This window comes from Microscilla marina ATCC 23134 (assembly GCF_000169175.1).
Classification (GTDB): Bacteria; Bacteroidota; Bacteroidia; order Cytophagales; family Microscillaceae; genus Microscilla; species Microscilla marina.
The window spans coordinates 1-57671 of sequence record NZ_AAWS01000052.1 but is presented as its reverse complement, the minus strand read 5'-3'; the positions used below and the strand labels follow the sequence as shown (position 1 = coordinate 57671).

General features: G+C 39.8%; 39 protein-coding genes and 1 tRNA gene (1 of these 40 running past the window's edge). 25 read left to right on the top strand and 15 right to left on the bottom strand.

Annotation, left to right across the window (positions count from 1 at the left end):
* Positions 1–1226 carry the 5' portion of a choice-of-anchor D domain-containing protein gene (locus M23134_RS30675; RefSeq protein ID WP_045114660.1) on the bottom strand. Its footprint begins 1075 nt before the window's first position, so the window shows 1226 of its 2301 coding nt (coding positions 1–1226); it begins with the start codon at positions 1224–1226; the stop codon falls past the left edge of the window.
* Between the two features lie 492 nt (positions 1227–1718).
* On the opposite strand from M23134_RS30675, the gene M23134_RS30670 reads away from it, so the two are divergent.
* Both M23134_RS30670 and M23134_RS30665 read left to right on the top strand, forming a co-directional pair.
* Positions 1719–2234 (top strand): ClbS/DfsB family four-helix bundle protein, encoded by a 516-nt coding sequence (locus M23134_RS30670; RefSeq protein WP_002703231.1) that lies wholly within the window; start codon positions 1719–1721, stop codon positions 2232–2234.
* A gap of 139 nt (positions 2235–2373) precedes the next feature.
* Entirely contained in the window at positions 2374–2637 is a 264-nt protein-coding gene (locus M23134_RS30665; protein ID WP_157558729.1) for a hypothetical protein, read from the top strand.
* A 245-nt stretch (positions 2638–2882) separates the two neighbouring features.
* On the opposite strand, the gene M23134_RS30660 is transcribed toward M23134_RS30665, so the two are convergent.
* Complete coding sequence (locus M23134_RS30660; protein WP_002703229.1) at positions 2883–3311, bottom strand: hypothetical protein; 429 nt, start codon at positions 3309–3311, stop codon at positions 2883–2885.
* Between the two features lie 577 nt (positions 3312–3888).
* Here M23134_RS30660 and M23134_RS30655 point away from each other — a divergent pair.
* The 3 genes from M23134_RS30655 (at position 3889) to M23134_RS30645 (ending at position 7873) form a co-directional block, all read left to right on the top strand.
* Positions 3889–4989 carry an Mrp/NBP35 family ATP-binding protein gene (locus M23134_RS30655; protein WP_002703228.1) on the top strand — a complete coding sequence of 367 codons (1101 nt, stop codon included), beginning with the start codon at positions 3889–3891 and terminating at the stop codon, positions 4987–4989.
* Positions 4990–5025: 36 nt separating this feature from the next.
* A complete protein-coding gene (locus tag M23134_RS30650; protein WP_002703225.1) occupies positions 5026–5280 on the top strand; it encodes a NifU family protein in 255 nt (84 codons plus the stop codon).
* A gap of 541 nt (positions 5281–5821) precedes the next feature.
* A complete protein-coding gene (locus M23134_RS30645) occupies positions 5822–7873 on the top strand; it encodes a M43 family zinc metalloprotease (RefSeq protein ID WP_002703223.1) in 2052 nt (683 codons plus the stop codon).
* Positions 7874–8504: 631 nt separating this feature from the next.
* Here the strand turns inward: M23134_RS30645 and M23134_RS30640 are convergent.
* Entirely contained in the window at positions 8505–9659 is a 1155-nt protein-coding gene (locus M23134_RS30640; RefSeq protein ID WP_002703216.1) for an acyl-CoA dehydrogenase family protein, read from the bottom strand.
* A 560-nt stretch (positions 9660–10219) separates the two neighbouring features.
* Complete coding sequence (locus tag M23134_RS42585; RefSeq protein ID WP_002703214.1) at positions 10220–10354, bottom strand: hypothetical protein; 135 nt, start codon at positions 10352–10354, stop codon at positions 10220–10222.
* A gap of 550 nt (positions 10355–10904) precedes the next feature.
* On the opposite strand from M23134_RS42585, the gene M23134_RS30635 reads away from it, so the two are divergent.
* The 4 genes from M23134_RS30635 to M23134_RS30620 all read left to right on the top strand — a co-directional run bounded on the left by M23134_RS30635 (position 10905) and on the right by M23134_RS30620 (position 14852).
* Positions 10905–12218 (top strand): UDP-glucose dehydrogenase family protein, encoded by a 1314-nt coding sequence (locus M23134_RS30635; protein WP_002703210.1) that lies wholly within the window; start codon positions 10905–10907, stop codon positions 12216–12218.
* Between the two features lie 115 nt (positions 12219–12333).
* Entirely contained in the window at positions 12334–13296 is a 963-nt protein-coding gene (locus M23134_RS30630; RefSeq protein WP_045114667.1) for a UDP-glucuronic acid decarboxylase family protein, read from the top strand.
* Positions 13297–13308: 12 nt separating this feature from the next.
* A complete protein-coding gene (galE, locus tag M23134_RS30625; protein ID WP_002703206.1) occupies positions 13309–14364 on the top strand; it encodes a UDP-glucose 4-epimerase GalE in 1056 nt (351 codons plus the stop codon).
* 62 nt (positions 14365–14426) lie between these two features.
* Entirely contained in the window at positions 14427–14852 is a 426-nt protein-coding gene (locus tag M23134_RS30620) for a DUF4907 domain-containing protein (protein WP_082226742.1), read from the top strand.
* Positions 14853–14917: 65 nt separating this feature from the next.
* Here the strand turns inward: M23134_RS30620 and M23134_RS30615 are convergent, their stop codons facing one another.
* Complete coding sequence (locus tag M23134_RS30615; RefSeq protein WP_002703202.1) at positions 14918–16150, bottom strand: hypothetical protein; 1233 nt, start codon at positions 16148–16150, stop codon at positions 14918–14920.
* A gap of 8 nt (positions 16151–16158) precedes the next feature.
* Positions 16159–17418 (bottom strand): leucine-rich repeat domain-containing protein, encoded by a 1260-nt coding sequence (locus tag M23134_RS30610; protein WP_002703200.1) that lies wholly within the window; start codon positions 17416–17418, stop codon positions 16159–16161.
* Between the two features lie 97 nt (positions 17419–17515).
* Between M23134_RS30610 and dtd the strand changes: the two genes are divergently transcribed.
* Positions 17516–17968, top strand: coding sequence for a D-aminoacyl-tRNA deacylase (gene dtd, locus M23134_RS30605; RefSeq protein ID WP_002703198.1), 453 nt, complete (start codon positions 17516–17518; stop codon positions 17966–17968).
* Positions 17969–18057: 89 nt separating this feature from the next.
* On the top strand, positions 18058–19980 hold the full coding sequence (locus M23134_RS30600; protein WP_002703196.1) for a leucine-rich repeat domain-containing protein: 1923 nt from the start codon (positions 18058–18060) through the stop codon (positions 19978–19980).
* 326 nt (positions 19981–20306) lie between these two features.
* On the opposite strand, the gene M23134_RS30595 is transcribed toward M23134_RS30600, so the two are convergent.
* The 4 genes from M23134_RS30595 to M23134_RS30585 form a co-directional block, all read right to left on the bottom strand.
* Positions 20307–20639, bottom strand: coding sequence for a GNAT family N-acetyltransferase (locus M23134_RS30595; protein ID WP_002703194.1), 333 nt, complete (start codon positions 20637–20639; stop codon positions 20307–20309).
* A gap of 152 nt (positions 20640–20791) precedes the next feature.
* Positions 20792–21994, bottom strand: coding sequence for a hypothetical protein (locus M23134_RS30590; RefSeq protein ID WP_002703189.1), 1203 nt, complete (start codon positions 21992–21994; stop codon positions 20792–20794).
* A 33-nt stretch (positions 21995–22027) separates the two neighbouring features.
* Positions 22028–22231 (bottom strand): hypothetical protein, encoded by a 204-nt coding sequence (locus tag M23134_RS41485; protein WP_157558728.1) that lies wholly within the window; start codon positions 22229–22231, stop codon positions 22028–22030.
* Positions 22232–22308: 77 nt separating this feature from the next.
* The gene (locus M23134_RS30585; protein WP_002703187.1) at positions 22309–22884 is read right to left on the bottom strand and encodes a sigma-70 family RNA polymerase sigma factor; all 576 of its coding nucleotides are present in this window, start codon (positions 22882–22884) and stop codon (positions 22309–22311) included.
* A 625-nt stretch (positions 22885–23509) separates the two neighbouring features.
* On the opposite strand from M23134_RS30585, the gene M23134_RS30580 reads away from it, so the two are divergent.
* Positions 23510–24547, top strand: coding sequence for a hypothetical protein (locus M23134_RS30580; protein ID WP_002703183.1), 1038 nt, complete (start codon positions 23510–23512; stop codon positions 24545–24547).
* 4 nt (positions 24548–24551) lie between these two features.
* Here the strand turns inward: M23134_RS30580 and M23134_RS30575 are convergent, their stop codons facing one another.
* Entirely contained in the window at positions 24552–25682 is a 1131-nt protein-coding gene (locus M23134_RS30575; protein WP_002703181.1) for a DUF3810 domain-containing protein, read from the bottom strand.
* 152 nt (positions 25683–25834) lie between these two features.
* Positions 25835–26575 carry an SH3 domain-containing protein gene (locus tag M23134_RS30570; RefSeq protein WP_157558727.1) on the bottom strand — a complete coding sequence of 247 codons (741 nt, stop codon included), beginning with the start codon at positions 26573–26575 and terminating at the stop codon, positions 25835–25837.
* A 337-nt stretch (positions 26576–26912) separates the two neighbouring features.
* Between M23134_RS30570 and M23134_RS30565 the strand changes: the two genes are divergently transcribed.
* The 6 genes from M23134_RS30565 (at position 26913) to M23134_RS30540 (ending at position 36327) form a co-directional block, all read left to right on the top strand.
* The gene (locus M23134_RS30565; protein ID WP_002703177.1) at positions 26913–29195 is read left to right on the top strand and encodes a protein-disulfide reductase DsbD family protein; all 2283 of its coding nucleotides are present in this window, start codon (positions 26913–26915) and stop codon (positions 29193–29195) included.
* Positions 29196–30067: 872 nt separating this feature from the next.
* Positions 30068–31339, top strand: coding sequence for an IS4 family transposase (locus M23134_RS30560; RefSeq protein ID WP_232296849.1), 1272 nt, complete (start codon positions 30068–30070; stop codon positions 31337–31339).
* A gap of 64 nt (positions 31340–31403) precedes the next feature.
* Positions 31404–32102, top strand: coding sequence for a response regulator transcription factor (locus tag M23134_RS30555; RefSeq protein ID WP_002703174.1), 699 nt, complete (start codon positions 31404–31406; stop codon positions 32100–32102).
* 56 nt (positions 32103–32158) lie between these two features.
* On the top strand, positions 32159–33253 hold the full coding sequence (locus M23134_RS30550) for a sensor histidine kinase (protein ID WP_002703173.1): 1095 nt from the start codon (positions 32159–32161) through the stop codon (positions 33251–33253).
* Between the two features lie 478 nt (positions 33254–33731).
* Positions 33732–35216 (top strand): PP2C family protein-serine/threonine phosphatase, encoded by a 1485-nt coding sequence (locus M23134_RS30545; protein ID WP_002703172.1) that lies wholly within the window; start codon positions 33732–33734, stop codon positions 35214–35216.
* A gap of 394 nt (positions 35217–35610) precedes the next feature.
* Positions 35611–36327: an RluA family pseudouridine synthase gene (locus M23134_RS30540; protein ID WP_002703167.1), complete on the top strand. Its 717-nt coding sequence runs from the start codon at positions 35611–35613 to the stop codon at positions 36325–36327.
* Positions 36328–36722: 395 nt separating this feature from the next.
* On the opposite strand, the gene M23134_RS30535 is transcribed toward M23134_RS30540, so the two are convergent.
* The 3 genes from M23134_RS30535 to M23134_RS30525 all read right to left on the bottom strand — a co-directional run bounded on the left by M23134_RS30535 (position 36723) and on the right by M23134_RS30525 (position 40029).
* Positions 36723–37634, bottom strand: a complete 912-nt coding sequence (locus tag M23134_RS30535) for a hypothetical protein (protein WP_002703165.1) — start codon at positions 37632–37634, stop codon at positions 36723–36725.
* Positions 37635–37860: 226 nt separating this feature from the next.
* Positions 37861–38967: a coiled-coil domain-containing protein gene (locus tag M23134_RS30530; RefSeq protein WP_002703163.1), complete on the bottom strand. Its 1107-nt coding sequence runs from the start codon at positions 38965–38967 to the stop codon at positions 37861–37863.
* Positions 38968–39030: 63 nt separating this feature from the next.
* Positions 39031–40029, bottom strand: a complete 999-nt coding sequence (locus tag M23134_RS30525; protein WP_002703161.1) for a hypothetical protein — start codon at positions 40027–40029, stop codon at positions 39031–39033.
* Positions 40030–40769: 740 nt separating this feature from the next.
* On the opposite strand from M23134_RS30525, the gene M23134_RS30520 reads away from it, so the two are divergent.
* The 7 genes from M23134_RS30520 to M23134_RS30490 form a co-directional block, all read left to right on the top strand.
* Positions 40770–43313, top strand: a complete 2544-nt coding sequence (locus M23134_RS30520; RefSeq protein WP_002703156.1) for a TonB-dependent receptor plug domain-containing protein — start codon at positions 40770–40772, stop codon at positions 43311–43313.
* Positions 43314–43348: 35 nt separating this feature from the next.
* Positions 43349–48295 (top strand): T9SS type B sorting domain-containing protein, encoded by a 4947-nt coding sequence (locus tag M23134_RS30515; protein ID WP_002703154.1) that lies wholly within the window; start codon positions 43349–43351, stop codon positions 48293–48295.
* A 244-nt stretch (positions 48296–48539) separates the two neighbouring features.
* Positions 48540–49541, top strand: a complete 1002-nt coding sequence (locus M23134_RS30510; RefSeq protein ID WP_157558726.1) for a DUF6089 family protein — start codon at positions 48540–48542, stop codon at positions 49539–49541.
* A 119-nt stretch (positions 49542–49660) separates the two neighbouring features.
* On the top strand, positions 49661–53533 hold the full coding sequence (locus tag M23134_RS39170) for a PAS domain-containing protein (RefSeq protein ID WP_002703146.1): 3873 nt from the start codon (positions 49661–49663) through the stop codon (positions 53531–53533).
* A 163-nt stretch (positions 53534–53696) separates the two neighbouring features.
* Positions 53697–53781: transfer RNA gene (locus tag M23134_RS30500), tRNA-Ser, on the top strand.
* Between the two features lie 247 nt (positions 53782–54028).
* A complete protein-coding gene (locus M23134_RS30495; protein WP_002703145.1) occupies positions 54029–55123 on the top strand; it encodes a hypothetical protein in 1095 nt (364 codons plus the stop codon).
* The coding region (locus tag M23134_RS30490; protein ID WP_002703143.1) for an SH3 domain-containing protein at positions 55123–57671 on the top strand (2549 nt) is incomplete at its 3' end. The genes M23134_RS30495 and M23134_RS30490, both read left to right, overlap by 1 nt.

The following is a 57671-nucleotide window of genomic DNA, read 5'->3' as shown; positions in this document are numbered from 1 at the left end:
ATACCTACCGCAAAAGCAGCTTCTTCGGTACCAGTGGCGTTGGCGGTAAAGCTGTTGGTATAGTTAACTATGGGAGATGACCCATTTGCTGATACCTGAAAAAGGTAAACCTGATTGTCTTGCACCATAATAATGGCATTATCAGTGCTCATTTTGTCTATCGACAAGCTATTAACAGATGCACCACTACGAATAGAAAAATCATTGAGTCCTTTGGTAATCACATCACCTGATGCAGTATTCTTAATACCCCTTACCTCGTTTCCATTGTTTTCATAGATATTGATATAGGCAGACGTATTGGTTACTGCTACATCGGTTTTACCAGCTCCAGCACTATTATAGATAGTAGTTGGGCTACCATAACTAATGTTTCCTGCGCCATCTATATTAGCTATGATATTTTTTATAGAAATCCCCCCGTCATTGTACGAGATCACTGCCTTGGTGTTAGAAAAAGCATCAACAGATATACCAGTGGTAGTGTTAGATGAGAAAGTAACAGGGCTTTGGGGAAAGCTGACCGAAACGCCTGCTACAATAGCTATACCTTGTTGTGTAACATTGTTTTGAGTATAAGTAATGAGGCATCGAGTACTCGACAACGCAGTGAGCCGTAGCTCTTCGAGAAAAAAACTACTGTGGTCAGCCGTAGGGATTGCCACCTTATTGGTAGTAGCGTTTAAGGTAATATTTTCTTCTGATACCGACCCTACTACAGCAAAGTATTGAGGCTCAGACTCCCCTCCATCGTCAAAAGCAATCATAAACTTTGAATCGTCTAACCTTGCGATGTCCAGGTTTTGGGAGGGTTGTGATGCCAAAGTAACCACCAATGCTTGCGATCCAAAAGTAATGGTTCCAGTAGGGGTTAGCTTTCCTGCAATTACATACCTGTCGTTGAGTGGCACCGCGTCATACACTACCACAAAAACACTGTCATTGATTCTGGCAGCCCGCAAATTATGTACTGCATCAGTTTCAAATGTATATTCGCTGCCCAGTGGCAAAGTAGCAGGAGTTGCCAATAACTTCTTACTATTTAAATAGTTTACTAACTGAGGAACAGAAGCGTGCTTTTGTGCATATTTTTTAACCTTCTTTTTCCAATGCAAGGTATCAGTAGGAGTAAAAGCATAAGAAGGTAAAATGTATGTAACACACAATAACAAAACACCCATTGCACGCCTGTAAGCGTTAAAATAACGTTGCCTGAAAATTTTCATTATTAAACGATTAGCAATTGTTTTTGAATAAATGTTGGGTTGGTTGATATAACAATTTACGATAAATTCATTGTTCAAGTAAAGGGTTAATCCCTTATTTTTTTTAGAGGCAATCTCAGGTAGGAACTTCATTCAATACGATAAACAGCTGTTCAAAGGTCAAAAAGTGGGTCAGAAAACATATTTTGCCCACTAGTACTCAGTCAAGAATAAATTTAGGGATACATTTATGAAATAGCGCTGTACTTCTTCGTTGCGAAAAATTCACGTAGCTAATAATCCGATAGGCATCGGAATTCAAAAAGCGAACTTTGATCATTTTTGGCACTAAATTATTTTACTGTGCCAATAAATCTTATCCCAACTCACTCCTTGACGAAGCACCAGACAATGATGGCTTTATTTTTTTTTTGAACAATGATTTAGGTCATCTGAAAAATGATCTATAAAACTTAAATTTGCAGTATATGATACACCATGTTTTAAGATTGTATGCCTAAACCTCGAACTAAAGCAGAATTACTTGATACCAGTCAGAAAAATTACTCGCTTTTATGTGAGTTAATTGCTGGTTTTGATGAAGATATACAAAATACCACATTTCCTGAGGGATATCTTAACCGTAATATTCGGGATGTGCTGGCTCACTTGCATCATTGGCATTTGTTAATGACAGAGTGGTATACTATAGGAATGAATGGGCAAAAACCCGCTATGCCTGCTGAGGGTTATCGTTGGAAAGATACTCCTAAACTTAATCAGGTAATTCAAAAAAAATACGCCAATACAGAGCTATTCCGAGTAAAAATATTGTTCGACACTTCATATAATATTGTTCAAAAACTCATTCTCCAACATAGCAATGACGAGTTGTTTGAAAAGAAACACTACCCTTGGACAGGGTCTACATCATTGGGAGCTTACCTTATCTCGGCCACAGCCAGCCATTATGATTGGGCTTACAAGCTAATCAAAAAATGTGTGAAACAAGCTACTCAAACCGTTTAAACCTGTATTTTGACTTTATTCAAGACAAAAACGCTTATAACTCATTTAAGCAAGGAATAAATTAACTCCCCCTCAAACCAATAGTCTAAATCCTCGTTGAAGTTTATATAAATAAGTAATAAACTTAAATTAAATGAGTATGAGTTTTGGATCTATTCAGGCAATGATTACGTCTTTGAAAAACAATCAACGTAACAGACAATCGCCGTTTGATAATACCAACCCTCAAGGGATAGGAGAAGTTAAAAATACAGGTTTTCCTGAAAGGGATACAACACCAGAGCAAAGGCAAGCCTGGCAAACTCGTTTCAAAAAAGAACGTCAGCGTAAAGATATGATAATGTGGACGGTAGGAGTTACTTTTTTGGGAATATTGGTGGGTATAGTTTGTTACCTGACATAACTGTAAATTATTAATACAGGCTCAGATTGAATGAAAGACGCTCAATCAGAAGCAGGCTAATTTAGTAGAGGGTCAGTAGTGAAAATAATTAACAGAAAATGTTTAATTGGATTGGTTGGAGTATTAAGGGGAAGGATTTAGATAGAAGTACATTGCTTGATAATAAGGTAAGAAAACCTCTACAACTTTTAGAGGTTTTACCAATAAATTTCATAACAAACATTGACCTATACTATTAGTATGGGTCAGGCGGGTTGCGCCAAGAAACTCAAAGCTTGGTTTTCACGGGTAAAATAATAGTTACCACGGTGAGTAACTGGTGTATTACCTTTGCGATGAAAAGACGTGATTTTGGTTAAAAAACGTCCCGAAACATTTAAGGGTAATAAGAATGCATTGACTCGCTTTTCGCTCAAATTCAATTGTGCCATTTCTTCTACCGACTGAGGATACCAACGTTCGGTGAGCCATTCCAGGTCTTCAGCAGTAATGCCATAACACTCTCTTTGATCTAAATACCAATGATTGCACTGGTTGTCTTTAGCAATTTTTAGTGCTTGGGTCCAGGCTTCTTTGTATAAATCAGGAGATGAATAACCAAATAATTGAATACGAATTACATGTAATCGAGAGTCGTAATATATATAGGTGATTTTATTTAAAAAACTTTTCACTCTTGTTGTAAAGTTACAGGGTCAAATAATTTATATTTCTCGTCATCATAAAAGTATTACTATTCTCTTACCTAAAAAAATCAATATCTTTTGCTTAGCTACATGTGTATTTAGCCTTACATATATATGGCATACACCCATTAAACCTTCATTTCTTTGGCTTTCCTAAAAAAAACCAACCGATCTGATATATCGTATTTTTTACTTATAAAATAGCGATTACTCCGTTTAAACCAATGATTTGTTTCTTATCACAGGCTTCTACAACCGTTTAAAATCGATAATATGCTCGAATGAGGTAGAAATATTACAACCAATCTATATATTTCATTTTAAAACATAATATCAAAAAAAGGTTCTTTTTAAGTACTATTAATACTTATTGACACTTTTTTTCTAATACATTTTTGCAAAAAAATTCGCTTAATCTTTTCCTACATGAGTCTTTAGCACACTAAAAAACAAAACAAGTAGGTGCAGCGACAAACCATTTAAAACCCAAATTAGTTAGAATTATGTGTTATCTTTGTATAGCTAAAATTTAAATAGGATTCAAAAAGAACAACATATATACTTTATGAATATTACTCAGGAAGCGGTTTTAAAAGCTCTTAGTACAGTAGAAGAGCCAGACCTTAAGAAAGACTTGGTTACTTTGAATATGGTAGACAAGATTAGCATAGATGGTAATAAAGTTAGTTTTACAATAATATTAACCACTCCTGCTTGCCCATTAAAAGAATTGATAAGAAAACGTTGTGAAGATGCCATACATGAACATATAAATAAAAAGGTGGAAGTAACAGTTAATATGACAGCTGAAGTTACTTCTACTCGATTTGGTACTACACCAGTATTGCCCAAAGTAAAAAATGTAATTGCTATAGCCTCTGGCAAAGGTGGGGTAGGTAAATCTACAGTTACCTCTAACCTGGCAATGGCGCTTACTAAAAGTGGAGCAAAGGTTGGCTTGCTCGATGCTGATATTTACGGTCCATCTATACCTACAATGTATGGAGTAGAAAACGGCAAACCCGAAGTAACCGAAGTAGATGGTAAGAATATGATTTTGCCCATAGAAAGCCTAGGGGTAAAAATTATCTCTATGGGCTTTTTGGCACCAGCCGAAAACGCTGTAGTTTGGCGTGGTCCTATGGCCAGTAAAGCACTGACTCAGTTTTTGGGTGATACTTTGTGGGGCGAGCTAGACTATTTACTCATTGACTTGCCTCCTGGCACCAGCGACATACACCTTACTTTGGTACAGGCGGTTCCTGTCACTGGGGTGTTGATTGTAACTACTCCACAAAAAGTAGCCTTGGCCGATGCTATTAAAGGGGTGGCTATGTTCCGTCAGCCTCAAATTAATGTGCCAGTATTAGGAGTAGTAGAAAATATGGCTTATTTTACACCTGCCGAACTCCCCGACAATAAATATTATATTTTTGGCAAAGATGGGGGTAAAGAGTTATCAAGACGTTTTGGGGTACCATTTCTAGGAGAAATACCTTTGGTACAAGATATAAGAGAAGGAGGAGATAATGGAGTACCTGCAGTACAAGATGCTGATGAAACAACCGTTAAAGCCTTTGAAGGGCTTGCCCAAGGCCTTGCCCAGCAAGTAGCTATACGTAATGCAAGCCAGCCTAAAACACAAAAAGTAGAAATTAAAGTATAGCAACCTGGGGTTGCTTAGCTCAAACCAAACGAATTTATGGATACTACAATAGATATGATAGAGCGCGTAGATAACGCACTAGATACTATTCGCCCCTACCTCAAAACAGATGGAGGTGATGTAAAAGTGCTGGAGGTAAGTGAAGATGGGGTTGTTAAACTAGAGCTGATGGGTTCTTGTGGCTCTTGCCCTATGTCAGCTATGACATTAAAGGCAGGTATAGAAGAGTCTATCCGTAAGGCAGTACCAGAGATTACTGCAGTAGAAGCAATTAACATGACCCCTATGTAATATTATGCTTTGAACGGCCTAGGTGACCAAAAATCACTTACTGGAATGGTTATATTGTTTTCGCAGCAACCTGAAAACCAGATTTTTTATTCCGTTTGATGTATATATGACAAGGCATACTTTTATACGAGAAATGAGGTACTTTATGTCACCTCATTTTTTTTGCCCTTAAGCGGACATTTTTTTTACTGTAGATACATCTCATAGAACTACACAAATGACTTAACCGCAGAATGAAGCTCAAACTCGACACAACTATTCCATTAAATGATACCTCTGATAGGGGTACTTCTTTAAAAGTTTTATCCTATAAGGAGCTACCATCAATTTTTGACTGACAAGTTCCTTTCAGGACAGGTTTTTCGTTGCTCAGCTACCAGTTGTAAATCCCGCAAAGTGGGGGTATTTTGTTCACTTGAACTGCTTTACTTTTTCGTTTTATACAGAACACAATCATTATTTATTATCTTGACTCTATCTAATGGCAAATTACACAACTATACCAAAGCTTGTTCTTTTACTACTTTTAACGATATTCCAAGTGACTGCTCAACAAACTCCAGTGCGCTGTGTGCCCCATTCATCCTCGCCTGACTTTGAGCAGTGGTTACAGCGTAAAATCACCAACCCAATTAACAAACGAACAACTGCCGAAGTAGTCACTATTCCGGTGGTGGTGCATGTGGTGCATAACGGCGAACCAGTAGGCGAAGGCACCAATATATCTCAGGCACAAATAGTGTCTCAAATCAGGATATTGAACGAAGATTTCAGAAAAAAACTTAATACCAATGGATATAATACTCACCCGGCAGGAGCAGATATAGAGGTAGAATTTCAACTTGCAATTCAATCGCCGGAAGGCATACCTACTGATGGCATTGTACGAGTAAAAGGAAACAAAAGTGTTTGGGATACACCAGATGACCAAACTCTGAAGGCCTTGAGTTACTGGAACTCTGCTAATTATTTGAATATATGGGTATGTGATCTGGATGGTTTTTTAGGATATGCTCAGTTTCCGGAAACCGATGTAGTGGGCATTCCCCAAAATGGCACCACTAAAAACCCCGCGACAGATGGAATAGTCATTGACTATCAAGCTTTTGGAGATACAGGCAATGTAAAAACTCCCTTTCACCTGGGGCGTACTGCTACCCACGAAATAGGTCATTACCTGGGGTTACTACACATATCGGGCGATGGTAATTGTCCTACTGATGATTATTGCGCTGACACTCCTCCTGTAAACTTTCAGACATCAGGTTGCCCCAGCCCTAAACCACTTGCCTGTGATGGTGTAGAGGCACAGATAGAAAACTACATGGACTATTCAGACGATCCTTGTATGAATCTGTTTACAGAAGAACAAAAACAACGCATGCGTACTGTACTGGCAAATAGCCCTCGAAGAAACTTTAAGAATTCTCCTGGTTTGCAGGTGGCAGTACTTACACCAAACAACGCCAGTATAGTGACCATTAGCCAAACCCAACACTCGTTGTGCACACAGGAAATAGCTCCTAAAATATTGTTACGAAACTTTGGAAACAACGAACTAACATCGCTTACGATAAAGTATGAGGTAGATGGGGGCAATATACAAACTTTTGAATGGCGGGGTAACCTTGCCTCGCTGGATACAACTACAGTTGCCTTGCCTGATACTCAGGTATCAAGAACTACACATGAGCTTAAGGTATACAGCGAGCTACCTAATGGCAATGCAGATTCTCAGCCAACCAACGACACTAAAACTCAAACCTTTGAGGTATTGCCACTGAACGAACTGCCTTTGAGGTATGACTTTACTGATAATACCATCTTAAACACCCTCTGGCAAATTAACAACCCAGATGATAGCGAAACCTGGCAACCCACTACATTGGCTGTACAAAACCAAATTTCGGCAAATGACGCGATGCTATTGTCTTACTTTGACTATCCACAAACAGGTGCACTCGATTACCTGATTTCGCCCTTGTTGGATATAAGCAATGCTCAAAGCCTTATTTTAAGTTTTAGGGTGGCTTATGCTCCCTTTAAAGACGAAGACTTGGTGTCAAGAGATGGGCTAAAAGTGGGGGTAACTACTGATTGTGGTAAAACCTTTATAACAGCATACGAAAAATATGGCGATACGCTTGCTACCGATGAGGCAGTGAAGGAAAACTGGAAACCAACACAGGATAGTCATTGGCGTACCGAAAAAATAAACTTAGGTGCTTGGCTGGGTAATTCGCAGCTTCAAGTGGCTTTTATTGGGGTAAATGCTTATGGAAACAATATTTATATAGATGATGTCTCATTGACAACTACCCCTTTGTCGACCAACCCCAATGATTTTGTGCGCATTGCTCCCAACCCTGGACAGGGTACAGATATAAAAGCAAACCTGCAACTGCCAACAGTAGTATCTACACTTGATTGGGCATTATTTGATCTCACAGGTAAAAAGGTGAGGTCTGGAAAAATTTCCAAAGCTCAATTTCAATCATTTGCTATTACAAATGCTCAGGATAAGCAAGGGGTTTATGTTTTAAAAATAAGTACCTCTGACTACAATGTTGCCAAACGAATAGTTTTGTACTAAAGTAAAACTACAAAATTCACCTAACTACAGAATGAAGTTCAAGCCCCACACTCTTCGCTTATCCATTGAACTTCGTCTGTTCTGATCATTGTACTTCTTCAATCAAAGGTTCTGCAAGGTGAAGCCAACAGATACTTGCCTTTTTCCCTTCATTAAACTCGAAAACAAAAACCCTGAACATTTTCACACTCAGGGTTTTTGTTATAAGTAATAACAAGTAATTAGCTATGAATCCTTAGATACCGATGCTACAAGCAAGGGTAACTCACTCATAATATGGCTATTACACCTACCAATAGTCCATAGTATTTAGTCGATAGTCCATAGCTGATTCGAGTAAATGTTCACCTTATTAAATACTGTAAACCGAACTTGTGAGCTCAACGAAGTTAATCAGTGTTTTATATTAAGATTGCGTACTCACTTTATTTTCAAAAGTGTTTCGGTTTTATGCCTAAACACCCAGTTAAATAGTTTTTAAATTCATAAATAACTGATAACCGAGCCTCTGGCGAGTCCTTAGATACCGATGTATATCGGTGCTCAACAAAGTTAATCAGCAACCAACTTTGACTAAAATCACTGAGGAGTATTGACCTACTCATTAGATGTATTTAATTCTATCTCGGTTTTATCCTTTCAAAATAGCTCTTGAAATCACTACTTTTTGAATTTCAGAGGTTCCTTCGCCAATGGTACAGAGTTTAGAGTCACGATAAAATTTCTCTACCGGGAAATCTTTCACATAACCATATCCTCCAAATATTTGTACAGCTTCGTTAGACACTCTCACTGCTACTTCAGAAGAATAATACTTGGCCATTGCAGATTCTTTACCTACTTTCTTACCAGCATCTTTTAAATCAGACGCACGCTCAGTCAATAGTTTGGCTGCGTCTATCTCGGTTGCCATATCTGCCAATTTGAACGATATTCCCTGAAAATTAGCTATAGACTGTCCAAACTGTTGTCGCTCTTTGGCATACTGTAAAGCAGCTTCATACGCTCCTTCGGCAATACCAATAGACAATGCTGAGATAGAAATACGCCCACCATCTAAAATGGCCAACGCCTGACGGAAGCCATCGCCTACATTGCCCAATATGTTTTCTTTAGGGATGCGACAATTATCAAAAATCATTTCAGCTGTTTCAGAAGCGCGCATTCCAAGCTTGTTCTCTTTTTTACCTCCAGCAAAACCCATTGTACCACGTTCTACCACAAAAGCAGATGCATTACCAGACTCATTGGGTTCGCCGGTACGGGCAACTACCACTGCTATATTTCCTGAAATACCATGTGTAATAAAATTTTTGGCTCCATTGAGCACCCACTCGTTTCCGTCTAACACGGCAGTAGTACGCATGTTACCAGCATCAGATCCAGTATTGGGTTCCGTAAGCCCCCAAGCTCCTATCCATTCGCCAGTGGCAAGTTTAGGCAACCAGCGTTTTTTTTGTTCTTCACTGGCAAATTGTAAAATATGGTTGGTACACAAAGAGTTGTGTGCTGCCATAGACAAACCAATAGAACTATCTATTTTAGATACCGCCACAATAGCGGCAACGTATTCTTTATACCCAAAACCAGACCCGCTATATTGTTCTGGAACTAACATTCCCATTAGGCCTAGCTCACCCATTTGGGTAAATATCTCTCGTGGAAAAGCTTGTGTTTCATCCCAGTCCATCATGTAGGGGCGGATGTGTTTTTCACCAAAATCGGTAACGCTTTGGGTTATTTCGGCAATGATTTCTTCTCGCTTGGACAAAGTTTCTGTGTGCATGTTAAATTGAATTTTTCAATGCGAAAATAGAAATAAAATTATACTATAACAACCTCTCGCGTATTCTCAATTATTTTAAGGGCAATCCAAGTCTACTGACTTCCTGTTTATTAAGATATAATTTGGCGAAAACTTAAAAAGCCGAATTAATTTCCCTTTGAGAGGTAGTTTTATTTCAAAAAAATTTTTTATGTTTCAAATTCTTACACCTAACATTATCATGTGTACTTTTGTTTTGTTTATAACATCATAGCCTGCCTGCATTTACGCTTGTTGATGGCTTTCATGAATAAGTGATAATGATTACTGCATTATTTCGCAAAAACTGGTAATTAAAGTAATAAACTTATAGTTTTGTCTTTTAGTAAAGCTTCCAAAAATAACCTAATCCATAGAATGACATCTCAGGCAGGGGTACTTCTTCAAAAAACAGAGGCTACAGCTATGCTGTGCCGAGCTCTGCAAAGCTAATATTTCCATAGCTTTGGCGAATGTTTTTTTCATCGTTCACCTACCAACATATTTTGTTCTTCTGGGCTACTTTATTTTTTACGTTTTACTTAAGAAATGGACAAAAAATAACTTTCTGATTTTGGGGCATGTTTTACTGCCAAGGCTTGATCGTTTTTGCGTTTAGCAATTACCGTTAGTTCAAACAAGGCGTTACCTACCTCTGAAATGAGCAATTTATTCATGAGATATTTCTAAGGAATGTGTCAAAATAAACTTACCCTGACAAGTTGGGGCTATAAGCATTTTTAACACCCATTTTTCCTGACATGCTTTGTAAAAAATTATCCTGTAAGGAACTGCCATAGCTTTGGCTATTAGCCACTATCCTGCAAGCCTTGCTCAACATCCAATGGATATTACCTTGTTTGTCGGAAAAATAGCTGTTTAAATCTCTATAAAACTTTATTTTTTCGCCATTCCTAAGGGAGCAAACAAAACATAATTACAGGTTCTAACCAATTAAGGAGGGATCAGAGAATAATTTATACTTTGGCATCCTTAAATATATCCCTTATGGTATTAATTTCTCACACAAATTACTAAATTGTGATTGATGTGAGCATCAACATTCATTAGTTATGTCATTCTAAAATCAAGCAACTGTTTGCTATTTAGCTATTCATATTTAATGAGAGGGATATCCAGTAATTGTACAACAGTCAGAATGTGTATGTTGTTTTATTGGCACTCTTTGACATAAAAAATACATTGCCATCACTAATAATTTGATATATGAAAATAGCAGTAGTTGGTACTGGGTATGTAGGTTTAGTTACAGGTACCTGCTTCGCCGAAACCGGTAATAATGTTACGTGCGTTGATATAGATACCGAGAAGGTAAACAAGTTAAAAAAAGGTAAAATCACTATTTACGAGCCAGGTTTAGATGTATTGTTTGACCGCAATATCAAACAAGAACGCCTTAAGTTTACCACCAACCTTGAAGAAGGCATCAAAGGGGCTCAAATCATCTTTTTGGCGTTGCCAACCCCCCCAGGTGAAGATGGCTCCGCTGACCTAAAATATGTTTTGCAAGCAGCCAGCGATTTAGGGCATTTGCTAGAGGAGTACGCTGTAGTTGTTGACAAGAGTACAGTACCTGTAGGCACCGCCGAAAAAGTACACGCCAAAATTGCCGAAAATGCCAAGGTAGACTTTGATGTAGTGTCAAACCCTGAATTTTTGCGTGAGGGTGTGGCGGTAGAAGATTTTATGAAACCCGATCGGGTAGTAGTGGGTACCTCGTCTGAAAAAGCCCGCAAATTCATGGAAAAACTCTATATGCCATTTGTACGCCAGGGCAATCCTATCATATTTATGGATGAGCGCTCAGCTGAGATGACAAAGTATGCTGCCAATGCTTTTTTGGCTACCAAAATTACTTTTATGAACGAAATAGCCAACCTTTGCGAGAAGGCTGGTGCCAATGTTGACAATGTTCGTCAAGGAATTGGTACTGATACGCGTATTGGTAAGCGTTTTTTATTTGCAGGTATTGGCTATGGAGGAAGCTGTTTTCCTAAGGATGTACAGGCACTGGAAAAAACAGCCAATGAGTATGAGTATGACTTTAAGATACTAAAGTCAGTAATGAATGTAAACCAAGAACAAAAAACCAAGTTGTTGCCTCAGTTAAAGGGTCATTTTAACAATGATCTAAAGGGTAAAACTTTGGCAGTTTGGGGGCTTTCGTTTAAGCCATATACCGACGATATACGCGAAGCACCTTCATTGGAAAACATTCATGCATTGCTGGCAGAGGGCGTAACAATAAAAGCTTATGACCCTGAAGCCATGGACAATGTAAAGCAGGTAGTTGGCGATAAGATAGAATATACAGACAGTCCTTATGGTGCACTATTAGACGCTGATGCGCTACTAATTTTTACAGAGTGGCCTGTATTCAGAACACCAGATTTTGAGGTAGTAAACAAGTTGCTCAAAAACAAGGTGATCTTCGATGGAAGAAACTTGTTTGAGTTGGAGCAAATGCAAGAGCTTGGTTACAAATACTATAGCATTGGACGAGAAGTAGTAAAAAACTAAGGCAGGATGATAAGCCCATAAAACACTCTTATAAAGTGGTTCTATGGGCTTATTTTATGTAGATGGTTATAATACTGTCAAATTTCTTCTAAATTTATCTAATAAATACATATTCATGAAAAGGGTTTTGATCACAGGAGCAGCAGGTTTTTTGGGCTCTCACCTTAGCGATCGTTTTATCAAAGAAGGGTACCATGTTATAGGAATGGATAACCTGATTACAGGTTCAATGGATAACATAGAGCACTTAATGCCCCTCAAAGAATTTGAGTTTCATCATCACGATGTTTCTAAATATGTGTATGTAGCAGGTGACTTAGACTACATTTTGCACTTTGCTTCACCTGCCAGCCCTATTGACTATCTTCAGATTCCTATTCAAACGCTTAAGGTGGGCTCTTTAGGTACACACAATCTATTGGGGCTTGCCAGGTCAAAAAAGGCCCGTATGCTAATTGCCTCCACTTCAGAAGTGTATGGAGACCCCTTGGTACACCCTCAAAACGAAGACTATTGGGGCAATGTAAATCCAATTGGTCCCCGTGGAGTATACGACGAAGCAAAACGGTTTCAGGAAGCCATTACTATGGCATACCACACATTTCATGGACTCGAAACCCGCATCATTAGAATATTCAATACTTATGGTCCTCGTATGCGTCTGGATGATGGTCGTGCCTTGCCGGCGTTTATAGGACAAGCTTTACAAGGCAAAGATTTGACGGTGTTTGGCGATGGTTCACAAACGCGTTCGTTTTGTTATGTAGATGATTTGGTGGAAGGTATTTACCGTTTGCTAATGAGCGACTATGCCCACCCTGTAAACATTGGTAATCCTGACGAAATCAGCATCAAAGATTTTGCTGAGGAAATTATAAAGCTTACGGGTACCGATCAAAAAATTATTTACAAAGATTTGCCGAAGGATGACCCTAAGCAACGAAAACCAGACATTACCCGCGCCAAAGAAATGCTTGGTTGGGAACCAAAGGTATCACGCGCTGAGGGACTTAAAATTACTTACGAATACTTTAAAAATTACTTAGCAAAAAAATCGGCTCAAGAAGCCCAAGTTTAACCACATGCACTAATGAAAGTTTTAATAACAGGAGGCACGGGCTTTATTGGCTCACATACGGTTATTTCATTAGTAAAGGAGGGGCTCAATCCTGTGATTGTAGACAACTTTGATAACTCATCACCTTACATCCTTGAGGCATTAGAGAAAATAACGGGAACGAAACCTTCTTTTTATAATGTAGATTGCAACGATGCACAAGCCCTTGACCAGGTGTTTATGCAAGAAGGCAATATTCAGGGGGTCATCCACTTTGCTGCGCACAAAGCAGTGGGCGAGTCGGTAGCAAACCCTTTGAAATATTATAGAAATAACCTTGGATCACTTATCAACTTGCTAGACCCTATGCTGAGGCACAAGGTAAGCAGTTTGGTTTTTTCATCATCTTGTACTGTATACGGGCAACCAGCTACGCTTCCTGTTACAGAAACGGCGGCGGTAGTACCTGCGGCTTCGCCTTATGGCAATACCAAACAAGTGTGTGAAGAAATTATCAAAGACACAGTTGCCAGCAATGTTCTTAACCCTGAGCAATCGGCAATGAATGCAGTATTATTGCGGTATTTCAACCCTATTGGGGCACACCCCAGCGGACAAATTGGAGAACTCCCACTGGGTGTACCAGGCAATTTAGTACCTTTTATTACACAAACTGCCGCTGGCATACGCCCACAACTTACAGTGTTTGGCAACGACTACAATACCCCTGATGGTACTTGTATACGTGACTATATACATGTGCTCGACCTGGCAGATGCTCACGTAAAGGCTTTGCGATTTGCGGCCAATGTTGCTGACAAGAAAGGGCTTTGTGAAGCTTTTAATATTGGTACTGGCAAGGGGCACTCGGTCATGGAGTTGGTAAAAACTTTTGAGCAGGTAAGTGGTTTATCACTCAATTATTTATTAGGCGAACGCCGTTCAGGAGATATTGAACAAATTTATGCCTCGGTAGACAAAGCCCAGCAACAATTGGGTTGGGTAGCCCAAAGAGACATAGAAGAAGGGCTACGAGACGCCTGGAACTGGCAAAAGAACCTGGAAAGCCTGGCTTTAGATAAAGCCTAAAATACCTAAAGGCAACGGGTTGATTGCTCGTTGCCTACTTTTATCATCAATTCAACATCAAGATGAAACAATTTTCTTTATTTTGCCTATTGTTACTTTGGATGGTGGGAGCTTGTAAGCCTTCAGACTCTAAGGGTTCAGGTAATCAAAAAGATTCGAGTAACCATTCTACTATTGATCAACCCTCAAAACCAAATAAACCTCAGGGTAACACACCTCCTGTAAATCCTTATTCCAAAGCATTGTTTGAGACCAAGATAATTGATAGTGAAGAGGGCACTTTTGGCTACGAAATAACGGCAACAGTGAACGGTAAAACACAACGTATCCGTCAAACACACAAACCGAGTTTACCAGGCATCAAGGGATTTGACACCAAAGCTCAAGCCCAAAAAGTAGCCGATTTTGTGGTGAACAAGATTAAGACACAGGGCTTTCCTCCTACAGTTACTCCAGAAGAGCTGGCACAATTAGGAGTAGTGAAGTAAGTTGCTTTTGATAGTAAATACTTTTAAACAGACTGATACTGCCAAATGTGACCAGTTTCCTCCTATCAATCCTTCCCACCTTTCGGTTCATTTTTTTGCCAATGCCTGAGTAAAAAAGGCCACCAACGCCGACTTTGGGCAATGAGCCAATAACTAAACACCATATAGGCTGCCCACGCAGCTACTATACCCAAGTCAGCATATTCGGGAAACCAAGTCTTGAAGGCTTCGTTTTGGCTAGTTTGAAGGGGGATAAGCGAAAAAACCCGGATAATTGGTAAACTTAGGATTGCCACCATTACCAGTACCCACTTGCTTTCAGCTTGAATACGCCAGAGCACCAGTGTCATGATAAAAGGATAACCCAAAAATATAATACGGGTCATATCACGCCCTGCCAGTATTCCTAGCAACAAATGTAAAGCACTGAATACAATCAATACAGGTAGTATCCTCAGTTTTTCAGGAGGTTTTGCTACATTTTGCCAGGCAAGCAACCACCAACCACCAAAGCCTACAAACATGGCTACTACCCAACGCAATAGGTCTAGCGGGTTTTGTAGGGTTTCGCGCAAAAAAAATAACAAGGTAATGAGCGAATTTTTACCCTCCCCTCCCGCTGGAGTAAACCAATGATTGAGCAAAACCTTGGTAACCAAGCCTAGCAGCACAACCGTGCCCAACCACCAAAACTGCTTATAAGTTGGTTTTGCGGAAAAAAATCGCTGTTGAATAAGTTCATATAATGCCCATACGATGATCAAGGCAAGCCAAGACTCTTTCTGAGCCACTGCCACAGGAGTAACAGGTACCAGTAGCCATAGCCAACGGGGACGAATAAATACCAGTAACAACAAACTATGCAATAGGTAAATTGGTACATCTACTGTAGCAAAGTCATATACATTGAACCGTACAATGCCTGTCCAGTGAAAAAGTAACCAACTCCCTCCTATCACTTGCAAATGTCTGGGCAAGCTCATTGCTTGCCAGCAAAAAAGTAGAAGATGTATCGCCAACAAAGTAACCCCCCAATGCAACCAGGTAAAAGCTTGTCGGGCGTTATTGGTAGGGAGCTGAGCTGCTAACCAAGGTACTGCCACCCGGCTATGAAAAGGAAACTTGACACGGTAGGTATTTGTATTGTCCTTAAAATAATCATAAGCCGCTAGGTATTGCTTGCCATCGCAAAGTACACAAGTATCATAAGGTACCGAAGGTTGCCTATTTGTGGTGTACCACAACACCAAGACAGTTGTACAACTAAAGGCTATATGCAAAAAAACTTTTTGTGGCATTTGATTTATCAATTAACGTGTATGGCACAGTTTGGCAACCATTGCCTTACTTGCAGGATAACCTCTGTGGGCAAATTATTTTTTTCTAAATATAAGGATTCCAGTTTCTTTAGCTGTTTTATTTCTTCAGGAATATGCACGAGTTGGTTGTCACGGATAATTAAATCTTTAAGGTTTTGCAGCATAAAAATTTCTTGTGGAATGCATGCCAACTGGTTGCTATCCAGTTGTAGTATTTCGAGCTGCTGAAGGTTTTTAAATGACTTGGGAAAAGTAGTAAGTTTATTACCAGGTACAAACAACACCTTTAAATTGACTAAGTCACCTATACTGTCAGGCAAAAAAGTAAGGTCATTCATATTTAGATAAAGCTCCTGCAAGCCTTGTAATTTGTTGATTGTAGCAGGCAGTTGGGTCAGCTTATTTCGTCCTAAAATAAGCAAGCGTAAACCTGATAGTTCTGACACTTGCCAAGGTAGTTCAGTAAAACAATTTTGAGATAAATCTAATATTTCTAACCTATCAAGTTGTGCCAAAGTGGGAGGCAAATCAACTTGAGTATTTTCCAGGTTTAGGTACTCTAAGTTATTAAGCTTGCCTATTTCGTCAGAAATATGGGTCAGAGGATTGTCAGCCAGTACCAACCTTTTTAAACCAGTAAGTTGCCCAATAGCATCAGGCAATACTTCAATTTTATTATTACTCAACAATAATTCCTGGAGTTGGTGTAATTGAAATAGCTCAGGTGGCAAACCTGATACCTGGGTATTAACTATCGAAAACCAACGCAAAGCCCGCATTTGAGCAATGGCGGGTGGCAAACTGGAAATTTCTTTACTGCTTATATAAAGCCATTCCAATTGTGGGATTTGACAAACCACGCAGGGAAACTCTTTGAAGGGGTTATGAAATAAATTAAGTTTTTTGAGATGGGTAAGTTGGCTCATTTCCATTGGCAGGCAAGTCAGCAGGTTATCATACAGAATCAACTCTTCAACGTGTTGGAACAAGGCTATTTCTTTAGGTATTTGTACTGCAGGATGGTCAGTAAACTCTAAAATAGTATGATTGAACCGGGCAATATGACTTGCCTCAGCTTGAGTAGCGTCTCTATCGATGAAGCATTGAACCAAAGGCAAGTAATTGGGAACGAGTACCTGAAGTTGGGCATTGTTTTGAGCCATTTGCAGAGCCAAAGCCACATTTTCCTCTTGTGTAGAGCGAAGTAATTGTAAAAAATTCTGTTTAGTTTGGGTAGTGATGGTCATTTCTCGACAATTTGTGGTGAGTCAAACAGGTGAATTTCATTGTAAATGTGTGTGAGTATATATAAATTTGATTTTGAAGCAAAACTAAAATAAACACATGATAGCAGTCATTCAACGGGTAACGGAGGCCTCAGTCACTATAGACCAACAAGTAAAAGGAGCAATAAACCAAGGACTGTTGGTATTGTTGGGCATTGCAAGCGAAGATAATGAGGAGGATATTGAATGGCTTGTAAAAAAGATTATCAATTTAAGGATTTTTGGCGACGAAGAAGGAAAAATGAATTTATCTTTGAACGATGTAGCCGGAGATATTTTACTCATTAGCCAGTTTACCTTACACGCCAGTACTAAAAAAGGCAACCGCCCCTCTTATATAAAGGCAGCCAAGCCCGATGTGGCCATACCTATATACGAACACTTTATAAAAATAATGGAAAAGCAACTAGGCAAACCTATAGCCACTGGAGAGTTTGGGGCTGATATGAAGGTAAGGTTGTTGAACGACGGACCAGTAACGATTATGATTGATACCAAAAATAAACAGTAATTGTTTGTCACGGTATTTGTTGATATTTTATCAAAAAACTCTAACTGTTTCACCTCTTACTTTTGAATGGAGTTGGCACGCAAACAACTATGACAAAACAACAGTTTTATAACCTGGAACAAGCCCTTAAAAACCCCTTACAGGTAACAGAGCTTATACTACGCTACCAGAAAGACCTACCACTGGAAGAAATTGCCCAATTAAAAAACCTTGAGGTATTGCACTTGCACCACCATCCTTTTAAAAACCTTCCCGAAAACCTCCAGAGTTTGTCAAAACTGCATACGTTGAGTTTAATGCACACCCGCTCGGCAAAAGTACCAGAGTTTATATTTGACATTACCTCGTTGCAGTCACTTAACTTGTCGTACAATCCTATTAGCCGCCTGCCCCACAATGCACAAAACCTGGTACGCCTTCGGGAACTTTTTCTACACAACTGCAAACTTAAGGCTTTTCCTGCCAACATTCATAAACTGGAACAGCTGGAAACCTTGAACCTGGAAAACAACCAAATAGAACACGTACCACCCAGTATTGGACAACTGAGTAAACTCCAGAGCCTCATACTTACCAACAACAACATTCAGGGTTTACCTGGGGAGTTTGCTCTGCTCAATGTAAGCAAGCTACACTTGGGCTCTAACCCTTTTTATAACAACCTCGGGCAAAAACAAAAAACGATTGGGGCTTTGCTTAAGCAGTTTCAACATAGGAACTATACAGAAAAACAACGTAAACTGTATTTTCAGATTTTTATGGGGGTGACTGACGAAGCAGAAAAACTGGCATCCTATGAAGAGTTTTTAGAGGGATTAAACTCTCCAAATCAGGTAATTCGCCTCAATGCTTTGTCTTATTTGCTTGAGAAAGCCCCCAACCCTTTTATCAACCCTAACCCCCACCAAATGCACATCCATTTGGCAGGTAAGTTTAATGGGTTTGACACCAAACAGCTAGAAGAGCAACTGCAAAACACCAATATTGTAATAGATGAGCGTCTCAAAAAAAGTACAACACACCTAGTAGTGGGCGAAAACCCCAAGAAAAAACTCAATAAAGCCCTGGAGATGGGTATTCCGATAGTGGCACAGGGACGTTTGAAAGACTTCTTGCATACAATTGAAGATCATTACCTTGCTAAAAACGATGCAGCTACTTTGCAAATGGCTAAAAATCTGGCGGATTTGCTGCAAAGCCACGAAGAAAACAACCAGGAACTGGGGCTCGAAATGGCTATGGGAGGTGGAATACACCCTTCTTTTTTTTATGATTTATTGTTGCTGTATTTATGGAACCGCAACCTAAAAATTAAAAATCAAACTGAAAAGGTACTGGAAAAACACCTGAGTTCTAACTTGTTTATCCACCTGAAAACCAACGCCAAAAACTACTACAACGACCCCAGCGAAGACGCCATCAGTACTTACCTGGAAAACATTTGTGCACACCCTGACATTGACGCCAACGAATTGGGTATTCGTTTTTTTCAAATTACTAATCGGGGCAAACGGTTTTGTTTGCGTTACCCCAAATCGTTTATAGAGGTATGCCAACAAGAGGTAAAAGGATCGGTGCTCAGGCTTACCGGGCTCAAACTTGACTTACTGAGCGACAGCATTGGTAAATATACCCACCTTAAAATTTTGTACCTGCACAACAACAGTTTATCCACTTTGCCCGGCGAATTTACACAATTACAAAAGCTGTATGTGTTATCGCTCAAAAAAAACAAGATTCAAGAGTTTCCTTTGCAACTATTGGCTTTACCTGAACTGGACAACCTCGACTTATCGTCTAATAAAATTGAAAAGCTACCCGATGACATTGGCAAGTTAACCAAACTAAAACGCCTTAATCTACGCAACAATAAATTGAATCAATTGCCCGAAAGTATAGCAAAACTTAAGCAGTTAAAAACCTTGAACCTGGAAGGTAATCCCATAAAGAAAGACGAAAAAGCCAAAAGTCAAGCCCAGGCTTTATTGCCTGGTTGTGAGATCAGGTTTTAATGTTTTATGCATTTTAAAATTAACTAATACCACCTGTTGACGTAGATTTTGTTGCGGTTGGAGCACTTCAAAACCATTTTTTGAAAAAAATGGGCGTGCCGTAATGCTCACGTTTGAGGTAATTTCACCTGCCTGTTGCTCTATAGCGTAGTTTTCTAGTACAATGGGGATTAAGTAAATAATGAATTAATTTGGATGGATTTTGTTCTCTAACGAATCGTTAAAATGGCGGAGAGTTCGCTTTCTGAATTCCGATGCATATCGGAACCTTAGCTATCTAACTTTTTGGCGATGAAGTAAGAGGGCAAAAGTCGCTGAATAAATCATTAGGAATTTAGTTCCCGTTGTACTAGTGTGTTGTAAAGTTTCTGCGCAATGCTTTGTCGCTGGAAACGATGGTGCACATACAAAAAATCAAGGTAGTTGCCTGCTTGGTTGATGGAAGCAAAACCTACTATTTGGGCATTTATTTCTGCTACCAGAAAATACTGGGTAGCTATTTTTTGCTCCCATCGGGCAATATTGTGGGCAGACTCCGCCCATACCTGGGTTTCTTCTTTTGTATAGTCTTGTCGGTTGATAGAAGTGACAGTATTACGAAATAACTCGGTGATTAGGAACACATCTTGGGTGGTGGCTTGTCTTATATTTAGGCTCATCTAAAACAGTATTATCTAATTTTGACCAATATTTTATTTAGTATTAACCAAAAGGAATAAGTATTCCACAAGTTTGCAAAACGAAACTTGTAGAATACTCATTAAGTTTAACTATATATTGTATTGGTACTGACCTTTGTCTTCAGTACTTGCTATTTTTTCTCCTTTTGTTTCTTACCTGTTTTAGTCTCAACTTTCTTTTCTTGTGCTTTTTTTGTCGCTTCAATGGCTCTTTGCTCTGCCAAATATGTCTTATATTTTTTTAACCTGACTTTGATAGCTGCAATTTCTTTGTCAAGTATTACTTTTCTCGTTCTTCTGAAAGTAGTTTTTCGTGAAAATTGTTTTCTTTTGAGTGTAACGCCTAACTGAGCAATTTTTCTTTTTAAGCCAAACCGAGTAAATTCTTCTGGTTTCTTTTTTGCTAACAACTTTTTTCGTTCTTCTTTTAAATCATCCAATAAGTAATCAGTTTTCTTTAGCATTCCTTTATAATACTGCCTTGTTTTTCGTGATACCTTGCCCTTGAGCCGAGCATTTACCCAGTTTAGATTTAACTCGTATTTAGACTTGCGGGTTTTTGCTTGCTCAAACTCCACCTTTGCCAAGCTTAGCAAATCTTGATTTACATCTTTTATCTCCTTCAGCTTTTTATAGCGTTTATTTCTTTTACGTATCGTATTTTCGCTTAGAGAAATTTTCCCTTGCAAGGTCTGTTGTTGCATCAGCAAGGCATCTTTTCTTATCCCACCTAATTCCTTGGTAAAGCTTTGTATATCATTGGCAATGCTAAAATCATCACTTTTGGTAACTTGTTGAGTGGAGGTTTGAGCTTTTACAGGCTTGCTGGCAGGTTTAGTTTTACTCGAAGGGCGTTTCGTCATCATCCCCAACATAGCATTCACTTCCTTGTTCGTTTCCTTAAAATCAGGGTCGTTAAGTGCACCTGTGATTGTCTCATTGATAGCTTCTTTTTGGGCTTCAGGACTGTCTTCTGTCAACCCCCAAGCAATAGCTATGAGTTTTTCAGAGGTACCAGTTCCATCAATAAGCTTTTTGATAATTTCATCCATTTTGACGTGCACAAAATTATTATTATCCAGCGTTATCAGTCCAGCTATTGTCCACTCTTTTCGACTATGATGCGTCACTTTTCTACCTGCAAGCTGAATATCTTTTGAGGTCAGAGTGCCCGCATTTATTGTAAGATTTCCCCCTCCATCTGTTACCCCTTGTCCAAAAGATGCAGCACCAGCCACTACTATTACAGTATGGCCTGCCACACCTACACCATTATAAGTAATTTTGAGCTTAATGGTTTCAGCAAAAACATTGAAAGAAACCAAACACAGCATAAAGCAACAAATGGCTTTTAAAGACTTGGTACTCTACCCTACTATTTTTTCGCCTCGGTTTGTGTCTTCACAAATCGCCTCGTCGTAGCGCCTGTAAATAGTGTTTTTCAGAGTTCCGGTCAGCTCGTGGAGACACGAGCTGAGGCGATGACGGTACTTTTGAAAAAAAGCTGGGTAGAGTAAAGACTTGGCATAATTGGTAAGGTATGTTAATGAATGATTATATATATGTGTCATGATTTGTAATTAGTTGTAGTATACTTTTATATTTATTTTAGTCGTAATAAATGCTCAAAAGGCATAGTTTTACTACATTAAATTGTTTTCCTTAAATGCTTTAAAAGGCTCTCAGGCAACTTCTGTCTTTCTTTTAGGCGAAGATCTACTATTTCACCTTTACTGTTTTGCTCTACTTCAAAAAAACGAGTTACTACTTCCCTCAACTTTTTTCTTGCCCTTTGTATCCTCGATTTGGTAGCAGTCAAACTTAACCCTAACAAGTGTGCCACCTCCTTTTGAGGAAGCTTCTCGATATCGCCTAAAAACAAAGGCATTCTGTACTCTTTGGGGAGGTACCGTTGAATAATAAAAATAACCAAATCACAGGTACATGTATTTTTAGAGACTGCCCTCAAGTTACTTGTCAGTTCGACGTTTTTCGCCTGAGGAAAAACTTGCTCTTTACGATAAGCATCTGCCAAGGTGTTGCGTGCGACTTGAAACAACCAAGCTTGATGGTTGTTGATTACTTTTTTTTGATCAAGCGCCAAATGCAATTTTATACCTATTTCTTGCAACACATCATTTGCGATGCTTGCTTCATGAACATTCATTTTTACAAAGTTGGACAGTTGAGGTTGATACCTTTGCCAAATATTTTCAAATTCCATTCTGACTATTAGTTTTACATCACATCCTTTAGAAATTTAGAAACGTGCATTATTTTTCTACCCTGAGCAGTTCTTAATGACAAACTGTTGAGTAATAGTTGTTTTGTTTAAATGAATACAAAATACTTTTATGCACTGTATTGCTATGCTTCAAGAGTAAGCTTCTATTCATTTTAAAAAAATGTGATTATGTCATAGATTAGATTAGTTGTATTGCACCTCTACTTTACTTTAGTCGTAAACAATGCTCAAAAGACGCAGCTTTGCTACATTATTTTTTTTGTAACCCTTTTAAAAGACGCTCAGGCAACTTCTGCCTTTCTTTTTGGTGAAACTTAATAGTTTGATTACTTTTTTTGATCAAGTGCCAAATGCGATTTCATACCTATTTCTTGCAACATATCACTTGCGATGTTTGCCTTATGAGCACTCATTTGATGTGCTACCAGAAAACATAACTTAAAAGATAAGGCTATAGAAGGAAGTCAAGAGTAGCAAGGAGGGGTATAGCAATGTACTCAATGTAATACCTGAGCTTTTTCACACAAAAGCATAAAAAAACAAAGTAAGGAAAGGTTGTAGAAACAAAAAGACATAGACTAAGTACTACTATTAAAAACACTTTATGAAAAAATGCTTCCAATTACTATGGTTAATATGCGCAAGCGGGTTTGCCCTGGCTTGTATTTGGGATGAAGACACCTTGGAAATGGAAAAACGGCGGTTTCCTGAGGCAATGGAATTGATTACAGGTAAGTTTTTGCGGCATTCGCCCGAATTTTACCAATGGCGGATCAAAGATCGGGAAGCTAAACTTAAAGTAACGCCCAAACAGTGGAGTTATTACGATGATTTGGCAGTGGCTTACGCCAAACTACACAACCACGCCAAGGCTATAGAGCTCATGTGGCAAAAAGAAAAGTTATACCCCCACCAGTATGAAACCTACGCCAACCTGGGCACTTTTTATATTCATGACAAGCAGTATAAAAAAGGACTGGAATACATCAAAAAAGCCATTGTCATTAACCCAAATGCCCATTTTGGGCGCGAGGTGTATCAACAGTATTTGGTAGAGTATGTATTGGGCAAAAGACAAAACGGGAAAACCACCCTCCCTTTAGACACATCCAATCAAACTTCTAACTTTTACAATTTTTTATCAGAAAAAACCGACAAACTAGATGTAAATCCACAAGAGGTAATCAATGGAGTGTTGGGAATGATAAAGTTTGGGAACCATGACTCACCCATACTGTTAGAGGCTTTGGGCGACTTATTGGCAATGAATGTTGGTTTACCCGAAAACGCTACCCGATTGGCTTACTTTGCCTACCAAAAGGCAGCTATAGAAGCTAAAGATAACACAGCAAAAAAAATGTACCACAAAAAAATGGCTGTATTGAATCAGGACAAACCTGAGCAACTAGACAAGTTGTTGGCACAAAGCATACAAGAAGGAAAGAAGTTTTATCAACAAATAAGAAACAATGAAATGCGCTGGATAGCTGAGGGCAAAAACCCGGAAAAAGAGTTTGCCCAAAAGTATTATAAAAAAGCAACCCACCAACCGTCAACAGACAGTATTCCTTATTTTGCTTGGCTTTTGGTAGCATTGGCAGGAGTAGCTCTGGTGTGGTTCATCACGAAGCGTAAACGCTAAATTTTCACTCATTGGTTCGCTTCTTTATCTCATATTTTAAGCCATTCTTTCTAAATTCAGCCATGATCAAATGAGTCATCAACCCATAGCTTCTCACACCGTGGCGTTGGGAATTAGCTTTAAGAAAAAGGTCATAAAATACCCTTGAAATAGGCTCAAGAGGGCTTCTAAACTTTTGCCAGTAGGCACGATCGGCACGTAAGTCGTGTACAAAACCGGGGCTAAACTTTTTGCGCAAGCGCTTGAAAGCAGTAGAATCGGTATAACGCAAGGCACTCATAGCATAACGCAGTGCCAACACATTGCCCGAATACCTAAACACAGGTGAGGGGTGATACTGGCTGGTCAGGTAGGCTATATAGTTGGCTTCGGTTTCGGAAGCAACGCCTATTTGGTGCGCCATTTCGTGGCAAATGGTGGCAGGCAATACAAAATCAACCATATCCATATTTACGTTGGCTTCTCCAGTAAAGGGAAAATAGATGCCTCCGTTGCCTACCCACGACATGAGCTGAGGTACAAACACGCTTTTTACCGAGACGTATTCGTAGGTATATTGAGGAAATTTTTTGGCAAAGTTCTCATACCCTTTTACTGCCCCTCGCAGCATTTCGGCGTGGGTCATTTTTATCTTCAGTGCCTGGCTAGTGTCTTGAGTGATTTCATTACGGCTGGAGTTGGTGAGGGTAATCAGGCGGTCGCACATTTTCTCCAGCTCTTGTGGTTGTATTTTTTTTAGCTCCAGTTTTACCGTTTGCAACAGGTTGGGGCGGTGATAGTTGAGCCCCCAAAAGAGCATAAAGAGGGCATAAAACAACGATACCCCAAATAGCCCATGCAATGCCACTTTGCCGAAGAATTGTTTCCAGGTAAGGCGTTTTTTAATGCGTCTGTATACTTGTTTAAAAAACCAATAGGTTGCCCCAAATACCAGTAGGTAAAATACGATTTGCCCAAAGGCAAAGGGCATAAAGCCAAACATAAGACGGAGGGTTTTGCTCAGAAAACGATAAAAGCCGTAGGTATACCAGCGCTCAAGGGCTTGAGGATGGGCGGCGGCCCATTGCACCAATAGTACTTGTATGGGCAAGCTAAAGGCAATGATATGTTTCCAGTATTTTTTTATGAAGGTCATAGGCTATATTGATCTATTTTTCCCGCTCTGATCGTTGATTTTTTAATGGGCTTACTTGCGTATTTGCAAATATAATAAACATAAGTTGTTCAGGCTAAGTAATGTTTATTACACGTACTCATCAGCTATATTGAACGCTGCCTTAGTATTGATCAATCTACAATATACACTACGCTTAGGCGAAAGCCTTTGGCATTGTGGTTGGTTGATTTTTTGATAGAGACGTGCATGCCACCTCCCTCTTGCCGCGAGCTGTAAACAATAGACTGAAGGTAGCCTCTATGGTTATTTTTCACTTCTATCTGGTCAGTCCACACGTGCTTTTTTTTCTTTGGATTTTTTACAATAAAGGTTGTTTGACCTGTAGGGATTGGAAAATGCATATTTGCTGGAATACCAAATAGTTGTTTGGCTACCAAAAAAGCTTCTGACCACTTTTGGGTGTTCAATACAATGGCTTTTTCTATTTGCTGATAACCACCCCAATCGCGTTTGATACTTTCGTTCATTACTTCTACTCCATTTTTTCGCAACAAATCAGCATATTTACTCACTTGGGCATTTTTGACAGGGGCGGCAAACTGAGAGAGGTAACCCTCAAACACGTACCCCACTTTACCTTCATGGCTTACCTTTGCCATTCCTCCTTTGAGGTTGTCTACTATTATTTGCTTAGAGGGCACACCTGCCAGGTATTTTACTTTGGTACCATAGGGCAACTTGGCAACTTTTTTAGCCGAAGCATTGGGCGATTGTCTTAGGATAAGCCCATTGGGGGCAAACACGTAGTAATAGGTGTCTTTTGTCAGTTGTAGAGGCTTAGCCTGGGCAATAGAGGTTGCCCAAAGACATAGTATACCCAAAGTGATATTTTTGAAAAGTGTTGTTTTCATAATTGTATGATAGTAAAAAGTCAATATAATGGATAAACTTGACATAGTAAACGATTGAGGGGTGAGTATCGGGCTTTTTTGATGGGCAGTGGTGGGCAAATAGGGTAGCTTTATTGATTACTGCGGCATAATTGGTTAAATTGCTTTTTTAATTGAGTTCAATTTACCGTAAAAAGAACAAGCCCAAAAGCCTGTTAAACTTTTGTTAAACGGGGTTTAGGTCGACTTTTGACTATAGGTTGCCTGTTGTATAAGCAGTATTGCCACAACGCTGTACAAGGTTGAACTCATATATTCTGCCTGACAGAAAAACATATTTATACTGATATTAAAATTCATGAAAAAAATACTCTTGCCTTTGCTACTCGTGTTGCTTACTACTTTGGGTGGGTGGGCACAAATCCAAAAACACGACAGTTGGTCTTATAAAGTGTCGAAAAAAGAAGTGAAAGTCGGTGAAACGGTAGACCTTATTTTTAATGTGTTGATAGATCCCAACTGGTATATGTACTCTTCTGATTTCTCGCCAGAGGTAGGGCCTACTGTTACTACATTTGAGTTTACCAAAGACCCTTCTTACCAACTGGTGGGCGGAGTAAAGGCAATTAAGCCTAAAGTAAAGTATGATTCTATTTTTGAGGGTACCGTGAAGTATTTTGTGGGCACTGCCACTTTTCGCCAAACGATCAAAGTATTGCAGCCCAAGCTCAATGTCAAAGGCTCGGTTAACTTTCAGGTATGTTCTGAGGTAAACGGACAGTGTATTCCGGGAGATGCTGATTTTAGCTTTGACAATGTTTTGCTCAAAGTAACCAAGGCAGAGAAGATTAAAGAGGCAGGCAAAACTGACAAAAAAAACGACAAGGAGGAAGCAGGCAACAAAAAGGATGAAGAGATAAAGGAGGACAGGGACAAAGAGAAGAAAGACGATGAAGAAAAGAAGGATTCAATCGAGACAACAGCTGTGAAGAATAAAGATACTCTTACTACTGATAACAAAAAATCAGCTATCACCAAGCAAAAAAAAGACAGCAAATCACCTGATAAGTCTAGCAATACATCAATTACGTCTCTACTTACATTGTTTATCTTTGCTTTTGGGGGTGGACTTGTGGCTTTGGTTACTCCCTGTGTGTTCCCTATGATTCCGATGACTGTCACTTTTTTTACCAAACAAAGCAAAACCAAAAAAGAAGGCAGAGTAAAAGCTTTAATTTATGGGTTATCTATTGTAAGTATTTTTACTATTATTGGTTCTGGGCTTACTATCATTTTCGGTATTTCTTTCGCTAACTGGCTTAGCACACATTGGGTACCTAACCTTATATTCTTTGCAGTATTCTTCATATTTGCCCTATCTTTTTTGGGCATGTTCGAGATTGTATTGCCCAGTTCGTGGGTGAATAAAATGGATCGTAGAGCCGATAAAGGTGGATATGCAGGAATATTTTTTATGGCTTTTACTTTAGTATTAGTATCATTTTCTTGTACTGGACCTATTTTTGGCTCTGCTATGCTCGAACTAACTCGCGGAGGTACTGTAGTAAAACCTATCGTTGCCATGCTTGGTTTCTCTATCGCTATGGCATTGCCATTTACTCTATTTGCATTTTTTCCTTCGTGGCTCAATAGCTTGCCCAAATCGGGTGGCTGGCTCAACAATGTAAAAGTAGTATTGGGTTTTGTAGAACTTGGTCTTGCCCTTAAATTTTTGAGCGTAATAGATCAGGTATACCACCTAGAGTTGCTCAACCGTGATGTATACCTTGCTTTTTGGATTGTAATTGCATCTATGATAGGTTTTTACCTATTGGGTAAAATAAGAATGCCCCACGATAGCCCGGTAGAGAAAATAAGCGTGCCTAAGGCGGTGCTTGCAGTGGCTACATTCTCTTTTGTAGTGTATATGATTCCTGGTATGTTTGGCGCCCCATTAGACGGCTTGGCAGGTTTCCTCCCCCCACAAAATACCCAAAAATTTGACATGCACCGGGTAAACCGTAAACTAGAAAAAAACGAACGAAAGCTTGAGAAATTGGTAGAGGCTATCCAAAATGGTCAGGTACAATTAGCCAAAAACGCTGGGGTAAAAAGAGGGAAGGTGGACTTCTCGAAGGTAAAACACAGCGATAAATTACACCTACCTCACGACCTTAAGGGGTTCTTTGATTATAAAGAAGCATTGGCTTACGCCAAAAAAGTAAACAAACCCATTTTTATTGATTTTACTGGGCACGGTTGCGTAAATTGTCGCAAAATGGAACAATCGGTATGGGCAGCAGCACCCGTGCTTAAACGTTTGGAAGAAGACTATGTAGTAGTGGCTTTGTATGTAGACGATAAAACTACTTTGCCTGAGTCGGAGTGGTATACCTCTACCTATGACAATAAGGTGAAGAAAACCATTGGTGCTCAAAACTTTGATTTCCAGGTGAGTAAGTTTAACGGAAACGCTCAGCCTTATTATTGCCTGCTTGACCCCGCTACCGAAACACTGCTGGTAAAAAACACTCCGGGCTATGACCCTGACGCAGATAAGTTTGTCAAGTTTTTGGATGCGGGTTTGACTGCCTTCAAAGCAAAAAACAAAAAGGATGACAAGGCAATGGCTCGCAAATAACAAGCATTTGAATTAGCTGTAGGAAAGGGTGCTTAGGCACCTTTTTTTGTTTAGTGATCTGGAAAAAATAAGATGTGCTAATTCAAGAAAATATATTGTTCTCAGACGATTCAAAAAAAACGGTGCATAGCCAAAGCTATGAAACTTTTTTTTGAAGAATGAGGGCAATAGATACACTTTAATGGCTCAAATTATTTATGAAAGATCACTTATGGCTATTTATTCACTCATCAACCTTTAAATACCCTCCTACCTTTTCTGGTGATCTTTGTCATATTCCCCCATTACATAACTTCTAAAACAAACATTTACAAAACTGTTTAGTAGCAAGTGTAAGTTTTGCCCCAAAGCAACACCAAAAACTGCATAAGTTGTGCGCTATTTTTAGAGGGCTGAACCACACCGAGGTAGTTAAGTAAGTGAACTATGTATTATATGCGTGGTTTAGGTTACAAAAAAAGCATTATTTTTCTATTATATTTTATTTTATTGAGAAACAGGAAATGACTTGCCTTTCAGGACTGATTTTATTTGGCAAAAACAACGCTATGTAAGGATAAGACCGGATATTTAGCATAATAATCTCAATATTTGTTGTAACTTTGTATCAAACGATTAACAAAAAATTAACTTATTAAGTCGTGAAAAATACAAAAGCACTCATTGCTATATACTGTATTTTTTTTAACCCCCACACCTTTCCCTTACTGAGGTACAACCTTTTAATGTCTCTTCAAACTCGTTTTACAAACATACCTATTACACCCAACGCTTTGCCCTCAGGTAAACATTGGGTAGTATAAACTGAGGCATATGGCGAAAGGACGATAATTATTTAAAACATTAAAAAAACATTTCAATTCTACAGAATTGTGGATGCTAGAGTTAGGAGTGTTCAGAGAAATTTTTTAACATATATTGATTGGTTCATCTTCATTCTCCTTATATCTAAATTTATGGGTAAAGTTAGCGTTTCGGATTTATTTTCCCTTCTACCTGATGATTTGCTTGATAACTTAAGTCAGTCTACTGATGTAGATAAGTGGGTAAGCAAATTACCAGGCAAACTATTTATTAAGCTACTGCTATACAGCGTGTTAAACAATGAGCGTCTTAGCCTTCGGGAAATATCATCTGAGATGAGCAATCCTATATTTCAAAGTTTTTCATCTGAGATGGTCGAACAAATGGCTGGTTGGACTGGTATTCGGGAACGTTTGCGGCATATCAAGCTTCCTTTTATCGAGCAGGTATATGAACATTTTTTTGCAGAAGCTCATGCTTTATATGGAGAGAAAAAGCTTCTTGATTACCATATCAAACGTTACGACTCTACTTTGATTAAGGTATTTGGTCATTTATTACAAGGAATGAAAGTAGGTAATACATCTAAAAATAAATTTCAAGTAAAACTGACTACTGAGCACACTGATGGTTTTGGTCTCCGTGTGAGTTTCCATCAAGATCAGGCTCATTTAAGTGAAGAAACCGCCTTGCAAGAACAAATTAATCTGGGAAAACACAGTTCCCAAGATATTATAGTTTTTGATAATGGTTTGAAAGGGCGTCGTAAGTTTAAAGATTTTGATGAAGCATCTATACAGTTTGTGACCAATATAGGTAAAAAGCCCCGTTATCAGGTGAATCGTCCTCATCAGCTCCTAGATCGCCACCACCCTGATTTAGACTTTATACAAGACAGTGTTGTACAATTATTTGAGCGTGGACAACCTACCAATTCAATGGAGCATGAGTTTAGGTTGATAGAGTTTAGAGTTAAGGAAACGGGGAAGCACCTTTTTATCCTGAGCAATCTTTGGGATTTACCCGCAGAAGTGGTGGCTCAGGTTTACTTGATGAGATGGGATATAGAAGTGATTTTCAGGTTTTTAAAACAAGAAATGAACCTTACACACTTTGTTTGTAATGATCTGAATGCTATAAAAGTAATGATTTATGTAAAGCTTATTGCAGCAATGATGATCCTTATTTTTAAACAAAAAAATGCCATCAAAACATATAAAAGAGCCAAAAAACTCTTTTTGGAAGACATCTATCTTTTGATTATAGTAGAAATGATGGAAAGTCCAGACCTGAGTCAATGGTTTCTAAAAAAAGCAAAAAAAAGACTGAAAAGAGAATAGATAATATTTCTCTGAACAGCCCTAATGCTAGAGTGCATAATTAAACTTAAATCGGAATACTACAATGGAAGATACCCCTGTATATAAAGTATTGGTGGTTGATGATGAACCGGATATAGTAGAGTTGTTGCAATACAATCTTGAAAAAGCCGGATACGAAGTGAAAACTGCTAACAATGGAAAAGAAGCAATCAAGGTAGCTAAAACATTTCTACCTCAGTTGATTTTGATGGACATCATGATGCCTAAGATGGACGGGGTAGAGGCAGGTCGACAATTGAGAGAAATGACTGAGATTGCAGATACTTATATTATTTATCTTACAGCAAGGGTAGAGGAATACTCAGAGCTTGCCGCGTTTGATGTGGGTGCTGATGACTACATTACTAAACCTATTCGCCCAAGGGCTTTACTGAGCCGCATTGCTGCGTTGTTTCGTCGTGAACAAAAGAAACACCAGAAAAACGAGAAAAAAGATAAAATACAAGTGGGCAATCTTACTATAGACCGCGAAAGTTACATTGTGTATAATGATAAAACGCCCATTACGTTACCTAAAAAAGAGTTTGAAATGTTGTTCTTTTTAGCACAAAACCCTAACAAGGTATTTAGCCGCGACGAATTGCTACAAAACATTTGGGGAACTGATGTATATGTATTGGCAAGAACAGTAGACGTACACATTAGAAAAGTACGCGAAAAAATAGGTGGTGGCTATATCAAAACTGTTAAAGGAGTGGGTTATAAACTGGTGACTGATTAACCTTTTGCCCTACTTACTCCAACGCTATCATTACTATACTATAAACATCTAAATTTATGTCTTCGCGTATTGTTTCTTTACTGCTGTCTGTATCTATAGCTATAGTTACTACTGCCTTTACCTCGTTATTGTCGGGGGTATCTACAGTAGCGCTATTAGTATGCTTTACAATGGCTTTTTTTTCCTCTTATTTACTATTTTATTTTGCCCTTGAATTTTTGGTGTTCAGAGAAATCAACGAGGCATACCGAATGATAGAAAAGCTTAGAAAAAAGGATTTTAAAATAGCTAAAAAACGAAGTAAACCCTTGCTGAGTTTTGTAAAAAAGCTCAACCAGGAGATTTATACTTATGGTGCCAATAAACAGAAAGAAATTGATCACCTTAAGCAAATGGAAGTTTTTCGCCGGGAGTTTCTTGCCGATGTATCGCACGAACTAAAAACCCCTATCTTTGCTGCTCAAGGCTTTTTGCATACCTTGCTTGATGGTGCCATAGACGACGAAAATGTGCGTGACAAGTTTTTGCTTAAAGCAGTAAAAAGTCTGGATGGTTTGAATACGATGATTCAGGACTTGTTGACGCTCTCGAAAATGGAGGCAGGTTTTATTACAATGGATTACGACATTTTTGACATAAGCCAACTTACCCGCGATGTATTTGAACAACTGGAAGAACAAGCCGCCCAACGAAAAATCACTTTACGTTTTGACCAACCCTACCAAGAAGTGATGGTGTATGCCGATGCCAAGCGTATACGCCAGGTAATAATTAACTTGCTGGAAAATGCAATCAAATATGGCTCGAAAAATGGCAATGTAGAAGTGGGCTTTTCAAACAGTGAACAAAACTTATTAGATATCATGGTAAAAGACGATGGTCCGGGCATTTCAGTAGAACACCTCGACCGTATCTTTGAGCGTTTTTACCGGGTAGAGAAAAGCCGCTCTAAAGACAAAGGGGGCTCAGGGTTGGGGCTGGCTATTGTCAAACACATTTTAAGCGCTCACGATACTGAGATAAAGGTAAACAGTAAGGTAAAAAAAGGTACTGCATTTACTTTTCAACTACAGACTACTCCGGTTGACAACGAAGAAATTACTAAGGTAATGCCTCCCAGAGCATTGGAACCTACCTCTATAGAAGATTAAAAACAGGCTCGCTCAAAATACTATATATTTGGTGCCTGAAGCACACATAACAAAAAGCTGTGAGACAAAGTCACGGCTTTTTTATTTGTAGGCTTGCTTAATTTACCCTACGTTTTTCTTAGACACTTCTCTTTCTTTATGCCAAACCTTTTGCTAATAATATTTAGTTTCGGATGAGGGCTGTTAGAGAAATTTTGGAACAGGTTTTCAAATCATTTCTCCAAACAACGAGTACCTATCTATTGCTTATTGTTTTTTTAATCGTGCTTGCTCACCTACTTCAAATGTACTGATTCACAAGCAATTAGTATACTGAATAAACGCCTTATGAATAGTTTTTCCGATAAGGCAACCTTCCAACAATGTAACAAGTATACCTATGGTAAGCTACGGACAATCAGCCCTGATTTTTATGCCCGACTTTTGCTCGTAGTTACTTACAGATGCTCTCTTGAGAATGGGGATAAAATAATAATAAATGCTAAAGAAAATACTAAATACAGGCATCACTCCTGAACTCAGCAACTACCTGCGTGACAAGGTGTACTTGTCTAATGCAATTGCGATTTTACTTGAGCTAATGGGAGTAGGTTTTACATTTATTAGCTTTTTCTTTGCGCCTAAAACTATTTTGCTGCCTATCATAGGAGGCATTGGTTGTGGTTTTATTGTTTTGGCATTAAACAAATACGGTAAAAACACTTTTTCCAGAATACTCGTAGCCACCCTTCCAAGTGTTACCTCTACTTTATATTTTGCTTTTGTAGTACAAAACGATGAACCAATCATAAACTCTCTTTATTTGATTGCACTGACTTTTGGGTTATTTGTGTTTTTGGTGGCAGATCAACGCGAGCCAAAAATTTTTATCCCTTTGGTAGTGTATATGGGTTTGCTATTCTTTTTTATGGAAAAAATTATTTATTGGATAGATGTACCAATGTCAAGTAGTTTTTTCCGAAGAGGCTCCATAGAAATCATGAACTATTGTATTGGCATTGGTATGCTCATTTACTTGATGTGGTTTCTGTTAAATAAGAACCTGATGACTGAACGGCAAAACTATCAATTGATCCAGGCTTTGGAATACCAAAAACAGGAAATCGCCACTCAAAACGAAGAATTGGTTCAACAACAGGAGGAAATGAAAGCTCAACAAGATTTTATCAATGACAGGAATACTAAGTTGAGTCGTAAGAATAAACTTATTCAGCATAGCATTCAAGCAGCAAGCGCTATCCAACAAGCTGTTTTGCCTGGTCATCAGCAACTTGAAAGGTATTTTTCAGACTATTTCTTGATTTACAAACCCCGCGATGTAGTATCAGGAGATTTTTACTGGGTATGCCAACATCAATCTTGTACTTTTTTGGCAGTAATAGATTGTACAGGGCACGGAGTACCAGGGGCTTTTATGACTTTAATTGCCAATCATTTACTAGACCGGGTCATTAGAATTCAAAATATTACAAATACAGCAGATATTCTTAGCCATTTGCACAACAATATCAAACAAGTTTTGCGTCAAGAAGAGACTCAAAATAACAATGGGATGGATGCAATAATAATCAAACACACGCAGTTACCTAACCATACATTTGATATACAAGTAGCAGGTGCTAAAAATGGGCTGTTGTATAAGTTGCCCCAACAACCAGGTTTACTCGAAACAAAAGGTACTCGTAAGTCTATTGGAGGCTTTCAGAACGAGGAAATCACTTTTGAAGCAACCACTATTCACTTGCCTCCTGGTGCTATCTTATACGCAGGATCGGACGGGCTAGAAGATCAAAACAACTTTCAGAGAAAGAAATTTACCCGTAAGCGCCTCCAGGATATATTAGAAGAACACGCACACCTAAATTTAACAAAACAAAAAGAAGCATTGGAAATGGCTTTAGAAGCACACATGAGTCAAACCAAACAACGCGATGATATTCTTTGGATGGGAATCAAGCTCTAAATCTATGGCATCGCTTCTAAAATTTAGTCTTGATAGCGCATTAGTTCGGCTTCTATCACTTTTTTCGTTAATTTTAGCATTGTTGTAGATTGATTTTTTGGTTTGTATTTATGTTTAGAGCTTGTTTAAAATTAGTCAAAAGGCAGAGCTCGCCTGCGGCTTGGTTCATTAATTAGGTCTTTTACGTGATTTTCCTGATTATATATTGTCAAATTTATCAGCAGTAGCGCTGCCCCGAATCAAGTTCGGGATTCCAGAACTATTACTTCAAAATTTGACGCATCTAATCCGAAAACTCCTCATAAAATCTCCTATAACCGAAAATTTAAACAAGCTCTACCTTGCAAAAACTTCATTGCAACTACCCCTTAAATAACTTTATTGATAGAAATAGATGAAAAAACTCCAGTTCAAAGATTTAATTGTGTTTGAAGATGAAGATTACCTCATAATAAATAAACCACCACACATGTCTACCCTGGACGACCGTGCCTCTGAAGGGAAGGATAATATCATAGGGATGGCAAAAGACTATCTGGAGTCGGCACAGGTTTGCCACCGCCTTGATAAAGAAACATCGGGTATATTGGCCATTGCCAAAAACCCAGAGGCTTACCGACACCTTGCCATTCAATTTGAAAAAAGGCAAGTAAACAAGGTGTACCACGCAGTAATTGGTGGGATTCAAGAGTACAAAGATACCTTGGTAGATAGGGCTATTTTGCCCAACCGCACTGGTACCGTCAAGATAGACCTCAAAGGCAAGCCTGCACAAACTTATTTTAAAACCCTGAAAATATACAAAGCTCACACTTTGATAGAAGCACGCCCAGTAACAGGAAGGATGCACCAAATCAGGATTCACCTGGCAGTGTTGGGCTCGCCTATAGTACAAGATGAGCAATACGGAGGCAAACCGGTTTTTCTTTCTCAAATTAAAAGACACTTTAACCTTAAAAAATATGAGGAAGAACGCCCTTTGATCTCAAGGGTAGCATTGCACGCCCACGCTTTACACTTTAAGTTGCTCAATGGCGAAACCCAAATAGTAGAAGCACCTTACCCTAAAGATATGCGAGCATTGGTGAACCAATTAGAGAAAAATACTTAATAACTGAAGTTACGCAGACCTACTTATTTTGATGGTTATATGGCTTTATTGCTCAATGGTTGGGCTACGCATTGCGCAACAATATAGCCATTCAACAATAGAAGCAGGTGACCTTCAGAAAACTGCGTAACTTGAGTTAATAAATATATCTAGTTTAGCCCTACCTTCCAGACTTCTGAAATCTGGAAGGTATGAGTTTTTAAAAACGTTTTTCTTTCATAAAACCTGGCAACGTTTAAATGGTGAGACCACCTCATCAAAATCTTGACTCTTGAATACTCCATAGCACTCACAGGGCGCAACTTGAAGCTTGTCGCTAAAAGCTTGGGGCTGCAGGGGCTGTCGACTAAATACTATGGACTATTAGCAGGTGTAACAGCCATATTATGAACAAGTTACCGTAAGTACACCACATGGCTCCCTATCTTGCTTTTTACTCCCTCATGCATTCGGTAAATATTCAATACATTGTTGCCCTTCCTGAAAGGTTTACCACCTACCCGTACCACATTCATGGTTACTCGGTTGCCTGACAATACTTTCAACTCATTACTGTATACCTGCATCACTGGCAACACCTCTCCATCGTTATACAGATCAAGTACAATAGACTCGCCTGACTTAAGCGAACGAGTAAGCGTAAACCCTACTTTAAGGTGTGTAGTACGACGAGCACGGGTAGAAGGGCTAAAGTGACCTTTTTTGATTTCGCCAGGGGTAACTACAAAATGGGTGGCGAACAACTGCCCACTAAGCTCAGTGTTTTCTTTAAGTGCTTGCTCAAGTGCTGCTTTTAACTTCCCATACTCAGCTTGTAAGTCCTTATGTTCTTGACGATTTGGAAGGTTTGGACGATTTACTAGTGGTTTTTTTTGCTTTGTATTCTCTTTAAGAGATGCCAAACGCGCAAGCAGTGCTTCATCTTTTTGATGCATTTGCTCCAGGTCGGCAGAGATTTTAATAAGTTTTTGAAAATCTACCTGGCGGGCTTTTTTCAGTTCTTGTATTTCTCTTTTCTTTTGCTTTAGTTGCTCTATTTGCTCCTGAATTTGCAGCTTTTGTTGGGTATCGGCTTGGCGAAGCTGCCCCAGCCTGCCTTCTTTTTCTTTAATAATTTGATCAAGCGAAAGGGTATAACGGTTTAAAACCTCGTTTTTTTGCAAGGCAATATTATTTTCTTGCTTCAGTGTCGACGATTTGGTAGTTTGGTACACAGCAAAACCAACCAAGCCTATAATAATCACAAAGTATACAAGCCTTTCTGATATTTTAACCGGTTTTACTACTTTATTTTTTTCACGATTCATAACAACATTTATCTGTTTTTTTGTATAGCACCGAAAGATACTAAAAGTATCGCTTGATATTTTGCCTATTATTAGCCAATAATATTACAAAAAACAAATAATCTAAATAGTCTATTCACCACAAAGCATCCACAAGACAGGGGAAACCTTATTTTGAGCGCACAAAAAAAACTGTGCCGTATCGAGACAGTACAGTTTTTCGTGAACTTACTAAATAAAAATAACACTACTTAGATTTAGTCTGGGTTTTGGCTTGTTCGAGAGCAATTTCCCGAATGGCATTGAACGATTCGCTGTTTGACGAGCCTTCAATTGCTTTAACCGCCAAATCCTGTGCTTGTTGTAAAGCATTTTCAAGTTGTTTGGATAGACTTGTGATGCGTGAGTTTTGACTTTGAATGGTATTATCTAAAGATTCAATGGTAAGCTCAAATATTTGTTTCTCGCTTTCTACCTCTTTCTCAAGCAGTTCTGCTTTTTCTTTGGCATCGCGCTCAATCACTGCCTTGCCCTCAGCCTCTGCCCTTTTGACCGCTTTGTCCAGTTTTTCAGGAATTTCCTCAAACTTAGTTTTATAATCATTGAACTCTTTTTCAAGTTCAGCAAGCATTTTTTCATCAGCAGCCCAGGCAGTTTCTTTTGCCTCGCGTAATTCATCGAGCTCAAGTTGCAATGCCTTTTTTCTTTGTTCATACTCGTCATCTTTCAAGCTTCGCTCAAGCTCAAGGCTATACTCGTGTTCTTCGCGCTCTCTTTCTTGTCGCTTTCGGTTTTCCTCATCTCTTTCAGCTGTTTTCTGGTAGTACAAATCTTGTTCTTTGTCCCAATATTTGCGTTTTTCGGCAATATCTTCTTCAAACTCTTTGCGTCTCTTGTCCGATTCTTCCTCAAAAGTTTCTTTCGATGCTTCATAATCATTCACCAATTCATCTAAAATACCGTTTTCAACTTTTAAGTCGTACAACTTCGCTAAATCCTCTTTTTCCTCGTTGATATCTTCAGTTAACTCAGTCAACATCTCCGCCTCTACCGTCAATTTATTAGATACTTCGCTCATTGCTTTTCCCAAACCTTTTTCAATATTTTCAAGGTTTAGGATAATCCCTTCGATGTTTTCCACTTTGGCAGAGTCACCCACCACCTTTACCACAGTTTTTTCCTTCACCATGGGTTTGGTTGATGGAGCAGAAGCTACGGGAGGCTGTTTTTTAAGTTTGGTCACTTCCTGCTCAGAACTGCGCAATTTTTTTTCTACTTCTTGCTTTTGTTTTTGCAGGTCTTTGTAAGCCTGTAATATTTGTGCTTTAGTGCTCTTAGAATTAATAGTTGCCATGTGTTATTTATTTTTTAGAAAGTTTATTAATTGGTCAAATTTAATTTCACAAATCACTGGCTATTAAGCATTTGATTTGTTTTTACCATTTTTCACGGTATTTTCTAATGCAGTCAAAGATAAACTTTGTACTTGAGTCAAGGCTTCTTTCAATTCAGCCGCCAGCTTTTCTATTTGCTCCTTGTTTTTCTCAATCGTATTTTCCAGAGATTGAACCTGCATTTCATACACTTTTTTGCTTCCTTCGGCTTCTTTTGCTTTCAGTGCTGCGGCAACTTTTGCTTTGCGAGAAGCTTCTTTGATGGCAGTTTCACGCGCTTTATTTACTTCTTCTTTCAATTCGGTTTCAAAATTATCCACCCTTTGTTTATACTTCTGAAGTTTACCTTCGTTTTCTTTCAATACCTTGCGGCGACTTGCCCAGTCTTTATCTTTTTCTTTTTGTCGTGCAGTCAAATCTCTCTCAAGGTACTTTTTGGTATCGGCAAATTCATCTGCTTCAATTTTATAGGTTCGCTCCAACTCATAGTCATAATCTGCCAACTCTTTTTGTCGCGCTTTTTCCAAGCTTTCGGCATACTCCTTTACCGACAACTCAAACACTCTTTGCTCTTTTTCCCAAAGGTAGTTTTGCTCTGTAATGTCCTCTTCCAGTTTTTTGTATTGTAAAGCAGAGTTTTCCTCAAAGGCTTTACTTTGTGCCTCTTGCTCTTGCTTTAAAATGTGCAAAGCATCAGCGGCTACCTTGGTATCTTTTACATTTTTAAGGGTTTCTTTCTCAACCTTAATGGCAGCTTTCAGTTCTTCTAGTTTGGTCAGTTCATGTTGGAGTTGTAATGCCAAACTCTCTACCGAAGTACCCAATGACAACTGGAGTTCTGCCAACCCGGTAACAATGGCATTTGAGGTATAATTGGATGCTACAGCTACCAACTCTTTGTTTTCCTCTTTTTTGGCAGCTTCTTCCTTTGTGACAATTTTTGCCATCAATGCTTTACGCTCTGCCAGTAAATTTTCAAAAGAACGCATTACCTCTTCTTTTGACTGAATCGTGTTATTCATACGGTTATTTTTAAATTAGTAAAATGAAGTAATTGATGAATGATTAACTCATTGTGTATATACAAATATACGAAGATAACAGAGGTAAAGCTAAGGTAATATTGGCAGATGTTTGAATCGTTTTTTTTGTTAAAAACACAAAGATTAAAAATCTGACTATCAATTAATTATATACCCATACAGGTTTAAAATATTTTTAATATTTATTGCAAAAAACATCTCTCAAAAACTTACTAATGATCATAAAATTAGCATCTTTATTTATCCTCCTTTCAACAACAAAAAAGAAGCAAATACGCTCGCAAATGGCATCTCCATCCTGGAGAAACTCACATAAATTCACTGGCTGAAAACTACTATTTCAATATCAAATCTTTTGATATTGAAATAAATCCATTCGGTTAAAACACAGATACCTTTATCACCAAGCCTGAACTACTGATATAGTTCACTATTTTCAATATATGTCCAAGCATTTATCCCCTTTATGCCTTAATTTGCCGCTTCAACATTTTAATATCAGGTCATAAAAAATAGTATACTTCAAACATGATCACCCCAAAACAACCTTTGAGCACTCATTTTACGCCCCCGAAACACCATTGGAACTCATCAAAAACAGGCAAAAACAAAAATATCTTCTGTAAAATGTCCAACATCGGGCAAAATTTAGGTATTCATGAAAAGGAAATTTCATGACATTACCACTTTAAAACTATCCATAAATAATCGCATACATAATGAAGAAAGTATTAGGCATTGTAGGGTTGATTTTTATAACAGCCACCGGTTTTGCGCAAACTATCACTGAGTTAAAGGATTGCAATGAAGAAGATTTTTTAAATAATAAAAGTACTACCTACACACCACCAAAATATGTGTTGCCTAACAGTAACATGTGGAAAAAGTGGAGCCGAAACCGTAACAACCGTCACACGTTTGGTTTTCAGAAAAGCAGCACCTCCTTAGGCGCCACCATCATTACAGCTGAAGACATAGCCCTTGCTCCTGCTCGCAACTTGTTAGACTTGCTGGAAGTGTATGTTCCAGGCGCTTACTGGCTCAACGCTGAAAGCGGCAAGGTAATAGGCATGCAAGGCTGGATAGCATCGCGCAATTTACGCTATCAGGTATTGGTAGACGGGGTAAACGTAAATCAGCAAACCCACAGTGGAGCCATGAATGAACTCGAAAACTGGGACTTGGACGATATAGCCCAAATAGAGGTCATTCGAGGTGCAGCAGCGGCACGTTATGGCACTGGTGCTGTAGCAGGGGTCATTCTTATTAGCACCAAAGCAGCCAATGGCAGCAAAAAACAAACAAACATCAATGGTGCATTTATGAGCAGTTATAATAGCATGGGGGGTAACTTTAGTCACCGCGTATCTAACGATGATTTAGACTTTAGTTTTTTTGGCAGCTGGCGCAAAACTGCCGGATATTCGCCCAAGGCTTTTTCCAACAACCTGAATGGTGAGCATATTGAGTTTGGTTACCTTGGGCAAGACTTTAGAGTAGCGCCATTTGACAAAACGCCTTTAGCTTTTTATAATGATTATAATAATGCCCCACAACTGAAACTGGCGGCTCACTTGAGGTTTAGAAAAAAATGGAACCTAAGGCTTAGGTATACTTCTGCTGGAGGTACAGTAGGGGGCACCGCCACCCAAACATTGCAACAAACCGGTATGGTGATAGACTCAGTCACTACCGATGTCAACGGTTTCCCAGTGTATGCTTATTCACGCGAGTACGCCAATGAATTGGTGAACCTGAAGGCCTTCCAAACCCGACAATTTACGGTATCGTTGGGGCGACAATGGAACTATATAGACTCCTCGTCGAACAAAGGTTACATCATAAACTCACAGGTAAGCTGGAACACCCAGGATTATGAAAATCGTCGGGATACAATGTTTACATTTAACACTACAGTGCCTGAAAACACCCGGAAACGATTGAGCGATATTGACGACCCTATCTACAAAAAACATAACTTTAGTGAAACCACGCTCAACTTGAGGCTAAGTGGTACCTATGCTTTCCCGATTGGACAAATCACCTTGGGTACTGAATATACGCACCGTACCATTGGCATAGGTTGGGGAGATTTTGCCAATGAACTCAGAGTAGGCGAAGAAGGGGCTTTTGTAAACTCAAACAAGTCTAAAGTGATAGGGTTTTCTGCACAGCAAGGCGGCTTTACCCCTTCCACTTTTTCTGAGGGGTTTATAGGCAATGGCTGGTATAGTTACCAAACTGAGGCATTTTCTGAATTAAGTCTTTCGCCTGCCAAATGGGTTAACTTTACGGCTATGTCACGCTTGACTAACCACGCCTATAGCAAAACTGCCTGGAATCATCGCTTTGCCTTGAGTTTTCCGATTAATCATCAACACTCGCTACAGTTGAGCCGCCAAATTGCCCACCGCCTGGGAACCGAAGAGCAACTGTATGCCACCTATAGTTATGACAACCTGGCTTCACCTGAGCGGTTTGATGGCGTATCGTTCAACTATCAGTTTACGCCTACCTACCATTGGCGTTTTGCGGTGCAAGCCTACCAAAACCAGGTAGAGCTCTCTAACCTGCATACCAGACAAAACCTGCAATATTTTAGACCAATAGGTAAAACCACCTACCGAGGCATAGAACTGGAAGCAAATTATACCTCTAAAAGCTTTAACATAGGCGCCAACTACTCTAAAGTAATGCCTATTGAAGCACCTACTTATTTTCCAGGAAATTACGCAGACTCGCTGCATGTACAAACCACTTTTTTTAATAATAACCCCAACCAAATAGCTAAGCTATGGATAAGGTATAAGTTCTTTAACAACCGCGCCACTGTACAGGCTAATTTTAGAGCCATGTGGGACTATGCCTATGCTCAAAAAGACCTTAACGAAAGGGTGTATCCAGCATTTGATGAGCTTGAAACCGTGGCTGAGTCACCCCAGGAACTGGAAGAAATCAGGGCACTTAAGCAGGTCTTTTTGCAACAAAACCCTTATAATATGGATGCAAGGCTGGATATATCGGCTTCTTTAAAAATTAGTGACAACATTGTTATTTCAGCCTATGTGCTCAATTTGTGGAGCAACAACAAGGGGCGCCGATACACCTATGATGATGGGCTACAGGCACACGAAGCCGACCCACAACTTGCACAATTTGGTGTTGCTGTAGATAAAGTGGTAAGTTTTATCTACTCTCCCCAAAGGCTTAAATTTATAGAAGAACCTTTAGTATTTGGTCTCAAACTTAACCTAACCCTATAAACACTTTCAATTACGCTACATTCCCTATCATAAAAATGAAAACATTACATAATTATCTCATCGTCTTGTGCCTGCTGGTGTGCTGTGTTTTTCGAACACATGCCCAGGTAGAGCCCGCTCCATATAGTGTATGGTATTTTGGGCAAAACGCAGGGTTTAGTTTCGACAAGAAAAACAGCACTGATTATTCAGGGCTAACCCTACGCCTGGATGGAGCAGTGCAAAGTATAGAAGCTTGCTCAAGTATTGCAGATTCTGCTGGAAATTTACAGTTTTATACTGATGGACTACAGGTGTGGAACAAGTTGCACCAGGTAATGACCAATGGTGCCGACTTAAAAGGAAATAACAGTGCATCTCAGTCGGTAATGATTTTACCTAAGCCTAAAACCACCCACATATACTATGTTTTTACTATAGCACAGGGGGTTTCGGGCAATGACATGTTTTACTCGGTAGTGGATATGAGTCGCCATAATGGTTTAGGAGAAGTGATTCAAAAAAATGTGCTTATGCGGTCTAATATGACCGAACGAGTCACTGCTACCCTCAACAACAACGGGGACGATTATTGGGTAATGGCTCACGAGGCCAATAGTGATCGTTTTTTTGCTTTTGCGCTTGACTCTACTGGAATAAATACTGCCAACCCTATCATAAGTGTGGTAGGTTCTAAACATGTGGGTACTTGTGGCAGCATAGGTTATATGAAGGTACGTTGCAACAAGTTGGCTGTAGCCATTACTAACTGTGCTACTGCTACTACCAACGACCGGGTAGAAGTATTTAACTTTAACAATAGCAATGGACGAGTAACTCGCCATGAACGAACTTACAAAATACCCAATGCGTATGGGGTAGAGTTTTCTACCACTGCCAAGTATTTATTTGTGTCGGGCTGGCACGGTGGCAACCTGTTTAGAATTGACTTGAGCAAAACACCCTTCAATCCTACCGCTGTATTGCGCATAGCCACCAGCAACACCTATGGCACCTTGGGCGAAAACAATAGTTTTGGGGCTTTGATGATGGGACCTGACCGAAAAATATATGTCGCAAAAAATAATTCGGGCTTTTTGGGAGCCATCAATGAGTTTGGGGTGTATCAGGATAATATTGTGAGTTTGGGTGGCAAGAAAAGCAGGTTTGGCTTACCCAATATTCCTCAGTTTATTTGCGAATGCGACATGGGCATTAGCAAGATAGAAATTCCTCAGGTCGACATAGAAGATCCTCCCCGATCTCTTTGTATCAACTCAAGCATTCAGTTTAATGGCAAAGAAACCACTATAGAAGGGTATAGTGGGCTTATTAGTGATGATGTTCGCTGGGATTTTGGTGACCCCCGCAAAGATTCACTGGGCAATGCAAGCATTAAAAACCCTGCCTTCCATGCCTATCAGTTTCCGGGAGTATATACGGTAAAGTTATACCGCAAATGTTTTGGCAAAGAACTACTAGTAGCCATCAGAAGTATTCTTGTAAATGACTGTGCTGCTATCACCGCCTATCCGTTATGTATCAATAGCGATTCAACCAAGTTTATAGTTGCAGACTCAAACTTTGTCCAATCTATTGTTTGGGATTTTGGTGACCCTACCTCTGGTGTACACAACACTTCTACTTTGGTAAACCCTAAACATAAATATCACCAACCTGGCACTTATGAAGTTTCGGTTCGGGTAGTATACAAATCGGGCTATAGAAATACCTATAAAAGATTTATCACCATTTATGATGCTCCCAAATTTGATTTAGGACCTAATATCAATACTTGCAATGGTGATAAAATACCCACTTTTTATCAAGCCTGTCAATTTCAGTTTAGTCCCCACCGCGACAAGTACAAATGGCACGATGGCTCAGACAAATGTTATTACTTTGTAAAGCCAACCGATAATTTTGTGGCACTAACCATAGGAGAAGAACCTTGCGCTACTACAGACACGGTTTGGTTTTTGGGTGACTTTTTGACGCTTGGTCCCGACCAACAAATTTGTCCGGGAGACTCTGTTATACTCAGAGCAAATGGTCCCTGGGAGTCTTACTTATGGCACGATGGCTCTACCGACTCTATATTTGTTGCCAAAACCACTGGTCGTTACACGCTGACTGCCTCAAGAGCAGGCTGTACTGCCACTGCTTCGGTAAAAGTAGAAGTCGTAGTACCACCCAGTTCGGGGTTTCCACCGGATACGACAATATGTCCCCCACAAAACATGGTCTTTTTAGACGCCTCACAATCTGATACTACGGTTACTTATCTTTGGTCTACAGGCGATACTACCGCTTATAACCTTATTCAAAATACAGGGACTTATTGGGTAGATATTACCAAAGGCAAATGCAAAAGGCGAGACTCGATAGATGTAAACATTGTACGCCCTATAGACCTGCCTGACACCTTATTTTCGTGTGCAGCAGACAGCGTTACCAGGCTTGATGCCTATGTGGGTTTGCCAGGAGCTACTTATGCCTGGAGCAATGGCAGTACTGACTCAGTAATTGTAGTCAAACAAAAAGGGTGGTATAAGGTAACCGCTAGTTATAAAGGTTGTGTACAGACCGATTCTACCTTTTTAGACTTTAGCAATGCTCCCATAGTAGATATTGGCAAAGACACTGTAGTATGTAGTGGCAAACCTTTTATTGTCGATGCTTTTGTTGCTGGCAAAAAATACACTTATGAATGGAACACTGGGGTTAATACTTCTTTTATTGAAATAAAAACCTCTGGTGTATATACTGTGACGGTGTCTAATGATACTTGTAAAACTATGAAGTCTATCCAGGTAACGATTCCTAGCCTTGACTTGGGCAGAGATAGAACCGTATGTGACGATGCTATAGTGTATGTAAGCCCGCAAACAGTTATTTCAGGGGCTACTTATAGCTGGAACACCCTACAGACAGGAGACTCTATCAGGGTATTGCCTCCTGGCGGGCAAATCATTGCCACCATGACTTACCAGGGGTGTACCTTGACCGACACAGTAAACATTACGATGGTACCCAAACCAACCATTGACCTGGGCAATGACACTACTTTGTGCGACCCCACCCAACCCTTGGTGCTAAGTACAGGAGTAACAGGTACAGACATTCGCTATTTATGGAGCAATGGCAACACTACCCCTACCCTCACCGCCGACACAAGTGGGGTATATTGGGTAGAGGTTCGTCAGGGAGATTGCCCGGTATATGATACCATTACGATCAACTATCTGGAAATTAAGTTTCCAAAAGATACCACCGTTTGCCAAAATCAACCCGTAGCATTAGATGCAAGTCAGCCTTTGCCCGCTACTTATAGGTGGCAAGATGGCTCTACTCTCCCTATATTCTTTGCCCAAAATGCGGGTACTTATTGGGTAGATATTACGATGGGCAACTGTAGCCGCAGAGATACAGTAAAGGTAAACCTGGTAGCCGCACCCGGCTTAAACCTGGGGCAAGATACCGTAATTTGTGGCAATCAGCCCTTAGTGCTCACATCGGGCAACCCTGCCACGGTATGGTCAACGGGTGTGATTGGTAGCAACATTATAGTAGACGCTACCGGCACTTATAGCGCTACTATCGCCGTGGGGGGCTGTATTGTAACCGACGATATTAAAGTAACTTACCTGAATGCTTCGGCTTTTGATTTGGGTACCAATCAGACAATATGTGACCAAAGCAACTATGTAATAGACGCAACAAAAGGGCTTCACCCTGGCATAGACCAGTCTATGGTGACCTACCTTTGGGCAGGCGACAATAGCACAAAGTCGTTTAAGCATGTAACCCAAGATGGTTGGTATAAGGTAAAAGTAAGTTTTAACTCTAGCTGTAGTTTTGAAATTACCGACTCGGTGTATGTATCGTTTGGTACTTCGCCTGCTGTAAACCTGGGCAATGACCGCTTCTTGTGTCAAGGCGAAGCCCTTCGCCTGGATGCTACTTCGTCATTAGCCAATGTAAATTATTTGTGGCAAGACGGCAGTCAATCGGCAACCTATACTGTCACTCGCTCAGGCACTTATTGGGTCCAGGTAAACAACAATGGGTGTATAACCACCGATTCAGTAAAAGTGGTATACAGCAATGATTTTAGTTTAGGAGGAGATCGGGTCATCTGTGGGCAACAAACTGTGCTACTCAATGCTTTTGTGCAAGGAGCAACTCGTTATTTATGGCACGACGGCAGCACTCAACCTTACTATCAAGTCACTCAAACAGGCACTTATTGGGTAGAGATAAGCAATGGCACCTGTAATACACGCGACTCGGTATATATAGAGTATGTACCTCAGCCCTCTATTAGCCTGGGGGCTGATACTATAGTTTGTAATGCTACTAAATATACCATACACGTTAGCCCTAAAGAGGCTGGCGTGAGTTATGTATGGAACAATGGCTCTACAGCTGATTCCCTACAGATAAACAAATCGGGTTGGTACTGGGTAGATGCCACCAGAAACACCTGTAAAAACCGTGACTCTGTTTTTGTATTTCTACCAAGTGTCTACCTTAGCCTGGGTAGTGATACCACCATTTGTGCTGGTACTGAGCTGGGCTTGGGCAACCTTCCGGTAGATGGGCTTACCTATCACTGGAGTACAGGCTCGACTGCCTCTATGATTACAGTAACCAAGGCTGGTGATTATTTCTTAGAAGTAAATATGGCAAGCTGTATATTCCGCGACAGGGTGAAGGTAACTGTACGTGAATGCGACCCTGAAACTGATAATTTGTTTATCCCTAACATTATTACTCCCAACAATGACAGCAAAAACGATCAATTTGTAATAGAAGGGATTAGCAACAAAGGTTGGGCCCTTGAGATTTACAATCGCTGGGGAAGCCTGGTATACCAAACGGGTAACTATAAAAACAACTGGAGTGGTGGTGGTCTTCCATCGGGCATGTATTATTACCATCTAAAACACCCCCAAAAAACAGATAAACGTTACAAAGGCTGGCTAAAAATTTTACGCTAAGTCATTTTTTCACTTGCCCCTTGTTGAAAAACAGGGGGTTTTATTTTTTATAAAAACAATCGGTACTAAAGGACAAAGCAGGCAACAACTCCCCAAACAAGGTTTCGTTAGATAAAAGTAATACAAGTACTGGCATAACCACTCAATTTTTGTCTAATCATACAAAAATGCCCTAACCACTAACACTTCACAAAAGTATTGAGTATTTTAGTATCGCTGACTTACACAATTAATGATGAAATTGATGCAAAAACTATGGATTTTGGTGTGGTGCACAATGATAAGCATCACTACTACTTATGGGCAAACCATTGGCTTACACCCAGTGAGCCAAACCTCCGCTTCTCTATCAAGCTATCCTGTGTATGGTATGTATGCCCACCAATCGCTTGACCAAGAGTCGGCAAAAGCTTTGCTCAACAAGCCGTTTCGCCCTCATTTTAGTATTGGAATTTCTACCGGGTTTATGCATTACAAAGGAGATGTTTACTCTAAACTTAAAGTGGGGCCTGGTCTGAGCTATGGGGCAAGCCTCTACCTGCATTTTACCCCTTGGCTCAAGGCCAGGGCAAGCGTAGCCATAGGCTCGATCAGTGGCAACGACAGCGAAAGTGCTGACTTAGACCAACAAGCCCAAAACCTTAATTTTCGCAACCGTATTCAAGAATTAAGCTTATTGGCTGAATGGGATTTTTTTCCCTGGCTACCCGAAAAACCGAGCAAATTTGCCGCTTTTATCTTTACTGGGTTTACCTTTTTCAAACACAATCCACAATCGTTCAATGCTTTTTCGGTTACATATTTAAACCTGCGAAACCTACACACTGAAGGGCAAGTCCCGTCTAACTACTCGCTGACTTCTACTGCCATTCCTATAGGCATTGGGGGGCGTTATCGGTTTGCCAAACGTTGGACTGTATCGTTACAAGCAGGTATAAGGTTTACGCTGACAGATTATATAGACGATGTGGGCAAAGGAGCTTACCCTTCGGCAGATGCACTGCCTAATGCTCTCTCTATCCAATATGCCAACCGTTCTATGGAAAGCCGCCCCGGTTTAGACCAACTCATTGCCAGCCGGGGGGTGGTTACTTATACCGATAGTGACGGCAGTGTATACACTACGCTCAAAGGCTTTGAACCTGGTACAAGCCGGGGGCGAGTAGCCGGAAACGATAGGTATTTTCTTTTTCAGCTTACCATTAGCACTTATTTTGGCAAAATACCCCGGCTACTCCCTAACTAAACCCCTGCAAAAACAGGAAAGCCGCATACAACGCCTTTTTTTCGTATATTTGAGCATTCAGCCAAGCAATCCAACGTTTTGGTTCACTCTATTATAACATCCAACTCTTAAGAGCTGTAATGGCAAACAAAATCAAGAGGTTTTTAGAACAACTCATCCATTTGGGAGTCGACAATCAACAGGACTATACCCTACAAAAACGCATCATTCTATCAAATCAGATGAGTTATATGATGATAGCCATGCTTGGGTTTGTGGCCTTTAGCCGGGTATGGTTTTTACACGTTTACTCTACCCTATGGCTAAGCTTGTTAGAAGCGTTGCTGCTTTCTCTGGTAGTTTTTCTCAACAAAAAACAATACTTCACCGTTGGGCATGCCCTGCTATCTATACTGCCTCCAGTCATTGTACTGTTTGAGGTACCACTTATCAAGGTATTGCACGGGCAACCCATGCCTATAGCTTACCAATTTGTTCCCAGGTTTATACCCATTGCTTTTTTGCTGTTGCCTATGCTATTGATAGACCTGCAAAAAAAAGCCTTGTACTGGTGCTGTATTTTACTGCATATTACCTGCCTCATGCTGTTTGACCCAGTGCATTTTATGATGGGAGTAGGTTATGACAAAGCCCTGCCTGTGATGAAACACGTCCCCTTTATGAACTTGGTCATACTTATTACCATTTTATTTTTAGTGATGGGGTTTCAGTTTATGCAAAACCTCCACCATAAGTACAACAACAAAAATTTATTGTTGCTGTCTAAAAATGCCGAACAAAAAGAAGCTTTAAAAAACACTCAAAAAGAACTCAAAAAAAACGTAATACTTTATCAGATTCTCACTGAAAACTCCAGTGACCTGATCGAAAGGTTTGATCGTAACCATCAACTTATTTATACCAGTCCTTCGATAGAACGAATATTAGGGTACACCCTACAAGAGCGGAAAAAAATAAAACTAACGCAAATTGCTCATCCTGACGATGCGCATTGGCTGCTACAAAAGATACAAGAAAACACCGCCAAACAACAGAAATATAGCACGTATGTGTTTCGTGCCCGTCATAAACAAGGGCATTACATTTGGCTCGAAGTAGTAGCGAATGCCTTTTTTGACTCAAACGGACAATATGAGGGGGCTATAAGTAGTGCACGCGATGTGAGCGAAAGAATGGAGGCAGAGAAAAAACTTCAGGCAAATGAGGAACGGTTCAGACTGGCACAAAACTTTGCCAATATAGGTATATGGGAGTGGACACCCACTAACAACGAAATGCTGTGGTCGCCTCAAACCAATTATTTATTGGGTTTGTATCATCAAGTGGGAAAACCTTCTTTCGAAGTATTTATGAAAGCGGTACACCCTGACGACCAAGCAATGGTACAGGCAAAGATGCAACACTCAGTAAATACAGTAAAAAAATATGAGCTGGAGCACAGGGTAGTGTGGCAAGACGGTACAATATATTGGGTAAAAAGCCAGGGTAATGTACAAAGGGATCAGTATGGTAATGTAATGAAGATGTTGGGAGTAATGCAGAATATCACTCAACGCAAAGTAGATGAGCATAAACTAAAATCATCACACAAAACTTTGTCTGATTTTAAGATGGCACTCGATGAGGCTACCATTGTTGCTACTATAGACCTTCAAGGCAATATTACCTACGCCAACGACAATTTTGCTACCATTAGTGGTTATGCCACCCACGAGTTGACGGGGCGCCACTACGACGTACTTATCCCTAAAAAACAAGCATTGTCGAGTGAAGCGCTTAACACGGTACAATCGGGCAAGGTGTGGCAGGGAGAAACCAACAATGTACATAAAAGTGGGAAGCAATACTGGCTTAAAACTACGATTATCCCCTTTTTGAACGACAGAAAGCTCCCTTTTCAATATATGATCATTTGCATGGATATTACTGATCATAAAAAAGCCGAAGAGACAGTCAAGCTTCAATACCTTCAGATTGAAATGCAAAACCAGGAGCTACAGGCAACCAATGAAGAACTTCGTCAAACCAATGAAGTGTTGTTTTCTACAATGGAGCAACTCCGCGAAAGCGAACAACGCTTGTCGCTTGCCACTCTGTCGGCAAAAATGGGCATATGGGACTGGGATTTGTTGAATAATCATTTGGTATGGGACAAACAAATGTTTGAACTCTATGGTTGCAAGCCGGGCGACTTTCCGAATGCTTATGATGCCTGGGAAAAACATTTGCACCCAGATGATAAAAAACAAGTATACCTTGATTCATTACTGGCACGTGAAGGCAAAGCTGAATATAATACAGAATTTAGGGTTTGCCACCCCAATGGCAACATACGCCACATCAAAGGATTTGGCAAGGTAGTGTTTGATGACCATGCACAACCTGTGCGTATGATTGGTATCAATTGGGACATTACTACCCAAAAAAGAGCTGAAGAAGATTTGACCAATCAAAAAAGAATACTAGAACAAATTCTTGATACATTACCTATTAATATTTATATTAAGGATGATGAAGGGCGTCTGATGTTTTTGAACAAAGCTACTTGCCAAACTTATCGAATTACTAAGGAAATATTGGGTAAAACCGATGCTGAGATTTTTCCTGAATATTTGGCAGAAGCCTTTGTAAAGGATGATATGCTGGTAAGAGCAGGCACTAAACCTGGTACCTGGGAAGAACAAATTAGCTGGCAACACCTAAACATAGACCTACTGGTAGGCAAAAAACTTATCTCTTTTGAAAAAAATAAGGCACCTTATATCCTGGGATACTCGTTAGATATTACAGCCCGGAAACGCTTTGAACGTGAACTAATCACTGCCAAACAAAAAGCCGAAGAAGCAGCTCTTGCCAAAGAACAGTTTTTGTCGACCATGAGCCACGAAATAAGAACCCCAATGAATGCAGTCATTGGGATGACCCACGTTTTATTAGAAAATAAGCCTAGAGTTGACCAACTAGAAAACCTTAAAATACTCAAATTTTCGGCACAAACACTACTCTCTTTGATCAATGATATTTTAGACTTCACCAAGATAGATGCAGGAAAGGTAGAGTTTGAAGAAGTACTGTTTGACCTGCCTGAACTCATTGAGAGTATCCAAAAATCATTTGCTTTTACTGCGCAAGAAAAAAACATTCAACTAAAATTTTCAACGGATACAAATATTCCTCACAAAGTAATCGGTGACCCAGTAAGGCTTACCCAAGTGCTCACCAACCTGATGAACAATGCGATTAAGTTTACCCTCAAAGGAGAAGTGAAACTTATGCTGCAACTCATCACGCAAAACAACCGACAAGTACAACTAAGGTTTACAGTGAAAGATACTGGGGTGGGGATTCCTAAAGAAAAACAGCAAATTATATTTGATCGATTTACTCAGGCAAACCCCGAAACTATCAGAAAGTTTGGAGGAACAGGTTTGGGACTTGCTATAGTAAAACGTCTGCTAGAACTTCAAGACAGCCAAATACACCTTGAAAGTGAAGAAAATAAGGGTGCTAAGTTTTATTTTGACTTAAAATTAGATAAGTATATGCCTACATTAGATAAAAATAAAAATACTGTGGATGCTGCTACATCAAACAAAGCCAGCGGAGGCAAAATATTGCTGGTAGAAGACACAAAAATAAATCAATTGGTAGTGGCTAAGTTTCTCAAAACCTGGCAACTGACCATAGAATATGCCCTCAACGGTGTAGAAGCTGTAGAACAAGCCAAAAACAATCATTATGATCTGATATTGATGGATTTACAAATGCCCGAAATGGATGGTTATGAAGCTACCCGTAAAATAAGGTTATTGCCTGCCCATAAAAATACCCCTATCATTGCCCTGACTGCCTCGGCACTGGTAGAAGAACGCGAACGAGCGTTTGAGTCTGGAGTAAACGATTATCTCACCAAACCGTTTAGTCCTAATGAGTTATACAACAAAATTATTCGTCATATCCAAATAGATGGAGAAGCACCTCCTATGGGCTAAGGCAAGAATAATTTTTTGAAAAAACAAGCCGCATATAAACAACTCACAATCAAATACTTACAAACACATCAACCTTTAAACAGTCATTTTTTTTATATTTTTTTTCTGCAAGTGTTGTAAATTAATAAACCTTGATGCATATTTGCACTCCCAAACGGGAAATGGAGAGGTGGCAGAGTGGTCGAATGCGGCGGTCTTGAAAACCGTTGTACCGCGAGGTACCGGGGGTTCGAATCCCTCCCTCTCCGCTCAAAAGGCTTGTAAATCAATGATTTACAAGCCTTTTTCACTTTAGAAAAGCTTACAATATTTGTTAGTAAATTCCCCATCCAATGCTTGTTAACAGGTTCAGTTATAAACATTTTACCTTTAGAAACTAACCTAGCAAAAATACACGAAGCAGTGTTCCCCCTTTCTTAGCACCCTTGAGTATTTCTCCTAAAACTACTGCCTTACCCAAAAAAGAGCGCAACCATCTAAACTCATCCTACACTTATGTCCAACAATATCCACCAGATTTTCAAAGAGCTGAATTGGCTTGCAGAGCTTTTTAACTACCGTTGGGAGTTTTTGTATTGCAATGAAAGCTACAAAGACAGGGTAAGCGAATACATTGGCACACACCAATCGGGCAGAAATGGGGCTAACTACAAACCCTTAAAGTTTAACCTTGTACGCCATGATTTTGAGCACACCATTGACCGCAAGGAAAGCTATACCCATAAAGCCGAAATCATACATATTCAAGGCGCTTATGTCTATAGCGAACCTGGCACCCTCTACCACCCTGACGACGACCCACACCCTTTATTTATTACCATAGGCGACCACCCTTGGGATAAAATAGAAATCAAAGAAGCAAAAGACGGATGGTTTAGGTTTGTAAAGCACTATTGCACCTTTACCGATACAGTCAAAAGCGATTATAAACCTGTATCAAGCCTTTCGGACAAGATAAAAGATGCTTGGCTGCCTATAGACTATATTGATGCCCCTGCTAACTATCACCCCGACTTTAGTTGGAAAGAATATAAAACGGGCACCGAACACTGGACAGAGGAGCAAAAAAAGAAGGTGAGGGAAAACCTGCAACTTAAAGACAAAGCAGCTTTTTGGCTCAAATTTTACACCGAACAAGATTTACGGCAAGTAGCACCTCCTCCCCTTGATACCCAAGCGTCGCCTTATGCCCAATTTATCGAACAGCACCAATTAGGCGTAGAAGATAGGGCATTGCTTGCCCTCACAATTGCCAACCAAATACGCCCCGACTATTTATTGCCTTTGATAGAGCGCGCCCGATTGCACCCTGATTTGGGCGGAGCATCGGGGCGAGGTTTCAAAGGCTTTATTCCTACAGGCGAAACCTACCTGTTTTTGATGGCGGGTAGAAATACTTTTTTGCGGGGGCATTTGATGGAACATTTGCTAGAGCGCAGCACCTTGGTAAAAGAGGGCTTGATTGGTGTTGTCAATGCCCTGCCTGGCGAGCCATTTTTTAGTGGCATTTTGGCTTTTCACCCTGAGCAAATCCCTGCTTTATTATCGCCTAATCCTTCCTTACCCGATAACGCTCAACTTACCTACTAATGGCAGAATACGAAGAGTATGATTACTCGCTCTATCAGCAAGAACAGGAACAGGAGCAAAATAGTAGGTTTAGGACAAGAACCATTGCCGAAGAGCTGGAGCTCAAAAAACAGCGTTATGACACCAGTCACTTACCCCAAATTGATCAATTGGGACAACTGGTAACTGACGATGAAAGTCTCCAGGAGTTGAGTCATTTCATTCACTTAGATACTTTGTACATTTTGGGCGAGTTTGATATAGCTCAGGAGGCTTTGAAACGCTACTACGAAAGCATTCGCCCTGAACTGCCCCCCAAGGTTCAGGCAAAGAACAGCTTTGTGTTTGCTCCGGCAATGGTCAATCAACAAAAGTATATCTATGACCCCGAAAAAGGGACGATTACCTTAGAACAACCACCCACCGAACAAGCTGCCGAAGGTGGGCACCGAGTACCAGAAATGCCCCAGGGAGGTAAGGAAGGCAAGGAAAATGAGAAAACAGCAAAGGTGTATTATGATACGGAGACGGGCATCACGGCTGATTTTAGCGGCAAAAAACCGCGCTTTACCAAGGGAGACAAAGGCGACGAACCCATTGATGCCAAAGAAATATTTACTTTGATCAAAAGACGCAAAGAAGCCGAAGACCCACGTTTTACGGAAAACTTTCCTTTGCGCACAACTACCAGTGGGGGCGAACCCATCACCTTTGAAATACCTCACCCCAAACGTACCCATTACACCGAATTTGAGTACTTGATTTATACTGGAGTATCGGCTGATTTTAGCGGAGAACAACCCGTATTTAGTGCAGGTACTCACCCTTTGTCTACGAGCGATGTGTATGCCCATATTCAACAAAAAATCAAGGAAGGCGACCCACGCTACGTGAGCTATTTCAATAAGACACAATACACCGATGATGAACACCGACAGAAGATTAACTTTGTCATTCAAAACCCTGCGGGCACACGGGTAATAGAGTATGTGTTTCCGAGCCAGCAACCCAAAGCTGACCCCAACAACGAATATATAGGTTCGGTGGCATTGCTTGATGCCTTGGTAAACGCCAAAGAAGGCATCAGGCTTCATAGTACCCCTGACACTCAAGACAACGACTACCAACTCAAGCAAGGCATTGCGAGCAAAGTATACCCCCAAGGCACCCAAGTAACCATTATAGGCTATGGCAACGAAGAGCACGAAGGTTGGGCGTTGATACAAATTGTGGAAGATAGTGGAAAAACTCAAACGGGATGGATAGAGGCACGTTACCTCAAACAAAACATACCCGACCCACAGGCTATTTTTACCAAACGTAAGCACGAGGTAAAAAAGGGCGAAACCCTGGAGAAGCTGCTCATACAAGAATATGGGGCGACTTATGACCTCAAAGTAGGCGACGATTTACGCACCATTGCCGAAGCTTTTGCCAACCTCAACAAAGACAACCCTGGGGTATATTACACTGGAGAAGGGGGCAGTTGGTGGCGCGATTTGTTAGACCCATCAATGAAACCCGCCCGTGACCTATACCAAACCATCCGAATAAAGCAAGACCATACGGTAAGGCTGCCTTCTACTGAGTATATCGATGATTTGAAAAAAGCAGGTAAACTAAGCCAACGCAGCGATATACACAACCTTGCCATTGAGTTTGGCAAAGGTTCTACGGGCTTTTTGTTGGGCTTTAATTTTGGTTTGCTCAAAGGGGCGTATGATACCGTTACAGGTTTGGTAAAGCTCATTTATCAACTCTTTACGGGCGAACTGTATGCGATGTTTAAGCAGCTCTTTAGTATGTCTTGGGATGACGTACAAAAGCTGTTTGGGAAAATACTGGGTGACTTTGAAAAAAAATGGAATGCCCCTAACCCTTATGATAAATGGTTTTTTAGAGGGCAGGTATTAGGGCAAATTGTATTTGAAATAGCCCTTGCCATCCTGAGTGCTGGCGGTGGGTTAGTGAAAAACCTGAGCAGAATTGAGAAACTAGTACCGATTATCAATAAGTTTCAGAGTTTGAAGAAGGTAGTAATTACTGCTGCTAAAAGTAAATTGGGTAAGGCTGAGAAACTTGAGTTAGACAAAAGTGGTATATGGGGGTTTGTATTAAGGAAATTCCGAGGAAATTTAATTAAAAAAGCAGATGATGTAGTTAATCGTTTTCCTGATCACATTAACATTGAAAAGCTATCAGATAAGTTAGGCAGAACAAAAGCCTTTATGGAAGCAATAAAAATGGTTAAACTTAGGGAAAAAGATATTGATACATTCATAAAACATTTAATAAAAAGAGCAGATGAAACAAAAAACCTTAAGGGTTCTAACAAAGTGCTATTAACCAATAAAAATCAGGTTTATAATGAATTCACTCAATACTTTAATAAACTGATACCTAGTAAAATATCTGGTGATATTAAAAAGTTTGATGAGTTTGCTGCCGCCTTAATCAAAGCTGACCCCAGACAAGGAGCAGCTATTAAAGGGGTTATGTTTGAAAACTTTGTCAAAATCAAACTAAAATTCCCTAAAACTCCTACTTTTGAAAAAGCTCGTTTAAAAAC

What these genes read in the sequence shown, in the direction of transcription:
- M23134_RS30670 (WP_002703231.1), top strand. Translation starts at nt 1,719, where the DNA reads ATGCCTAAACCTCGAACTAAAGCAGAATTACTTGATACCAGTCAGAAA.
- M23134_RS30665 (WP_157558729.1), top strand. Translation starts at nt 2,374, where the DNA reads ATGAGTTTTGGATCTATTCAGGCAATGATTACGTCTTTGAAAAACAAT.
- M23134_RS30655 (WP_002703228.1), top strand. Translation starts at nt 3,889, where the DNA reads ATGAATATTACTCAGGAAGCGGTTTTAAAAGCTCTTAGTACAGTAGAA.
- M23134_RS30650 (WP_002703225.1), top strand. Translation starts at nt 5,026, where the DNA reads ATGGATACTACAATAGATATGATAGAGCGCGTAGATAACGCACTAGAT.
- M23134_RS30640 (WP_002703216.1), bottom strand. Translation starts at nt 9,659, where the DNA reads ATGCACACAGAAACTTTGTCCAAGCGAGAAGAAATCATTGCCGAAATA.
- M23134_RS42585 (WP_002703214.1), bottom strand. Translation starts at nt 10,354, where the DNA reads ATGAATAAATTGCTCATTTCAGAGGTAGGTAACGCCTTGTTTGAACTA.
- M23134_RS30635 (WP_002703210.1), top strand. Translation starts at nt 10,905, where the DNA reads ATGAAAATAGCAGTAGTTGGTACTGGGTATGTAGGTTTAGTTACAGGT.
- M23134_RS30630 (WP_045114667.1), top strand. Translation starts at nt 12,334, where the DNA reads ATGAAAAGGGTTTTGATCACAGGAGCAGCAGGTTTTTTGGGCTCTCAC.
- galE (WP_002703206.1), top strand. Translation starts at nt 13,309, where the DNA reads ATGAAAGTTTTAATAACAGGAGGCACGGGCTTTATTGGCTCACATACG.
- M23134_RS30620 (WP_082226742.1), top strand. Translation starts at nt 14,427, where the DNA reads ATGAAACAATTTTCTTTATTTTGCCTATTGTTACTTTGGATGGTGGGA.
- M23134_RS30615 (WP_002703202.1), bottom strand. Translation starts at nt 16,150, where the DNA reads ATGCCACAAAAAGTTTTTTTGCATATAGCCTTTAGTTGTACAACTGTC.
- M23134_RS30610 (WP_002703200.1), bottom strand. Translation starts at nt 17,418, where the DNA reads ATGACCATCACTACCCAAACTAAACAGAATTTTTTACAATTACTTCGC.
- dtd (WP_002703198.1), top strand. Translation starts at nt 17,516, where the DNA reads ATGATAGCAGTCATTCAACGGGTAACGGAGGCCTCAGTCACTATAGAC.
- M23134_RS30600 (WP_002703196.1), top strand. Translation starts at nt 18,058, where the DNA reads ATGACAAAACAACAGTTTTATAACCTGGAACAAGCCCTTAAAAACCCC.
- M23134_RS30595 (WP_002703194.1), bottom strand. Translation starts at nt 20,639, where the DNA reads ATGAGCCTAAATATAAGACAAGCCACCACCCAAGATGTGTTCCTAATC.
- M23134_RS30590 (WP_002703189.1), bottom strand. Translation starts at nt 21,994, where the DNA reads ATGCTGTGTTTGGTTTCTTTCAATGTTTTTGCTGAAACCATTAAGCTC.
- M23134_RS41485 (WP_157558728.1), bottom strand. Translation starts at nt 22,231, where the DNA reads ATGACACATATATATAATCATTCATTAACATACCTTACCAATTATGCC.
- M23134_RS30585 (WP_002703187.1), bottom strand. Translation starts at nt 22,884, where the DNA reads ATGGAATTTGAAAATATTTGGCAAAGGTATCAACCTCAACTGTCCAAC.
- M23134_RS30580 (WP_002703183.1), top strand. Translation starts at nt 23,510, where the DNA reads ATGAAAAAATGCTTCCAATTACTATGGTTAATATGCGCAAGCGGGTTT.
- M23134_RS30575 (WP_002703181.1), bottom strand. Translation starts at nt 25,682, where the DNA reads ATGACCTTCATAAAAAAATACTGGAAACATATCATTGCCTTTAGCTTG.
- M23134_RS30570 (WP_157558727.1), bottom strand. Translation starts at nt 26,575, where the DNA reads ATGAAAACAACACTTTTCAAAAATATCACTTTGGGTATACTATGTCTT.
- M23134_RS30565 (WP_002703177.1), top strand. Translation starts at nt 26,913, where the DNA reads ATGAAAAAAATACTCTTGCCTTTGCTACTCGTGTTGCTTACTACTTTG.
- M23134_RS30555 (WP_002703174.1), top strand. Translation starts at nt 31,404, where the DNA reads ATGGAAGATACCCCTGTATATAAAGTATTGGTGGTTGATGATGAACCG.
- M23134_RS30550 (WP_002703173.1), top strand. Translation starts at nt 32,159, where the DNA reads ATGTCTTCGCGTATTGTTTCTTTACTGCTGTCTGTATCTATAGCTATA.
- M23134_RS30545 (WP_002703172.1), top strand. Translation starts at nt 33,732, where the DNA reads ATGCTAAAGAAAATACTAAATACAGGCATCACTCCTGAACTCAGCAAC.
- M23134_RS30540 (WP_002703167.1), top strand. Translation starts at nt 35,611, where the DNA reads ATGAAAAAACTCCAGTTCAAAGATTTAATTGTGTTTGAAGATGAAGAT.
- M23134_RS30535 (WP_002703165.1), bottom strand. Translation starts at nt 37,634, where the DNA reads ATGAATCGTGAAAAAAATAAAGTAGTAAAACCGGTTAAAATATCAGAA.
- M23134_RS30530 (WP_002703163.1), bottom strand. Translation starts at nt 38,967, where the DNA reads ATGGCAACTATTAATTCTAAGAGCACTAAAGCACAAATATTACAGGCT.
- M23134_RS30525 (WP_002703161.1), bottom strand. Translation starts at nt 40,029, where the DNA reads ATGAATAACACGATTCAGTCAAAAGAAGAGGTAATGCGTTCTTTTGAA.
- M23134_RS30520 (WP_002703156.1), top strand. Translation starts at nt 40,770, where the DNA reads ATGAAGAAAGTATTAGGCATTGTAGGGTTGATTTTTATAACAGCCACC.
- M23134_RS30515 (WP_002703154.1), top strand. Translation starts at nt 43,349, where the DNA reads ATGAAAACATTACATAATTATCTCATCGTCTTGTGCCTGCTGGTGTGC.
- M23134_RS30510 (WP_157558726.1), top strand. Translation starts at nt 48,540, where the DNA reads ATGCAAAAACTATGGATTTTGGTGTGGTGCACAATGATAAGCATCACT.
- M23134_RS39170 (WP_002703146.1), top strand. Translation starts at nt 49,661, where the DNA reads ATGGCAAACAAAATCAAGAGGTTTTTAGAACAACTCATCCATTTGGGA.
- M23134_RS30495 (WP_002703145.1), top strand. Translation starts at nt 54,029, where the DNA reads ATGTCCAACAATATCCACCAGATTTTCAAAGAGCTGAATTGGCTTGCA.